General features: G+C 69.8%; 54 protein-coding genes, 1 rRNA gene and 2 pseudogenes (1 of these 57 running past the window's edge). 20 read left to right on the top strand and 37 right to left on the bottom strand.

The genetic code is table 11. The features are described from left to right. The 3 genes from zwf to pgl all read left to right on the top strand — a co-directional run. On the top strand, positions 1–1,553 hold the 3' portion of the coding sequence (gene zwf, locus AB0B64_RS49490) for a glucose-6-phosphate dehydrogenase (RefSeq protein ID WP_357958404.1). It extends 70 nt beyond the left edge of the window; only the last 1,553 of its 1,623 coding nucleotides appear in the window; its start codon lies beyond the left edge, outside the window; its stop codon occupies positions 1,551–1,553. Further along, positions 1,553–2,467 carry a glucose-6-phosphate dehydrogenase assembly protein OpcA gene (gene opcA, locus AB0B64_RS49485; protein ID WP_357958402.1) on the top strand — a complete coding sequence of 305 codons (915 nt, stop codon included), beginning with the start codon at positions 1,553–1,555 and terminating at the stop codon, positions 2,465–2,467. The genes zwf and opcA overlap by 1 nt, the downstream gene beginning before the upstream one ends. 87 nt (positions 2,468–2,554) lie before the next feature. Then, positions 2,555–3,328 (top strand): 6-phosphogluconolactonase, encoded by a 774-nt coding sequence (pgl, locus tag AB0B64_RS49480; RefSeq protein WP_357656666.1) that lies wholly within the window; start codon positions 2,555–2,557, stop codon positions 3,326–3,328. Between the two features lie 15 nt (positions 3,329–3,343). Here the strand turns inward: pgl and add are convergent, their stop codons facing one another. The 4 genes from add to AB0B64_RS49460 form a co-directional block, all read right to left on the bottom strand. Beyond that, positions 3,344–4,363 carry an adenosine deaminase gene (gene add / locus AB0B64_RS49475; RefSeq protein ID WP_358195274.1) on the bottom strand — a complete coding sequence of 340 codons (1,020 nt, stop codon included), beginning with the start codon at positions 4,361–4,363 and terminating at the stop codon, positions 3,344–3,346. 73 nt (positions 4,364–4,436) lie between these two features. After that, positions 4,437–5,015 (bottom strand): TetR/AcrR family transcriptional regulator, encoded by a 579-nt coding sequence (locus tag AB0B64_RS49470; RefSeq protein ID WP_358195265.1) that lies wholly within the window; start codon positions 5,013–5,015, stop codon positions 4,437–4,439. Positions 5,016–5,019: 4 nt separating this feature from the next. Beyond that, positions 5,020–5,889: an oxidoreductase gene (locus AB0B64_RS49465; RefSeq protein WP_358195259.1), complete on the bottom strand. Its 870-nt coding sequence runs from the start codon at positions 5,887–5,889 to the stop codon at positions 5,020–5,022. 35 nt (positions 5,890–5,924) lie between these two features. Next, positions 5,925–6,770 carry a hypothetical protein gene (locus AB0B64_RS49460; RefSeq protein ID WP_358195253.1) on the bottom strand — a complete coding sequence of 282 codons (846 nt, stop codon included), beginning with the start codon at positions 6,768–6,770 and terminating at the stop codon, positions 5,925–5,927. Between the two features lie 72 nt (positions 6,771–6,842). Here AB0B64_RS49460 and AB0B64_RS49455 point away from each other — a divergent pair. Further along, a pseudogene (locus tag AB0B64_RS49455) lies at positions 6,843–7,259 on the top strand (Clp protease N-terminal domain-containing protein); the annotation flags it as partial. A gap of 222 nt (positions 7,260–7,481) precedes the next feature. Here the strand turns inward: AB0B64_RS49455 and AB0B64_RS49450 are convergent. Further along, complete coding sequence (locus tag AB0B64_RS49450; RefSeq protein ID WP_357958392.1) at positions 7,482–8,504, bottom strand: GNAT family N-acetyltransferase; 1,023 nt, start codon at positions 8,502–8,504, stop codon at positions 7,482–7,484. A gap of 96 nt (positions 8,505–8,600) precedes the next feature. On the opposite strand from AB0B64_RS49450, the gene AB0B64_RS49445 reads away from it, so the two are divergent. The 5 genes from AB0B64_RS49445 (at position 8,601) to AB0B64_RS49425 (ending at position 14,593) form a co-directional block, all read left to right on the top strand. Then, positions 8,601–9,992, top strand: coding sequence for an FAD-dependent oxidoreductase (locus AB0B64_RS49445; protein ID WP_357958390.1), 1,392 nt, complete (start codon positions 8,601–8,603; stop codon positions 9,990–9,992). Positions 9,993–10,016: 24 nt separating this feature from the next. After that, positions 10,017–11,621, top strand: a complete 1,605-nt coding sequence (locus tag AB0B64_RS49440) for an amidohydrolase (protein WP_358195238.1) — start codon at positions 10,017–10,019, stop codon at positions 11,619–11,621. Between the two features lie 82 nt (positions 11,622–11,703). After that, entirely contained in the window at positions 11,704–12,159 is a 456-nt protein-coding gene (locus AB0B64_RS49435) for a hypothetical protein (RefSeq protein WP_358195231.1), read from the top strand. A 27-nt stretch (positions 12,160–12,186) separates the two neighbouring features. After that, positions 12,187–12,897: a hypothetical protein gene (locus tag AB0B64_RS49430; protein WP_358195227.1), complete on the top strand. Its 711-nt coding sequence runs from the start codon at positions 12,187–12,189 to the stop codon at positions 12,895–12,897. After that, positions 12,890–14,593, top strand: a complete 1,704-nt coding sequence (locus AB0B64_RS49425) for a hypothetical protein (RefSeq protein ID WP_358195223.1) — start codon at positions 12,890–12,892, stop codon at positions 14,591–14,593. The genes AB0B64_RS49430 and AB0B64_RS49425 overlap by 8 nt, the downstream gene beginning before the upstream one ends. Positions 14,594–14,823: 230 nt before the next feature. Here the strand turns inward: AB0B64_RS49425 and AB0B64_RS49420 are convergent, their stop codons facing one another. The 5 genes from AB0B64_RS49420 to gap all read right to left on the bottom strand — a co-directional run bounded on the left by AB0B64_RS49420 (position 14,824) and on the right by gap (position 18,537). Beyond that, on the bottom strand, positions 14,824–15,168 hold the full coding sequence (locus AB0B64_RS49420) for an RNA polymerase-binding protein RbpA (RefSeq protein ID WP_214636247.1): 345 nt from the start codon (positions 15,166–15,168) through the stop codon (positions 14,824–14,826). 68 nt (positions 15,169–15,236) lie between these two features. After that, positions 15,237–15,467 carry a preprotein translocase subunit SecG gene (secG, locus tag AB0B64_RS49415; RefSeq protein ID WP_214636246.1) on the bottom strand — a complete coding sequence of 77 codons (231 nt, stop codon included), beginning with the start codon at positions 15,465–15,467 and terminating at the stop codon, positions 15,237–15,239. A 99-nt stretch (positions 15,468–15,566) separates the two neighbouring features. Beyond that, positions 15,567–16,349, bottom strand: a complete 783-nt coding sequence (gene tpiA / locus AB0B64_RS49410) for a triose-phosphate isomerase (RefSeq protein WP_357958579.1) — start codon at positions 16,347–16,349, stop codon at positions 15,567–15,569. Further along, complete coding sequence (locus tag AB0B64_RS49405; RefSeq protein ID WP_358195207.1) at positions 16,346–17,533, bottom strand: phosphoglycerate kinase; 1,188 nt, start codon at positions 17,531–17,533, stop codon at positions 16,346–16,348. Before AB0B64_RS49405 ends, tpiA begins: the two co-directional genes overlap by 4 nt. Continuing rightward, positions 17,533–18,537, bottom strand: coding sequence for a type I glyceraldehyde-3-phosphate dehydrogenase (gap, locus tag AB0B64_RS49400; protein WP_225291408.1), 1,005 nt, complete (start codon positions 18,535–18,537; stop codon positions 17,533–17,535). The genes AB0B64_RS49405 and gap overlap by 1 nt, the downstream gene beginning before the upstream one ends. Positions 18,538–18,723: 186 nt before the next feature. Between gap and AB0B64_RS49395 the strand changes: the two genes are divergently transcribed. Continuing rightward, positions 18,724–19,335, top strand: coding sequence for a hypothetical protein (locus AB0B64_RS49395; protein WP_357958378.1), 612 nt, complete (start codon positions 18,724–18,726; stop codon positions 19,333–19,335). A 593-nt stretch (positions 19,336–19,928) separates the two neighbouring features. Here AB0B64_RS49395 and whiA read toward each other — a convergent pair. From whiA to uvrA, 8 genes are all read right to left on the bottom strand, one after another. Further along, complete coding sequence (whiA, locus tag AB0B64_RS49390) at positions 19,929–20,909, bottom strand: DNA-binding protein WhiA (protein WP_357656688.1); 981 nt, start codon at positions 20,907–20,909, stop codon at positions 19,929–19,931. Positions 20,910–20,980: 71 nt separating this feature from the next. Further along, positions 20,981–21,898: a uridine diphosphate-N-acetylglucosamine-binding protein YvcK gene (gene yvcK / locus AB0B64_RS49385; RefSeq protein ID WP_358195660.1), complete on the bottom strand. Its 918-nt coding sequence runs from the start codon at positions 21,896–21,898 to the stop codon at positions 20,981–20,983. Positions 21,899–22,023: 125 nt separating this feature from the next. Further along, positions 22,024–22,890 (bottom strand): RNase adapter RapZ, encoded by an 867-nt coding sequence (gene rapZ / locus AB0B64_RS49380; RefSeq protein WP_357958376.1) that lies wholly within the window; start codon positions 22,888–22,890, stop codon positions 22,024–22,026. 22 nt (positions 22,891–22,912) lie between these two features. After that, positions 22,913–24,847, bottom strand: a complete 1,935-nt coding sequence (gene uvrC, locus AB0B64_RS49375) for an excinuclease ABC subunit UvrC (protein ID WP_358195173.1) — start codon at positions 24,845–24,847, stop codon at positions 22,913–22,915. A gap of 72 nt (positions 24,848–24,919) precedes the next feature. Then, positions 24,920–25,360 (bottom strand): Rieske (2Fe-2S) protein, encoded by a 441-nt coding sequence (locus tag AB0B64_RS49370; RefSeq protein ID WP_357958372.1) that lies wholly within the window; start codon positions 25,358–25,360, stop codon positions 24,920–24,922. Positions 25,361–25,404: 44 nt separating this feature from the next. Beyond that, entirely contained in the window at positions 25,405–25,860 is a 456-nt protein-coding gene (locus AB0B64_RS49365; RefSeq protein WP_357958370.1) for a Rieske (2Fe-2S) protein, read from the bottom strand. Between the two features lie 104 nt (positions 25,861–25,964). Further along, entirely contained in the window at positions 25,965–26,390 is a 426-nt protein-coding gene (locus AB0B64_RS49360; RefSeq protein ID WP_357958368.1) for a Rieske (2Fe-2S) protein, read from the bottom strand. Between the two features lie 309 nt (positions 26,391–26,699). After that, positions 26,700–29,540: an excinuclease ABC subunit UvrA gene (gene uvrA / locus AB0B64_RS49355; protein ID WP_357958366.1), complete on the bottom strand. Its 2,841-nt coding sequence runs from the start codon at positions 29,538–29,540 to the stop codon at positions 26,700–26,702. A 218-nt stretch (positions 29,541–29,758) separates the two neighbouring features. On the opposite strand from uvrA, the gene AB0B64_RS49350 reads away from it, so the two are divergent. Together AB0B64_RS49350 and AB0B64_RS49345 are read left to right on the top strand one after the other, a co-directional pair. Continuing rightward, on the top strand, positions 29,759–30,526 hold the full coding sequence (locus tag AB0B64_RS49350; RefSeq protein WP_358195137.1) for a maleylpyruvate isomerase family mycothiol-dependent enzyme: 768 nt from the start codon (positions 29,759–29,761) through the stop codon (positions 30,524–30,526). Further along, the gene (locus AB0B64_RS49345) at positions 30,523–31,179 is read left to right on the top strand and encodes an MBL fold metallo-hydrolase (RefSeq protein WP_357958362.1); all 657 of its coding nucleotides are present in this window, start codon (positions 30,523–30,525) and stop codon (positions 31,177–31,179) included. The genes AB0B64_RS49350 and AB0B64_RS49345 overlap by 4 nt, the downstream gene beginning before the upstream one ends. A 12-nt stretch (positions 31,180–31,191) precedes the next feature. Here the strand turns inward: AB0B64_RS49345 and AB0B64_RS49340 are convergent, their stop codons facing one another. From AB0B64_RS49340 to AB0B64_RS49280, 13 genes are all read right to left on the bottom strand, one after another. Beyond that, the gene (locus tag AB0B64_RS49340) at positions 31,192–31,464 is read right to left on the bottom strand and encodes a hypothetical protein (RefSeq protein ID WP_357958360.1); all 273 of its coding nucleotides are present in this window, start codon (positions 31,462–31,464) and stop codon (positions 31,192–31,194) included. Between the two features lie 38 nt (positions 31,465–31,502). Continuing rightward, complete coding sequence (gene pssA / locus AB0B64_RS49335) at positions 31,503–32,324, bottom strand: CDP-diacylglycerol--serine O-phosphatidyltransferase (protein WP_357958358.1); 822 nt, start codon at positions 32,322–32,324, stop codon at positions 31,503–31,505. Further along, on the bottom strand, positions 32,311–32,952 hold the full coding sequence (locus AB0B64_RS49330; RefSeq protein ID WP_357958355.1) for a phosphatidylserine decarboxylase: 642 nt from the start codon (positions 32,950–32,952) through the stop codon (positions 32,311–32,313). The genes pssA and AB0B64_RS49330 overlap by 14 nt, the downstream gene beginning before the upstream one ends. A 104-nt stretch (positions 32,953–33,056) precedes the next feature. Beyond that, positions 33,057–34,037, bottom strand: a complete 981-nt coding sequence (locus AB0B64_RS49325; RefSeq protein WP_357958353.1) for a TerC family protein — start codon at positions 34,035–34,037, stop codon at positions 33,057–33,059. A 181-nt stretch (positions 34,038–34,218) separates the two neighbouring features. After that, a complete protein-coding gene (locus AB0B64_RS49320; RefSeq protein WP_357958351.1) occupies positions 34,219–35,316 on the bottom strand; it encodes a glycosyltransferase family 4 protein in 1,098 nt (365 codons plus the stop codon). A 9-nt stretch (positions 35,317–35,325) separates the two neighbouring features. After that, positions 35,326–36,954, bottom strand: coding sequence for a lipid II flippase MurJ (locus tag AB0B64_RS49315; RefSeq protein ID WP_358195117.1), 1,629 nt, complete (start codon positions 36,952–36,954; stop codon positions 35,326–35,328). Positions 36,955–37,080: 126 nt separating this feature from the next. After that, complete coding sequence (locus AB0B64_RS49310) at positions 37,081–37,941, bottom strand: hypothetical protein (RefSeq protein ID WP_358195107.1); 861 nt, start codon at positions 37,939–37,941, stop codon at positions 37,081–37,083. 1 nt (position 37,942) lies between these two features. Beyond that, on the bottom strand, positions 37,943–38,917 hold the full coding sequence (locus tag AB0B64_RS49305; RefSeq protein ID WP_358195101.1) for a copper transporter: 975 nt from the start codon (positions 38,915–38,917) through the stop codon (positions 37,943–37,945). Then, complete coding sequence (gene steA / locus AB0B64_RS49300; protein WP_357958343.1) at positions 38,914–40,110, bottom strand: putative cytokinetic ring protein SteA; 1,197 nt, start codon at positions 40,108–40,110, stop codon at positions 38,914–38,916. The genes AB0B64_RS49305 and steA overlap by 4 nt, the downstream gene beginning before the upstream one ends. A gap of 73 nt (positions 40,111–40,183) precedes the next feature. Further along, positions 40,184–41,893 carry a DNA repair protein RecN gene (gene recN, locus AB0B64_RS49295; protein WP_357958341.1) on the bottom strand — a complete coding sequence of 570 codons (1,710 nt, stop codon included), beginning with the start codon at positions 41,891–41,893 and terminating at the stop codon, positions 40,184–40,186. Positions 41,894–41,957: 64 nt separating this feature from the next. Beyond that, the gene (locus tag AB0B64_RS49290; RefSeq protein ID WP_357958339.1) at positions 41,958–42,857 is read right to left on the bottom strand and encodes an NAD kinase; all 900 of its coding nucleotides are present in this window, start codon (positions 42,855–42,857) and stop codon (positions 41,958–41,960) included. Further along, the gene (locus AB0B64_RS49285) at positions 42,854–43,666 is read right to left on the bottom strand and encodes a TlyA family RNA methyltransferase (RefSeq protein ID WP_357958337.1); all 813 of its coding nucleotides are present in this window, start codon (positions 43,664–43,666) and stop codon (positions 42,854–42,856) included. Before AB0B64_RS49285 ends, AB0B64_RS49290 begins: the two co-directional genes overlap by 4 nt. Then, the gene (locus AB0B64_RS49280) at positions 43,663–43,869 is read right to left on the bottom strand and encodes a hypothetical protein (RefSeq protein WP_357958335.1); all 207 of its coding nucleotides are present in this window, start codon (positions 43,867–43,869) and stop codon (positions 43,663–43,665) included. Before AB0B64_RS49280 ends, AB0B64_RS49285 begins: the two co-directional genes overlap by 4 nt. A gap of 127 nt (positions 43,870–43,996) precedes the next feature. On the opposite strand from AB0B64_RS49280, the gene AB0B64_RS49275 reads away from it, so the two are divergent. Next, positions 43,997–44,344, top strand: coding sequence for an SCP2 sterol-binding domain-containing protein (locus AB0B64_RS49275; RefSeq protein ID WP_357958333.1), 348 nt, complete (start codon positions 43,997–43,999; stop codon positions 44,342–44,344). A gap of 3 nt (positions 44,345–44,347) precedes the next feature. On the opposite strand, the gene AB0B64_RS49270 is transcribed toward AB0B64_RS49275, so the two are convergent. Next, a complete protein-coding gene (locus tag AB0B64_RS49270; protein ID WP_357958331.1) occupies positions 44,348–45,319 on the bottom strand; it encodes an HAD-IIA family hydrolase in 972 nt (323 codons plus the stop codon). A gap of 519 nt (positions 45,320–45,838) precedes the next feature. On the opposite strand from AB0B64_RS49270, the gene AB0B64_RS49265 reads away from it, so the two are divergent. Continuing rightward, positions 45,839–46,429, top strand: coding sequence for a plasmid pRiA4b ORF-3 family protein (locus AB0B64_RS49265; protein WP_357958329.1), 591 nt, complete (start codon positions 45,839–45,841; stop codon positions 46,427–46,429). 76 nt (positions 46,430–46,505) lie between these two features. Here the strand turns inward: AB0B64_RS49265 and AB0B64_RS49260 are convergent, their stop codons facing one another. Continuing rightward, complete coding sequence (locus AB0B64_RS49260) at positions 46,506–46,742, bottom strand: hypothetical protein (protein WP_357958328.1); 237 nt, start codon at positions 46,740–46,742, stop codon at positions 46,506–46,508. Positions 46,743–47,141: 399 nt separating this feature from the next. Further along, on the bottom strand, positions 47,142–47,564 hold the full coding sequence (locus AB0B64_RS49255) for a tetratricopeptide repeat protein (RefSeq protein WP_357958326.1): 423 nt from the start codon (positions 47,562–47,564) through the stop codon (positions 47,142–47,144). On the opposite strand from AB0B64_RS49255, the pseudogene AB0B64_RS49250 reads away from it, so the two are divergent. The 3 genes and pseudogenes from AB0B64_RS49250 to cpt form a co-directional block, all read left to right on the top strand. Beyond that, positions 47,563–47,871: pseudogene (locus AB0B64_RS49250) on the top strand (DUF1015 family protein); the annotation flags it as partial. The gene AB0B64_RS49255 and the pseudogene AB0B64_RS49250 overlap by 2 nt on opposite strands. 216 nt (positions 47,872–48,087) lie before the next feature. Continuing rightward, positions 48,088–49,944, top strand: coding sequence for a DUF1015 family protein (locus AB0B64_RS49245; RefSeq protein WP_358195647.1), 1,857 nt, complete (start codon positions 48,088–48,090; stop codon positions 49,942–49,944). Between the two features lie 543 nt (positions 49,945–50,487). Beyond that, positions 50,488–51,024, top strand: coding sequence for a chloramphenicol phosphotransferase CPT (gene cpt / locus AB0B64_RS49240; RefSeq protein WP_358195052.1), 537 nt, complete (start codon positions 50,488–50,490; stop codon positions 51,022–51,024). 558 nt (positions 51,025–51,582) lie between these two features. Here cpt and AB0B64_RS49235 read toward each other — a convergent pair. Continuing rightward, a complete protein-coding gene (locus AB0B64_RS49235) occupies positions 51,583–52,128 on the bottom strand; it encodes a single-stranded DNA-binding protein (RefSeq protein ID WP_358195049.1) in 546 nt (181 codons plus the stop codon). A gap of 108 nt (positions 52,129–52,236) precedes the next feature. Here AB0B64_RS49235 and AB0B64_RS49230 point away from each other — a divergent pair, with 108 nt between their 5' ends. After that, positions 52,237–53,163 carry an MBL fold metallo-hydrolase gene (locus AB0B64_RS49230; RefSeq protein WP_358195044.1) on the top strand — a complete coding sequence of 309 codons (927 nt, stop codon included), beginning with the start codon at positions 52,237–52,239 and terminating at the stop codon, positions 53,161–53,163. Between the two features lie 68 nt (positions 53,164–53,231). Here the strand turns inward: AB0B64_RS49230 and AB0B64_RS49225 are convergent, their stop codons facing one another. Next, the gene (locus AB0B64_RS49225; protein WP_358195040.1) at positions 53,232–54,527 is read right to left on the bottom strand and encodes a hypothetical protein; all 1,296 of its coding nucleotides are present in this window, start codon (positions 54,525–54,527) and stop codon (positions 53,232–53,234) included. Between AB0B64_RS49225 and AB0B64_RS49220 the strand changes: the two genes are divergently transcribed. Together AB0B64_RS49220 and AB0B64_RS49215 are read left to right on the top strand one after the other, a co-directional pair. After that, positions 54,477–56,444, top strand: a complete 1,968-nt coding sequence (locus AB0B64_RS49220; RefSeq protein WP_358195036.1) for a hypothetical protein — start codon at positions 54,477–54,479, stop codon at positions 56,442–56,444. The genes AB0B64_RS49225 and AB0B64_RS49220 overlap by 51 nt on opposite strands. A 238-nt stretch (positions 56,445–56,682) precedes the next feature. After that, on the top strand, positions 56,683–57,357 hold the full coding sequence (locus AB0B64_RS49215) for a methyltransferase domain-containing protein (RefSeq protein ID WP_358195032.1): 675 nt from the start codon (positions 56,683–56,685) through the stop codon (positions 57,355–57,357). 229 nt (positions 57,358–57,586) lie between these two features. On the opposite strand, the gene rrf is transcribed toward AB0B64_RS49215, so the two are convergent. After that, a 5S ribosomal RNA gene (gene rrf, locus AB0B64_RS49210) occupies positions 57,587–57,671 on the bottom strand; the annotation flags it as partial.

The following is a 57,671-nucleotide window of genomic DNA, read 5'->3' as shown; positions in this document are numbered from 1 at the left end:
CCTCGGCCGCGGCCACCTCCACCACCTTGGAAGTGGCGGCCGCCAACCCGCTGCGCGATCCGCGCGACAAGCGGCTGCCCCGGGTGGCCGGACCGTGTGTGCTGGTGTTGTTCGGCGTGACGGGTGACCTGGCCAAGCGCAAGTTGCTGCCGGCGATCTACGACCTGGGCAACCGAGGGCTGCTGCCGCCCGGTTTCTCGCTGGTCGGGTTCGCCAGGCGTGACTGGAAGGACCAGGACTTCGCCCAGGTGACGCATGACGCCGTCAAGGCGCACGCCAGGACGCCCTTCCGTGAGGAGGTCTGGAAGCAGCTGCGCGAGGGCATCCACTTCGTGCCGGGCGAGTTCTCCGACGACGGCGCGTTCGACGCGCTGGCGATGGCCTTGAAGGAGATCGACGAGACCCGGGGCACCGGCGGCAACTATGCGTTCTATCTCTCCGTGCCGCCGAAGTTCTTCCCCGTCGTGGTGGAGCAGCTCAAGCGGACCGGCGTGTCCCAGGCGCCTCCCGGGTCGTGGCGGCGCGTGGTGATCGAGAAGCCGTTCGGGCACGACCTGAAGTCGGCGCACGAGCTGAACGAGATCACCACCTCGGCCTTCCCGGAGAGCTCGATCTTCAGGATCGACCACTACCTGGGCAAGGAGACCGTCCAGAACATCCTGGCCCTGAGGTTCGCCAACAACCTCTACGAGCCCATCTGGAACCGTAGCTTCGTCGACCACGTGCAGATCACCATGGCCGAGGACATCGGCATCGGCGGCCGGGCCGGCTACTACGATGGCATCGGCGCGGCCCGCGACGTGATCCAGAACCACCTGCTCCAGCTGCTCGCCCTGGTGGCGATGGAGGACCCGACGTCCTTCACCGCCTCCGCGCTGCGGCGGGAGAAGGAGAAGGTGCTCAAGGCCGTACAGCTGCCGTCGGACCTGGCGCTCAACACCGCGCGCGGGCAGTACGACGCGGGCTGGCAGGGCGGCGAGAAGGTCGTCGGCTACCTGCAGGAGGACGGCATCTCCGCCGACTCCACGACCGAGACCTACGCGGCCATCAAGCTGGAGATCGCCAACCGGCGCTGGGCGGGCGTGCCGTTCTACCTGCGCACCGGCAAGCGCCTCGGCCGCCGGGTCACCGAGGTGGCCGTGGTGTTCCAGCGGGCGCCGCACCTGCCCTTCAGCAAGGACGACACCGAGATCCTCGGCCAGAACGCGCTGGTCATCAGGGTCCAGCCGGACGAGGGCATCACCGTGCGGTTCGGCTCCAAGGTGCCGGGCACGGCCATGGAGGTACGTGACGTCTCGATGGACTTCGCCTATGGGGAGTCGTTCCTGGAGTCGTCCCCCGAGGCGTACGAGCGGCTGTTGCTCGACGTGATGATCGGCGACCCGCCGCTCTTCCCGCACCAGCGGGAGGTCGAGCTGTCGTGGAAGATCCTCGACCCGATCGAGGAGTTCTGGGCCACCCAGGGCCAGCCCGAGGGCTACCCGTCCGGTTCGTGGGGGCCGCCGTCGGCCGACGCGATGATGGGCGACGGCCGCGTATGGAGGAGACTCTGATGACCACCTTCATGCTCACCGACACGACAGCGGGGAAGATCTCCTCGCAGCTGACGCAGCTGCGCCACCAGATGGGCGCGCCCGCGGTCGGGATGGTGCTGACGCTGATCGTGGTCTGCGAGGAGCGCGACCAGTACGACTCGCTCCGCGCTGCCAGCGAGGCGGCGCGCGAGCACCCCTCGCGCATCATCGTGGTGATCAACCGCGAGCCCGACGAGACCAACCGGCTCGACGCGGAGCTGCGCATCGGCGAGTCCACGCCGGGCGAGGTGGTCGTGCTGCGGCTCTACGGCGAGCTGACCGAGCACGCCGACTCGGTGGTCAGCCCGCTGCTGCTGCCCGACACGCCGGTCGTGGCCTGGTGGCCGGGACTGGCGCCCGAGGTGATGTCCAAGGATCCGGTCGGGATGCTCGCCCAGCGCCGCATCTCCGACGCCAGGGGCTCGCGCGACGGCGGGGTCGAGTCGCTGGTGACCAGGGCCAAGGGCTACGCGCCCGGTGACACGGACCTGTCCTGGGCCCGGCTGACGCCGTGGCGCAGCCTGCTGGCGGCGGCCTTCGACCAGCCCACGGGCAAGGTGCGCAAGGGCACCGTGGAGGCGTCCCCGGGCAACCCCAGCGCGCCGCTGCTGGCCGCGTGGCTGTCCGAACGTCTCGGCGCGCCGGTCAAGGTGGCCGACTCCAACGGGCCCGGCCTGACCGCCGTCCGGCTCACGACGGCCGACGGCGTGCTGGCGGTGTGCAGGAGCGACGCCCGGCTGGCGACGCTGTCGCGGCCCGGCCAGCCGGACCGGAACGTGGCCCTGACCCGTCGGCAGACCGCCGAGCTGCTGGCCGAGGAGCTGCGGCGGCTCGACTCCGACGAGATCTACCAGGCGGCGGTCAAGCGGCTGGCCCGCTCGTACAAGTCCTGACGCCTCCTCCCACCGGTCGTGGCGGGCCCTGTCTTTGCGAGGGGGCGCGTCCCGGCCGGTGGGCACCGATCGTGAAAGAGTGAGTACGTGAGCGTTCCCAATGTGGTCGTCCATCGTGACGGCGACGTCCTGGCCAAGGCCGTGGCGGCGCGGATCATCACCCGGCTGGTCGACGTGCAGTCGGCCAAGGGGTCGGCGTCGCTGGTCCTGACCGGCGGCACGGTCGGCCACGCGACGCTGGCCGCGATCGCCGCCACGCCGGCGCGCGACGCGGTCGACTGGCACCACCTCGACATCTGGTGGGGCGACGAGCGCTTCCTGCCGACCGGCGACCCCGAGCGCAACGAGACGGGCGCCCGCAAGGCCCTGCTCGACCACGTCGACCTCGATCCCGACCGGGTGCACGTCATGGCCGGGCCCGACTCGGGGATGTCGGCGGAGGAGTCGGCCGAGGCCTACGCGGCCGAGCTGCGCAAGGCGGCCCGGCCCGAGGACCACGGCCCGGTGCCCGGCTTCGACGTGATGCTGCTCGGCATCGGGCCCGACGCGCACGTGGCGTCGCTGTTCCCCGGGATGCCCGCCCTGTACGACACGCGGCCGGTCGTGGCCGTGCACGGCGCGCCCAAGCCGCCGCCCACGCGCATCTCCCTGACGCTGCCGACCATCCAGGCCTCGCGCGAGGTGTGGGTGGTGGCGGCGGGCGAGGAGAAGTCGGGTGCCGTACGCCTGGCGCTGTCCGACTCCGGGCCCGTGCAGGTGCCCGCGGCCGGGGCCAGGGGGCGGGTGCGGACGCTGTTCCTGCTCGACCGGACCGCCGCCGCCAAGCTCCCGCCAGGGTTGGGCCGCATCGCCTCTCCCTGAGTTTTCGTAGCGTCCTCAGTTGGTGAGCGCGTCGATCTCGGCCAGCAGGGCCTGCTTGCGCGCCGGCGGCAGGAAGGACGCGTTCACGCCGTTGCGGGCGAGCTGGGCCAGCTCCGGCTCGCCGAGGCCGAAGACGTGCGCGGCGACGCGATACTCACCGGCCAGGGTGGTGCCGAACATGGGCGGGTCGTCGCTGTTCAGCGTGACGAACAGCCCCTCCTCCAGCAGCCTGGGCAGCGGGTGCTCCTCGATGCGGGCCACCTGTCCCGTACGGAGGTTGGAGGTCGGGCAGACGTCCAGCGGCAGCTGCGTCTCGCGCAGGTGAGCCACCAGGCGCGGGTCCTCCAGGCAGGAGATGCCGTGCCCGATGCGCTCGGCGCCCAGCCCCTCGATGACCTCCCACATGGTCTCGGGACCGGTCATCTCGCCGCCGTGCGGCACGCTGTGCAGCCCCGCCGCCCGCGCCGCCGCGAACGCGTCGCGGTAGGCGTCGCGGTAAGGTGCCCGGCTCTGTTCGATCCCGCCCAAGCCGAAACCTACCAATGCGGCGGGAGGTTCTTCCAAGGCGTGTGCGAGCGTGATCCTGGCCGCCTCCTCGCCGAACTGGCCGGGGATGTCGAAGATGTAGGCCATCTCCACCCCGTGCTCGGCCTCTGCCTGGCGGGCGGCCAGGTCGAGCGCCTCGGTGACCTCGCGCATGGGCATCCCGACGATGCTGTGGGCGTACGGGGTGACCTGCAGCTCGGCGTAGCGGGCCCCCTGGGACGCCAGATCGCGGGCCAGGCCGAGCACGAGGGCGGCGATGTCCTCCGGCTCCCGGACCAGCGCGTTGACGGCCTGGTACACCTGCGCGAAGTGGGGGAAGTCGCGGAAGGCGTAGAACGCCCGCAGCTCCTCCTCCGTGGTGGGAACCGGGCCGCCGGGGTGGCGGCGGGCCAGCTCCAGCACGGTGGGTACGGAGGCGGAGCCGACCAGGTGCACATGCAGCTCCACCTTGGGGAGCGCGTCGATGAAGGCGTCAATGGGGGTCGTCATGGCGACGACCCTAAGCCCGACTTTTCGCCTCAAGCCATGGCTTGAGGCAAAATATCACACAAGAATGTTAGGTTTACTGCGCCCAGGCGCGCACCAGCGGCAGCAGGACCTCGTCCACCGATTCCGCGACGAAGGACTCGTCGAACAGCGGCCCGAGGAAGATCATGCGGTGCCAGACCAGCGCCTCCGCCACCCCGAACAGACGGCCGGGATCCACGGGCCCCGGCAGGTCGCCGCGCTTCCTGGCCCGCTCCAGCAACGCCTCCACCCCACCGAGGTCCTTGGCCGGCATGTGCTCGCGCAGCGTCCTGGCCAGCTCCTGGTGCGAGACCAGCGTCGAGGACAGCCCCATGATGAGCCCGTGCTTGCGCTCGACCGCGCCGCACAGGCCGCCGAGCACCGAGGCGAGGTCGCCGCGCAGCGAGCCGGTGTCCTCGGCGGCCGGCGTGTCCATGTCGAACCGGCGGCAGATGACGTCGACCACCAGCTCCGGCTTGCCCGCCCACCGGCGGTAGATGGTCGCCTTGCTGGCCTTGGCCCGCTTGGCGATCTGGTCGACCGACATACGGTCGTAGCCCATCTCGGACAGCAACTCCAGCGTCGCGTCGAGGATGGCCCGCTCCCGCTCGGGGTCGAGTGGTGGCACGTGCACGTCCTCAGCTGTAGGCGATCTCCTCGAATCGTACGCCGGTCAGCCGCGTGGAGACCTCCCACAGGTCGGCGGCGAGCTGCTCGGAACGGGCCGCCTCCGACGGCGTGAGCAGCTGGGTCTTGGGACCGACGAACTCCCCGCCGTGGATCTCCGGCGAGGTGGCCGCGTAGAGGGAGGACACCGCACCGGCCGCCGCGCTCTTCAGGAACAGCCCCACGAGGGGCTGTAGCGGCCCCACGCTGAAGAAATTGGTGGCCGTGGCACCAGGATGGGTGGCGACGCTGACGAGGTCCACCTGGGCCCGCTGAGCGCGTCGTTGGAGTTCCAGGGTGAAGAGCAGGTTGGCCAGCTTGGAGCGGCCGTACGAGCTCATCTTCTTGTAACCGTGCTCCAGGCCCAGGTCGTCGAGGTCCAGCCTGCCCATCTTGTGCGCGTCGCTCGAGACGTTGACCACCCGCGCGCCGGGACGGGCCAGCAGCAGGGGCAGCAGCAGTCCGGTGAGCGCGAAGTGGCCCAGGTGGTTGGTACCGAACTGCATCTCGAAGCCGTCACGGGTCAGCTGGCGCGGGATCATGCCGACGCCCGCGTTGTTGACCAGCAGGTCCACCCGATCGACGCCCGCCGCGAAGCTCCTGACCGAGGCGAGATCGGCCAGGTCCAGCGTGCCGTGCTCGACCTGGGCGCCGGGGACGGCCCGGCGGATCTCCTCGACGGCCGCGCCGCCTTTAGCCGCCGAGCGGGTGGCGACGACGACGCGGGCGCCGTGCCTGGCGAGTTCGAGCGCGGTCGGCAGGCCGATGCCGCTGTTGGCGCCGGTCACGATGGCCGTCTTGCCGCTCAGAGCGGGCATGTCGGCGGGGGTCCAGGTTCTCATCGCCACTCCAGGTGTACGAGACCGTTTCGTACACCTTAACCTATGCGGTGCCGAGCGTGCCGCTCCTCCCGTTTGGCGACCTCCAGCCGCTGCGCACTCTCGGCGAGCCGCTTGCGGGCCTTGGCCAGCTTCCGCTCCAGCCCCGCGACCCGCTCGGCGCGCTCGTCGTGCTCCTGTACGGCCTGTTCCAGGGCGGCGACCCACTCCCGGTGGGCGTCCAGCGCCTCCTGTCGTTCGGCGGCCTTCCTGGCTTCAGCCTCCGCCCGCCTCTTCGCCTCCGCCTCTTCTCGCTTCTCGGCCTCCGCGCGCTTCGCCTCCGCACTCTTGGCCGCCGCGCCCTTCGCCTCCGAGGCCGATTCGGCCGATGCTGTCGAGTCCGTCGGCTTCTTGGCGGGCTTGCCGCGCGGCGCCGCCGGGGCTGGGGCTGGGGCGAAGCCGCTGTAGCTGAGCGGCTTGGCCAGGCGGCCGCGCCGTACCTCCTCGGCGGCGCCCGCGTCCACGACGGCGGCGTCGAGCGTCTGCTCGGCCTCGGCCGCCGCGGCGGCCGACAGCCCGGCCTCCCGTCTGACCAGCCGGGACAGCCGTCCCGCCAGTTCGCTGCGCCGCCGGGTCAGCTCCGCCAGCGCCTCGGCGTCGTGCCTCTCCCACGCCTCGCGCAGCTCCTGCCCGAGCGCCAGCAACTCGCCGAGGTCGTCCGGATGCTCGCGGGCCAGCCGGTTCACGGCCGACGCGGAGACCGTGGGTTTGCGCAGTCCGGCGATGTCGCGGGCCAGCCGTACGTCGCCCGCGTCCTTGGCGGCACGAGCCTCGGCCTCGCGCGCGGCGGTGAACTCGGACGGCGGGAGCCCGTACAGGCGACCGGCCACCTCGTCAAGATCCACACCTGTCAATTACCCCACATCCGCTGGTTTGTAGCGCATAGTGGAGACACGCCACCCGAACGGAGGCCTTCGGTGTTCGAGCGCTTCACTGACCGTGCCCGCCGGGTCGTCGTCCTCGCCCAGGAGGAGGCGCGGACGCTGAACCACGCCCACATCGGCACGGAGCACATCCTGCTCGGCCTCATCCACGAGGGCGAGGGCGTGGCGGGCCTGACACTCGACAGCTTCGGCATCGAGCTGGGGAGCGTGCGCGCCTTCGTCACCCGCGAGGTGGGCCAGGGCGACGAGGCGCCGAGCGGGCACATCCCGTTCACCCCGCGCGCCAAGAAGGTCCTGGAGCTCTCGCTGCGCGAGGCGCTGCAGTTGCGCCACAACTACATCGGCACCGAGCACATCCTGCTCGGGGTGATCAGAGAGGGCGAGGGGCTGGCCGCCCAGGCGATCGTGGACGCCGGCGTGGAGCTGGGCGAGCTGCGGCACCGCGTGCTCACCCGGCTCGGGCAGGGGACGAAGGACCGGCCGACCGAGATGTTCTTCGCCGGCGGCATGGCGCTGGGCGAGCGGCTCACGCAGATCCAGGAGAGCCTCGAACGCATCGAGCGCCACCTGGGCATCCGGCAGCCGGACCAGGCGACGCCCGACGCGGAACCGGCAGAACAGGACTCCGGGCCGGACGAGGACGAGCGGGGCGAAGAGCGGGGCGAGAGCGCCTCAGGCTGACGCCATCGCGCAGACCGGCAGCCTGGCCTCGATCACGCCCGGGTCCTCGGTGTAGCCGAGCGTGGCGCCCAGCGACAGCAGCAGCCGCCGCATCCGTACGTTGTCGGACAGCATCGTGGCCCTGACCTCGGCGTAACCGAGATCGCGCGCCTCGCGCACCAGTGTCCTGGCCAGCTCCGTGCCCAGACCGCGCCCCTGCCAGCGGTCCTCGACCAGGAAGGCCATCTCGGCGATGCCCGGATCGGGGGTGAACATCAGGGAGGCCATGGCCACCACCTGGCCGTCGTGCCCGGCGACGATCGAGCGACCGCGGCTGCGGTCGCAGAGCCGGTCGAACATCCGCGGCGGCAGCTCGGGCATCGAGGTGAAGTAGCGGAACCGGCGCGCCTCGGGCGAGCACCTGTCGTGCAGGTCGCGGACGGCCTCGCGGTAGATCGAGGTGAGCGGCCGGACCGTGACCTCCTCGCCGTCGGCCAGCTTGACCGTGGGGTCGGCGGCGTCCTGCTCGACCGGCGGTTGCGCGAGCCGGACGAAGGAGGCGGCCCGAGCGGCCTCGGTCAGGGTGAAGGGCAGCTCGGCACGGCGCAGCCGGACGGCGCGCCTGGGTGCGACGGGCACCACGAGCAGGGTCGGGTCGGGAAGATCACTCACCGCTTCACCATAGATCCACCTGGCATCGTCGGCGCGCAGCAACTCGGCCAGGAACTCCGGCAGCCGCCACGGCATCGACCGCAGCCGGGAGGCCAGCAGCAGCGCGCGGGTGGGCTCGTCGGTCAGCTCGTGCGCCGTCGCCGGGACCACTTGGACGCGGCGGCCACCGGCCTCCTCCAGGGCCGCACGCACGGCCTCGGGCGCGGCGGGGATGTCGGCGACGAACTCGTCGACGGTGCCGTCCGCGTCCGACTGGACGCTCAGGCCGAGGATGTTGCCGCCCCTGTCCGCCAGGGCCGCGGCCAGGGAGGCCAGTCGTCCCGGACGCTCGTCCACCGTCGTGCGAATGCGCAAGAATCCCATAGGAAGAGGATGCCGGGGAGGTGTTACCTGGCCGCTAACGCCGTGTTTCGAATGCGAGTTTCGTAGCTAGATGCGGCGTATAGGAGGATACCGGCCATGAACGCGCATGTCTCCCTGTCGTCCGGATTCGTGAACGGCGACGTCTCCTTCTGGTACCGCTCCTCCGGCGTACCTGCCCCTGGTCCGCGACTCGACGGCGACCTCCAGGCGGACGTGGCGATCGTCGGCGCGGGCTACACGGGGCTGTGGACCGCGTACTACCTCAAGCAGGCCCAGCCGTCGCTGAACGTCGTGGTGCTGGAGAAGGACTTCGCCGGGTTCGGTGCCTCGGGGCGCAACGGCGGCTGGCTGACCGGCGACCTGGCCGGCTCGCATCAGCGCTACGCCAGGACGCACGGGGTGGAGGGGGCGCGGCGGCTGCAGCGCGAGATGTACGCCTCGATCGACGAGGTGATCCAGGTCTGCGAGAAGGAGGGCATCGACGCCGACGTCGTCAAGGGCGGCGTGGTCAACGTGGCCCGCACTCCCTCTCAGGCGGCCCGCCTGCGGGCCTCGGTGTCGGCCGCCCGCGCCTGGGGCATCGAGGAGGCGGACCTGCGGCTGGTCGATCCCGCCGAACGGCTGCGGGTGGCGGGGGCCGTGGCCGCCTCCTGGAGTCCGCACTGCGCGCGGGTGCAGCCCGCCAAGCTGGTACGAGGGCTGGCACGCGCCGTACGGGAGCTCGGGGTGACCGTCTACGAGCGGACGCCCGTCACGGAGATCGCCCCGGGGCTGGCCGTGACGCCGTTCGGGACGGTCCGGGCGCGCCACGTGCTCCGCGCGACCGAGGGGTTCACCTCGCGGCTGAAGGGCCTGCGGCGGCAGTGGCTGCCGATGAACAGCTCGCTGATCGTCACCGAGCCGCTGCCCGCCTCGTTCTGGGAGACGGTCGGCTGGGCGGGGTCCGAGCTGCTCGGGGACATGGCCCATTACTACATGTACGCGCAGCGGACCGCCGACGACCGCATCGCCTTCGGAGGGCGCGGCCGGCCGTACCTGTACGGCTCGCGGGTCGACGCCAGGGGGCACACGCACGAGCAGACGGTCGAGGCGCTCTGGCGGCTGCTGATCGACTTCTTCCCCGCCGCGGCGTCCTCCTCGGTGGCGCACGCGTGGTCGGGAGTCCTGGGGGTGCCGCGCGACTGGTGCTCGACCGTGCACGTGGACCCGGCCACCGGCCTGGGCTGGGCGGGCGGCTACACCGGGCACGGGGTGACGACGGCCAACCTGGCCGGCCGGACGATGCGGGACCTCGTCCTGGGCGAGCGGACCGCGCTGACGGAGCTGCCGTGGGTGGGCCGCCGGGTGCGGGCCTGGGAGCCGGAGCCGCTGCGCTGGCTGGGGGTGCACGCGATGTACCGGTTGTACCGGGTGGCGGACCACCGGGAGCGGTCGATGCCGGGCACGTCCGTACTGGCCCGCATGGCCGATCTGATCACCGGCCACTGAATCACGTTGAGATTGGGGAGCACTATGAACACGCTCTTTCGAGGGGGACGGGTCTTCACCGCGAAGACCGGCTTCGCCGAGGCCGTGCTGGTCCGCGACGGCGTGATCGCCGCCGTTGGCGACGAGCGGGACCTGGTACGGCTGGCGCCGGGGCACGAGACCGTGGACCTGGACGGGGGTCTGCTGGTGCCCGGGTTCACCGATGCGCATGTGCATCCGGTACAGGCGGGCCTGGAGCGCGCCAAGTGCGATCTATCCGAAATTTACGGACTCGATGCCTATTTGGCGAAGATCGCTGACTATGCGGCGAAAAATCCTGAAAAAGAGTGGATTGATGGCGGCGGGTGGGACATGTCGGCCTTCCCGGGTGGGCTGCCGCACCGCGACCAGCTCGCCTTCGCCGACCGGCCCATCTACCTCATCCAGCGCGACCATCATGCCGCCTGGGTCAACGCCCGTGCCCTGGAGCTGGCCGGCGTCACCGCAGACACCCCCGACCCCGCCGACGGCCGCATCGAACGCGACGCCGACGGCACGCCCAGCGGCGTCCTGCACGAGGGCGCGATGGACCTCGTCGGCCTCCTCACCCCGCGCCCCTCCCCTCGCGACCTGGACCGGGCGCTGGCGGATGCCGAGCGCTACCTGTTCTCGCTCGGCATCACCGGCTGGCAGGACGCCATCGTGGGCTCCTACGCGGGCTCGGTGGACCAGCTTCCCACCTACCTGTCGGCGGCCGGCTCCGGCAGGCTACGGGCCCGCGTGGTGGGCGCGCTGTGGTGGGACCGTACCCGTGGCCTCGACCAGATCGACGACCTGACCGCGCGCCGCGCCTCGGCGGAGGGGCTGGACCGGTTCCGCGCGACCTCGGTGAAGATCATGCAGGACGGCATCACCGAGAACTTCACCGCCGCGACGCTGGAGCCCTACTGCCTCTGCGGCGGCACGGGCCTGTCCTACGTCGACCCGGACAAGCTCAGGACGTACGTGGCCGAGCTGGACCGCCTCGGCTTCCAGGCGCACGTCCACGCGATCGGCGAACGGGCCGTACGCGAGGCGCTGGACAGTTTCGAGGGCACCTCGCCCGCCAACCGGCACCACATCGCGCACCTGCAGATCATCGAGCCGTCGGACGTGCCCCGCTTCGCCGCGCTCGGCGTGACGGCCAACCTGCAGCCGCTCTGGGCGACCCACCACGCGCAGATGGACGAGCTGACGCTGCCGTTCCTGGGCGAGCCCCGCTCCTCGTGGCAGTACCCCTTCGCCGACCTGCTCTCCCACGGGACGCGGTTCTGCGCGGGCAGCGACTGGCCGGTGTCGAGCGCCGACCCGCTGCAGGGCATGCACGTGGCCGTCAACCGTACGGAGCCCGGCAGCTCGGTGCACGCCGGCTACCCCACGGCACAGACGCCGTTCCTGCCCGGCCAGCGCCTCGACCTGGCGACCGCGCTGACCGCGTACACGGCCGGTTCGGCCTGGATCAACCGTTCCCCCGCCGGGGTGATCGCACCGGGCCGCCCGGCGGACCTCGTCGTCCTGAACCGCGACCCGTTCACGCTGCCGGAGCGCGACATCTGGACCACCGGGGTACGCATGACGTTCGTGGACGGCGTCGCCGTACACGAAAGGTAGGCCAGGGTGGGTGCGCGATCCGGCGCTACGGAACGCGCACCCTTCCCGCGTACGGTCGCCTCCGACACAAGTGGAGGCTGACATGGTGATGCGGCGAACGTGGGCCGTCGCGGCGCTCGCCTGCGCGATGACGGTGACCATTCCCGGCGTCGCACAGGCGACGACCCAGAGCGGCAGGGACGTGGTGATCACGTCCAGGCGCGGCTGGCAGGACACCGGGATCTACGTGTACGCGGGCGACCGCGTCCGGGTCGCGCAGGTGGGCGGCAGCTGGACGGTCGACAACAACTCCTTCCCGTGGGTGGGCGCCGACGGCTACGACTGGGACACCGACTCGCACATCTACCAGGGCTGCAAGATCCACGACAGCTCCCCCTACGGCAGGCTCCTGTCCCGGATCAACGGCGGCTCGCGTGCCCTGGGCGCGCACCGGAGCTGGCAGGCCGGTTCCGGTGGCCGGCTGTTCATGAGGATCAACGATCAGAACCGCTGCCTCGGTGACAACGCGGGCGCGCTGATCATCAGGATCTGGCACTAGCCATCAGGTCGGGAGTGTAATGACCGTGTGACGGGGACACACGGCAAGCGCGTGGTCGTCGTGGACGACGACGACATCAGCCGCACCGGCATCGTCGCCATCCTGTCCGCGACGCCGGGTGTGGAGGTGATCGCGGGACTCGATCATCGGGCGGCGGCCGGCTGGTCGTACGAGGGCGTCGACGTCGTGCTGGTGGACGCCGCCGACGAGCGCAGCCCCGACGACCACTTCCCCGGTGTGGCGGTCGTGGAGGCCGTCCGCCGCGTCCGGAGCCGTCAGCAGACCACGGTCATCGTGCTCACCGGCCACTTCCTCGACGGCGCGGTCCGGCGGCGCATGCGGGAGGCCAGGGCCGACTACTTCTACCACCGCAGCCAGCTCGGGGACGCGGCCCGCCTGCGCGCCGCCGTACTCCAACCGTCTGGGGGCGTGCCCGGCCCCGCCGATCCCGAAGAGGAGATCAGGCTCGGCGTCTCCCCCGTCAGCCGGGTCAACGCGGCCGTGGCGCACGCGCTGGCGGAGCACCTGCCGGAACGGCTGGGCGAGCGGGTCAGTCCCCGGTCGCGGGCCTGGATCCGGTTACGGGAGCGGTTCAACCGGCAGGCCCGGCTCGCGCCGACGACCTCCGACGGCCGGGCTCCGGACCGCACCCAGTCATTGCCGTCGCTGCCACAGATCGCCCGCTTCCTGACCTGGGCGACAAGAGTGAAAACACCGCCACCGCCACCGGATGAATGAATCGCTCAGGGGCGCCACGCGGTCCACCTCGTTCACCGCCGTCCGTCTCTTCCTCAACCTGCGGCTGGCCTCGCGGGTGACGATCTGCGTGACCCTCTGGGAGACCCTCACGCCACCCGTGGCGCTGCTCACCCTGCTCGCCTCGTGCCTGTACGACGTGCTGGTCTTCCGCGCCCTCAGACGCCACGGCATCCCCGTCCCGGTACGGCTGGCGCTCGACGTCGCCGACGTGGCCGTCTGGTCCGCGCTGGCCGGCGACCCGATCGACGCCCCCGCCCTGCTGGCCGCACCCCTGGCCTACGAGCTGGCCTTGGCGCACGGCTGGACGGCGCTGGCCGTACCGCTCACGTCGGGCGCGGTGGCCAACGTGGCACTGGCCGTGGCGGGCTGGTCGTACAGTCCCGCGCCCCTTCTCTGGCCCGCCGGCGGCGTGGCGGGCGGTGTGTTCATCGGCCGGTACCTGCGCGGGCGGCTGCGGCAACGGCTGCGCGTGGCCGCGGCGGAACGTCAGGCGGCCAGGAGCCGCGCCGAGCTGGCCGGTCGGCACAGCGTGGCCATGGGCGCCGACACCGTGGTGGACCTGCTGACCCGTACCTGGCCACTGCTGGCGGGACCGGGCCGCCCAGTGGCGTCGCCTCTGTCGGCCTGGCGGCAGCGGCTGGCGGAGGAGACGGCCGATCATGCCGAGTACCTGGCGGTCGCGTTGCTGCGCTGGGAGCAGCGCCACAACCTGGCCAGCCCGGACCTCTCCCGCGACGTGGAGTTCCGTCCCACGGACGAGAGCGGCTCGCTGCTGCTCTCCCCCGCCCAGACGGCCGCCCTGCACGACGCCCTGGTACGCCTGGCACCCACGGGCTCGCTCACCGTCACCGCGGACGAGCCACGGCCGCTCGGGCGACGGCAGGAACTGCGGATCGGCTCCAGGAAAGTGGTCCTGCCGGAGGACGCCCGCCCGAACACTCCGCCGTTCGACGCGGGACCGATCGCCATCGCCCTCGGCGCCGTCGGCTCGCTCAGCCACTCGTGGCGCGACATGGACGGCGTGCCGCTCCCGGCCTGCGCGGCCCTCACGGTGACCGGACTGCTGGTCGCCTTATGGGCGCACCGGCACGTACTCGCCCGTGGCACGGCGGCACACGCGCGGGTGCTGGCCGCGGGACTCTGCTTCGGCGCCGTGGACGCGCTGGTCTCGACGTCCCTCATGCGGACGATGGCCGCCGGCGGGCTCACCCGGATGCCGTTCCTGCACGCGATGCTCTTCGCCGTCCCGCTGACGGTCATGTACTGGCGCGACCTGGGGCTGGGACGCCGGATCGCGGCCGTGGCGTCGGTGGCGTCGATCCTGTGCGGCTGCGTGTGGCTGCTGCCCGTACCGCTGCACTGGGCCGACCTGGCGGGACTGGTATGGCCGCTGGCGTTCACGATCGGCGCCTCGGCGGTGCGCGACCTGCTGGACCTGGACACCAGCGGGGTGGACCACGAACTGGCCGCCGAACACGCGGCGGCGGTGCGCGAGGGCTACCTCAGCGGCCGGGCCGACGTGCTGCGGCTGGTGGAACAGGTCACGGACGAGGCCGCCCACCGCCTGAGCGCGGACCGGGACTCGCTCGACCCGCGTTTCCTCCCGGAGATCGAACGCCGCCTGTCCCAGGTCCGCGACCGCGTCTCAGCCCTACGGCACCAGCCAGATCCCTGACCACTCCACAGAGCCCGGCACCCCGAACCCGCCAAACCCCCCCAGCATCCCGCGCACCCCACGGATCCGGCACCCCGCCCAACCCACGACGCAGGTGGCCGCCCATGGCACCGCCGAACCCCATCCGGTGAAACCCGGGGGTCGCCCGTGACGGCCCACGCCACGAACAGCGAAGGACCCCGGCGCAGTGTGCCGGGGTCCTTCGGAGATAACTCTGAGCTAACAAGGTCCTACCAGGGGGACTTGTTGTTGCGCAGACGCTCCAGCGCTTCCTCGAGGATCGCCTTGCCGTCCTTGTCGCTCCTGCGCTCCTTCACATAAGCCAGGTGCGTCTTGTACGGCTCGTTCCGGGGCGGGGCAGGCGGGGCCTGCTCGTCCTGGCCGGCCGGGAGGCCGCAGCGCGGGCAGTCCCACATTTCGGGCACCGCCGCATCGCTGGCGAAGCTGGGCCGCGTCTCATGCATGTTGGCGCACCAGAACGAGACCCGCACTCTCGGAGCTGCCTCGCCGCGCTCGGCCTCCCCCATCGGGCCGGCGCCGACACGGCTGCCACGGATCGCGTTGCCACTACCCACGGATGAACTCCTCGCTCGATCGCCCCGTGACACACGGGGGGAGAATCACTGTCACGCGTCAATCTGACTCAGGGCCGCAGAAGCAGACCCAGAGCGATGATGCAGACGAACCAGACGGTGCCCGTGATCACGGTCAACCGGTCGAGGTTACGCTCCACCACCGAGGAACCACCGAAGTTCGACGAGAAACCGCCGCCGAACATGTCAGACAGGCCACCACCCTTGCCCTTGTGGAGCAGGACGAGCAGGATCATGAGACAGCTCGCCAGGATGAGGGCGATGGAGATTCCGATTTCCACGGTATGCCTAGTCCTTCAATGCTCTGTCACGCGTGACGATTCAAACTTGCTTCTAGAGGGTACGGCTTGTTGTCAAGTCGCACCCCCGGAACGACTCAGTTAGCCAGACATATCGGAGAAACGGCAGATCTTAACGAACTCCCCGGCATCGATGCTGGCACCGCCCACGAGCGCGCCGTCGATATCGGGTTGAGCCATGATCCCAGCGATGTTGCCTGACTTGACCGACCCTCCGTAAAGGATACGTACTGCGGAGGCCACTTCGGGGTCGTACAGCTCAGCGAGTCTTCCTCGCAGCGCCGCGCAGACCTCCTGGGCGTCCTCGGGAGTGGCCACCTCGCCGGTGCCGATCGCCCACACCGGCTCGTAGGCCACTACCATCGATTGTGCCTGCTCAGCGGAGACTTTGCGCAGTCCGCCGTCAAGCTGAGCCAGGCAATGTGAAACCTGCTCGCCCGCCTGGCGCACGGGCAGGCCCTCGCCGACGCACAGGATCGGCGTGAGCGAGTGGCGGAACGCGGCGTGCACCTTGGCGTTGACCAGGTCGTCGTCCTCGCTGTGATACTGCCGCCGCTCCGAGTGGCCGGCCAGGACGAACGTGCAGTTCAGCTTGGCCAGCATCGCGCCCGAGATCTCGCCGGTGTAGGCGCCCGCCTCGTGCTGGGACAGGTCCTGGGCGCCGTAGACGATGCGCAGCTTGTCGCCGTCGACGAGCGTCTGGACGCTGCGCAGGTCGGTGAACGGCGGCAGGACGGCTATCTCCGCCTTGTCGAAGTCCTTGTCGGTGAACGCGAAGGCGAGCTTCTGGACCAGCGAGATGGCCTCAAGGTGGTTGAGGTTCATCTTCCAGTTGCCGGCGAAAAGCGGCTTTCTCACGGTCAGTCCTCCAGGGCGGCGAGTCCGGGCAGGGTCTTGCCCTCGAGATATTCCAGGCTCGCGCCACCACCGGTGGAAATGTGCGAGAAGCCGTCTTCGGGCAGGTCGAACTTGCGTACGGCAGCCGCCGAGTCGCCGCCGCCGACCACCGTCAGGGCGTCGGCCCCGATCAGCGCCTCGGCCACGGCCCGGGTGCCGCCGGAGAACGCGTCGAACTCGAAGACGCCCATGGGGCCGTTCCAGAAGATGGTCTTGGCGTCGGCCAGCTTGGCCGCGAACAGCTCACGGGTCCTGGGACCGATGTCGAGCCCCTCACGGTCGGCCGGGATCGCCGTGGCCTCGACCACGTCGTGCGGCGCGTCCTCGGCGAAGCCGGTCGCGGCCAGCACATCGACGGGCAGCACGAGATCGACACCGCGCTCGGCGGCCTCGTTGAGGAAGCCGCGCACCTGGTCGAGCTGGTCCTCCTGGAGCAGCGACTTGCCGACCTCATAGCCCTGGGCCTTGAGGAAGGTGTAGGCCATGCCGCCGCCGATCAGCAGCCGGTCGACCTTGGCCAGCAGGTTGGCGATGACGCCGAGCTTGTCGGAGACCTTGGCGCCGCCCAGCACCACCACGTAGGGGCGCTCGGTGTCCTCGGTGAGCCTCCTGAGCACCTCCAGCTCGGCCACGATGAGCTTGCCCGCCGCGTGCGGCAGCAGCCGGGGCACGTCGTAGACGCTGGCGTGCTTGCGGTGGACCGCGCCGAAGCCGTCGCCGACGTAGAGCTCGGCGAGCCCCGCCAGCTTCTCGGCGAACGCCCCGCGCTCCGCCTCGTCCTTGGACTCCTCGCCCGCCTCGAACCGGAGGTTCTCCAGCAGGGCGACCTGGCCCTCCTCCAGCGCGTCGGCGACGCCCTGGGCGCTGTCACCGACCACGTCGGTGGCGAAGGCCACGTCCTCACCGAGCAGCTCGGCGAGGCGCTCGGCGACCGGCTTCAGCGAGAGGCCGGGGTTGGGCCGCCCCTTGGGGCGGCCCAGGTGAGCGCAGACGACGACCTTCGCGCCCGCGCCGGTCAGCGCCTTGATCGTCGGCACCGACGCGCGGATGCGGCCGTCGTCGGTGATCGTCTCACCGTCGAGTGGGACGTTGAGGTCGGCGCGCACGAGCACGCGCCGACCCTTCACATCGAGATCGTCGAGCGTACGCATCAGAGGTCCGCGCCCACCAACTGGATGAGGTCGACGAGGCGGTTGGAGAAGCCCCACTCATTGTCGTACCAGCCGACGACCTTGACCTGGTTGCCGATGACCTTGGTCAGGCCGGCGTCGAAGATGCAGGAGGCGGGGTCGGTGACGATGTCGCTGGAGACGATCTCGTCCTCGGTGTAGCTGAGCACGCCCTTGAGCGCCCCCTCGGCGGCGGCCTTGTACGCGGCGTTGACCTCTTCGACGGTCACGTCACGGGAGACCTCGACGGTCAGGTCGGTGGCCGAGCCCGTGGGGATCGGCACGCGCATCGCGAACCCGTCGAGCTTGCCCTTGAGCTCGGGCAGCACCAGGCCGATGGCCTTGGCGGCGCCGGTCGAGGTGGGCACCACGTTGACGGCGGCGGCGCGGGCGCGGCGCAGGTCCTTGTGCGGGCCGTCCTGCAGGTTCTGGTCCTGTGTGTAGGCGTGGATGGTGGTCATCAGGCCCTTCTCGATGGTGAAGGCGTCGTTCAGGACCTTCGCCAGCGGAGCCAGGCAGTTGGTGGTGCAGGAGGCGTTGGAGATGATCGTGTGCTTGGCGGCGTCATAGGTGTTGTCGTTGACACCCATCACGATCGTGACGTCTTCGTTCTTCGCCGGGGCGGAGATGATGACCTTCTTGGCGCCGTTGTCGGCGTGCACCTTGGCCTTGGCCGCGTCGGTGAACAGGCCGGTCGACTCCAGCACCACGTCGACGCCGAGGTCGCCCCAGGGCAGCTTGGCCGGGTCGCGCTCCTCGAAGACCTTGATCGTCTTGCCGTCGACGGTGATCTCGTCGCCGGAGACCTTCACCTCGTACGGCAGGCGGCCGAGGATGCTGTCGTACTTCAGCAGATGGGCGAGCGTCGCGTTGTCGGTCAGGTCGTTGACCGCAACGATCTCGATGTCCTTGCCACTGGCGGCCACCGCACGCCAGAAGTTGCGACCGATGCGGCCGAAGCCGTTGACGCCTACGCGGATGCTCACGGGAACCGATCTCCTCGTACGTGATGGCGAGCTAAAAACCTCAATGCCAAACCCTATCGGAACCAAATTGGTTTAGACCACTCGACTCCCCCTACCGTGAATCCGCGATCAGGCGGCGTAATTTGTGAGCTTCGAGTAAAGTGCCCGACTCATCGGAGTAAGTTCCGGCATTCTCTGGGGGCTGAGATGTCACAACCTAGGTCCGGCCTGCTGTCTGGCCTGATCGTGGGTTTCGTTGCCACGCTCGTCTGCGCCATCGCGCAAGCGGCGGTACTCCTGTACGGAGACCGCTTCATCCCGGCTGCCTTCCTGACCGCCGGCGACGGCCTCTGGGCGATGACCACGATCGCCTTCGCCTCGGCCCTGCTCCTGTCTCTCCTGGTATGCCTGTTCAGGCCGGGCAGCCGGCTCCTGCCGTGGTGGTCGGGCCTCTGCTCGGCGGCGGCGGTGGCCCTGGGATGGACCACCGCCCGCGCGATGACCACCGGCGGCCGGCCCGACCTGAGCCTCGACCGCCTCATCACCAACTTCCCGGCCGAGCTGGCAGGTCTCTGGCCCTCGCTGAAGGACTCGTGGGAGCCCTGGCTCCCGCTGGTGGTGGCGGCCTTGACGGCCTATTTCCTCGTACGCATACGAGTACGCCGCGTCCGAGCCCGCCGAGCCTCCCTCACCCCACCGGAGGACCCGACCCCGGCCGAACCGGAATACCGGGCCCCCTTCGAGCCTCTCCAAAGCCCCACCAACCCCTCACGCCCCACAGGCGACCTCTTCACCCCGAGGGACTCGGGCCGGTCCTGAACCGGCTCACCGGCCCGATCCACGGAGACGGCCAAGCATGCGCACGTCACGGCGGGAAGTCCCGCCAACGGAGGAGCGTTCCCCTGGACGGGGCCCAGCCCACGACGGCGATCGGCGCCCACCGTGCCTGCCGTAATGCATGAACCGCCTTGACGGAAAGACACACAAGGCAGAGCACCACGGGGAGAACCCGAAAGCGATCCCCGCGCAGAGAAGCCCGCCCAGAACCCAGCGACCTCCGCACGCGCAAACCCGCCCAGAACCCAGCGCCCCCCGCACGCGCAAACCCGCCCAGAACCCTCAGAACCGCCCTGCCACGCTCCCGGAGACCCCTCCCCGGCACGCACGCAGTCCCGCGCCAGCAGACATATGCCTGCAGTCACCGGGCCCCAGTCACATGCCCGCAGTCACCGGACCGCCGCGCCGCACACATAACGCCTGCACTGAGTCACCGCACCGCACAGAGAACGCCCTCCTCACTGGCCGCCGCACCGAACAGAACCCTTCACCTTGCCCGCCGCACCGCACAGAGACCGCGCCGGACAGAGACCGCACGGAGGCAGAGGCAAAGGCAAAGGCCGCTCAGAGAACGCTCACTGGGCGAGCATGTCCACGGTGAGGTTCGCCTCGGTGTTGGGGATGCCCAGGTCGGTGGCACGTTTGTCGGCCATCGCCAGCAGCCGCCGGATGCGTCCGGCGATCGCGTCCTTGGTCAGCGGCGGATCCGCGATCTGCCCCAGCTCCTCCAGAGACGCCTGCTTGTGCTCCACCCGCAGCCGCCCCGCGATCACCAGGTGGTCGGGCGCCTCCTCGCCCAGGATCTCCAGCGCCCGCTGCACCCGCGCCCCCGCCGCCACCGCGGCCCGCGCCGAGCGGCGCAGGTTGGCGTCGTCGAAGTTGGCGAGCCGGTTGGCCGTGGCCCGCACCTCGCGGCGCATCCGGCGCTCTTCCCAGGCCAGCACGCTGTCGTGCGCGCCGAGCCGCGTCAGCAGCGCGCTGATGGCGTCGCCGTCGCGTACCACGACCCGGTCGACGCCCCGCACCTCCCGCGCCTTGGCGTGGATCTTGAGCCGCCGCGCCGAGCCCACCAGCGCCAGCGCCGCCTCGGGCCCCGGGCAGGTGACCTCCAGCGACATGGAGCGCCCCGGCTCGGTCAGCGAGCCGTGCGCCAGGAACGCCCCGCGCCACGCGGCCTCGGCGTCGCAGGCGGCCCCCGCCACCACCTGACGAGGCAGGCCGCGGACCGGGCGCCCGTGGTTGTCGATGAGACCCGTCTGCCGGGCCAGCGCCTCACCGTCGCGGTAGACGCGCACGACATAGCGTGAGCCCTTGCGCAGCCCGGCGGGTGCCAGCACGAGCACTTCGGCCTTGTGACCGAACACCTCCCCGATGTCCTTGATCAGCCGCCGCGCGGTGGCGTTGGTGTCGAGCTCCGCCTCGATCACGATGCGCCCGCCCACCAGGTGCAGCCCGCTGGCGAACCGCAACAGCGTCGACACCTCCGCCTTCCGGCAGCAAGGCTTCAGCACCGGCAGGCGGCTCAGCTCGTCCTTCACCACACCCGTCATCGCCATAAGCGTTAGTCCTCCCCCATTCAGACCGGCTCTCAGCAGTGTCTCGCACCTTTGCGCCGCGCCGACCAGGATCAACGCTTCTGGAGGAAAATCTCGTCCAGGACGGAGGCAAGACGTCGTGAGTCATGCCGGGGGGAGCCGTCGGCGGCCGCGACGTCGGCCATGACGAGCCGCCCGCCGAGCGCGGTGGCGGCCTTCTCCACTGCGTCGCGGTCATCGACCACGCCGGTGTCGGCGAGCACGACGTCGACGCGCAGGCCGGGCGCGTGCTGCCGGAGCACCTCCAGGTGCTGCTGGGGTGAGAAGTCGTCGGTCTCGCCGGGCTGCGGCGCCAGGTTGAGCGTCACCAGCCGCTGAGCCTTCGACTCATGCAGCGCCCGAGCCAGCTCGGGCACCTTGAGATGCGGTAACACGCTGGTGAACCACGACCCCGGCCCGAACACCAGCCAGTCGGCCTCCAGCACCGCGCGTACGGCCTCGGGCCGCGCCGGCGGATCCTCCGGCACCAGCGAGATCGCCTGCACCCGGCCCGGGGTCAGCGCGCAGGCCACCTGCCCGCGTACGGTCGAGGTGACGCCGTCGAGCTCCACCTCGGCCACGATGTCGAGCGGCACCGACGCCATCGGCAGCACCCTGCCATGGGCGCCGAGCAGCCGGCCCACCCAGTCGAGGCCCGCCACGGGGTCGCCGAGCAGCTCCCACAGCGCCACGATGAGCAGATTGCCGACGGCGTGGCCGTGCAGGTCACCCTCGCTGCGGAAGCGGTGCTGGACGACCTCGCTCCAGGTGCTCCCCCACTCGTCGTCGCCGCAGAGCGCGGCCAGCGCCATCCGCAGGTCGCCGGGAGGAAGCACGCCCAGCTCACGCCTGAGCCGCCCGCTGGAGCCACCGTCGTCGGCGACCGTCACCACCGCGGTCAGGTCGCCCACCACGCCGCGCAGCGCCGACAGCGAGGCATAGAGCCCATGCCCCCCACCCAGCGCCACCACCCGCGGCCGATCATCCGGCGGCGCCCCGGCCACGACGGTGTCACCCAGCGCCGCGCCAGCCACAATCGCCTCACCCGGCGTCGCTTCGGCTACGGCCGCCTCGCCCTGGTCTTGGCCTTCATCGGTCACTCCCGCCCCACATCCCGGTGGCTGACCTGGACTTCCATGCCGCGGTCACGCAGCCGGCCGGCGACCTGCTCGGCCATCGCCACGCTGCGGTGCTTGCCACCCGTACAGCCCACCGCCAGCGTGGCGTAGCTCTTGCCCTCGCGCGCGTAACCGGCGGCGATCACCTGCAGAACCTCCTCGTACGCGTCGAGGAACTCCTTGGCGCCCGGCTGGCCGAGCACGTAGTCGCGCACCGGGGCGTCGAGCCCGCTCATCGGCCGCAGATCCGGCACCCAGTGCGGGTTGGGCAGGAAGCGGCAGTCGACCACGAGGTCGGCGTCGACCGGCAGGCCGTACTTGAAGCCGAACGAGACCACGTTGAGCCGCAGCCCCGGCCGGTCCTCGCCGCCGAAGAAGTTGACGATCTTGTTGCGTAGCTCGTGCACGTTGAGCGAGGAGGTGTCGATCACCAGGTCGGCGTTGGCGCGCACCTCGCGCAGGATGCCGCGTTCGCGGGCGATGCCGTCGACGAGCCGGCCCTCGCCCTGGAGCGGGTGAGGCCTGCGTACGTTCTCGAACCTGCGCACCAGCCCTTCGTCGCTGGCCTCCAGGAAGACCACGCGCACCCGCACGCCGCGGCCCTCGAGCTCTTCGATGGCGGCGTTGAGATCGCTGGTGAAGGCCAGGCTGCGCACGTCGACGACGGCGGCCACCTTGTCGGCGGCCAGCTTGACCTTGCCCGCCTCCTCCGCCATGGCGAACAGCAGTCCTGGCGGCAGGTTGTCGATGACGAACCAGCCCAGGTCTTCCAACGCCTTGGCCGCGGTGCTGCGACCCGCGCCTGACATGCCGGTGACGATGACGAACGCCGGCTCGGTGTTCATTGCCTCACTCCGTTCGGCGGGCTCACTGTCCCTCCCCCTTCAGCGTCGACGCGATCACCTCGGCGATGGCCGGGCCGATGCCGGGGACCTCGCACATTTCGGCGGCGGTGGCCTCGCGCAGCTTCTTCACGGAGCCGAAGTGTTTGAGCAGCGCCTGCCGACGCGCCGGTCCGAGGCCGGGCACGGTGTCGAGCGCGCTCTCCTTCACGGTCTTGGACCTCTTAGCACGATGGTAGGTGATGGCGAACCTATGTGCCTCGTCCCGCACGCGTTGCAGCAGGTAGAGTCCCTCACTGGAGCGCGGCATGATCACCGGCTGGTCGTCGCCGGGCAGCCACACCTCTTCGAGCCGCTTGGCCAGGCCGCACACGGCGACGTCATCGATGCCGAGCTCGTCGAGCGCCCGCTGGGCGGCGGCCGCCTGGGGACCCGCGCCGTCGACCACGACCAGGTTGGGCGGGTAGGCGAACTTGCGCGGCTTTCCGGTCTCCGGATCGATCGGCCCGTTGGGTCCGTCGGCGTCGTCGTCGGCCGCCAGTTCCCCGGTGTTCGAGCGCTCCTCCAGGTAGCGCCGGAACCGCCGCTGGATGACCTCGTAGATGGAGGCGATGTCGCCTTCCTTGGTCTTGACGGCGAAGCGGCGGTATTCGCTCTTGCGGGCCAGGCCGTCCTCGAACACCACCATCGACGCCACGACGTTCTCGCCCTGCAGGTGGGAGACGTCGTAGCACTCGACACGCAGCGGCACCTGGTCGAGGTCGAGCGCGTCGGCGATCTCCTGCAGCGCCTTGCTGCGGGTGGTCAGGTCGCCGGCCCGGCGGATCTTGTGCTGGGCGAGCGACTCCTTGGCGTTGCGCTCGACGGTCTCCATCAGCGACTTCTTGTCGCCGCGTTGCGGCACCCGGACCTCGACCCGGGCGCGGCGCTGCTCCGACAGCAGCTCGGTGATCGCCTCGTTGTCGGGCGGCAGCACGGGCACGAGGACCTCGCGGGGCATCGACTCGGCACCCGCCTCGCCGTACATCTGCAGCAGGAACTGCTCCACCAGCTCACCCGGCGAGCTCTCCTCGACCTTGTCGACCACCCAGCCGCGCTGACCGCGGATGCGGCCGCCGCGCACGTAGAAGACCTGGACGGCGGCTTCGAGCGGGTCCTCGGCCAGCGCGATCACGTCGGCGTCGGTGCCCTCGCCGAGGACGACGGCCTGCTTCTCGAGCGCGCGCTGCAGGGCCTGGATGTCGTCGCGGAGCCTGGCGGCCCGCTCGTATTCCTGCGCCGCGGCGGCCTCGCGCATGTCGCGCTCCAGCCGCTTGATGAAGCGGCCGGTGTTGCCCGCCATGAAGTCGCAGAAGTCTTCGGCCAGGGCCAGGTGCTCGTCCGGGGTGACCCGGCCCACGCACGGCGCCGAGCATTTGTCGATGTAGCCCAGCAGGCACGGCCGGCCGATCTGCCCGGCGCGCTTGAACACTCCCGCACTGCACGTGCGTACGGGAAAGACGCGCAGCAGCAGATCGACGGTCTCGCGGATGGCCCAGGCGTGGGAGTAGGGGCCGAAGTAGCGGGTGCCCTTGCGCTTGGCGCCCCGCATCACCTGCACGCGCGGGAAGTCCTCGCCCATGGTGACGGCGAGGTAGGGGTAGGACTTGTCGTCGCGGTATTTGACGTTGAAGCGGGGGTCGAACTCCTTGATCCAGGAGTATTCGAGCTGCAGCGCCTCGACCTCGGTGCCGACCACCGTCCAGTCGACGTCGGCGGCGGTGGTGAGCATGGTCTGCGTGCGCGGATGCAGGGCGGAGAAGTCGGCGAAGTAGGAGTTGAGCCGCTGCCGCAGGCTCTTGGCCTTGCCAACGTAGATCACCCGGCCATGCGCGTCCCTGAACCGGTAGACCCCCGGAGAGTCGGGAATGGACCCCGATTGGGGGCGGAAACTCAGGGGACTGCGCACTGATCTCGCCACGTTCAAAGACTAACGGGCCCCACCGACAAGGCGGCCCGCCGTACCAGTCGTCCTGGTACGGCGGGCGTGCGCCTAGGCGAGCGTGATCTGGTCTCCCTCGACCTTGATCTGCTGCTCAGGAAGCGGCTTCTTGGCCGGTCCGGCGGAGACGGATCCGTCGTCGATCTTGAACTTGCTGCCGTGGCACGGGCAGTCGATCATCCCGTTCGCGACGCCGCCGACCGTACAGCCCTGGTGGGTGCAGATCGCGCTGAACGCCTTGAACTCGCCCGACTTGGGCTGCACCACCACCACTTTCTGCTCCTTGAAGACCGTCCCCCCGCCCACGGGGATGTCGGAGGTCTTCGCCAATGCGCCACCCGCGGCCGCCGGAGCACTCGACTGCGTGTCGGCGGTCGAGGTCTGCGCGCCGCTCGCGGCGTCGTTACTGCCACACGCGGTCAGCGCCAGTGTCAGGCCACCCACGCCCACACCGGCGATCATCGCCCTGCGACTCTGAAAGTCATCTCCCATGAGCTCACCCAACCGCACACAGGTGAGAAATTCATGAGGACCCGCTAGGCAAGCGTGATCTTACCGTCGCTGACCTTGATTTTCTTCTCCTCGAGCGGCTTGGAAGCCGGGCCACCTGCGACGGAACCGTCCGAAATCTTGAACTTGCTCCCGTGGCACGGGCAGTTGATGGTGCCGTCCGCGACCTCGTCGACCGTGCACCCCTGATGGGTGCAGATCGCCGTGAACGCCTTGAACTCCCCCTCCGTCGGCTGGGTGACGACCACCTTCTGGCTCTCGAAGACCTTGCCGCCCCCGCTGGGGATGTCGCCGGTTTCGGCGAGCGCCTTGCCGCCGGCGGCCTTCTTCTTCTTCGGGGCCGCGGACGACGGCTCGTCGGCCGCGGGTGCCTCACTCGCTTGGGTCGTCGGCGAGCCGTAGCTCGCGCAAGCGGTCATCACCACTGCGAGCCCGGCGCCTCCGGCCCCGAGCACCACCGCCCGGCGCGTCGTTTCGGTCATATTGCGTCCTCTCAGGTCTAGTTCTCACTTCAGGTACGGCCAGCGCCCTCGCGCCGGTTCAGCGTGCCGTACGCCAATCCCGGGAACCACGCAGAATTACCTGTTCAGGCCACCACGACGCCGTCACCCACGACTTTGATCTTGTAGGCCACGAGCGGCGCGGTCGCCGGCCCCTTGAGCGCCTTGCCGCTGTCGGCGGCGAACTCGCTGCCGTGGCACCCGCACGTGATCACGTTCTCCTCGGGCGAGCCGACCGTGCAGCCCTTGTGCGTGCAGACCGCGCTGAACGCCTTGAAGACGCCCTTCGCCGGCTGGGTGACCACGATCTTGTACTGCTCCACCAGGACGCCGCCGCCCACGGGAACGTCCGCGGTCTTGGCGAGCACCTGCCCCTTGATCCCGGCCGGCTCCGCGCTGGCGCCGCCGCCACACCCCGCGACCGCGAGACCGCACACCGCCAGTCCGGCCGCGCCCAGCGCCTCGCGACGCCCGATTTCGGGCATGGCGCTGCCCAGCTCCGTAATCCCCATGGTGTCAGCCCTTCCCCGTGGCCACTGACCCCCTGCAGGCCAGGCCGCTATCGTCTGGTCAACTTTATTGCCGACACCCCTCGGTCCCCCGTCCGGGTCATCGCCGCAAGGCCGAGAATCCCGAGCCGGCGCCCCTCACCCGACGTAGACCCCGCAGGCCCGCCCGGCCGCCATCCCATGACGCCCCCTCAGGCCCCGGCCATCACCAGGCCGAGCTCCGACCGTCCCGTACCGACGGACACGGCCGATCCCCGGGTTTCTGTACGGCAGCCACCCGCCGTACAGAAAGACCCTGGAGGAAAGGGAACCTCAGAGCGAGAGGATCTTGCGCAGGAAGCGCCCCGTGTGGCTCTCGTCCACCAGCGCGATCTCCTCAGGCGTCCCCGTGGCGACCAGCGTGCCGCCTCGCGAGCCACCCTCGGGCCCCATGTCGATCACCCAGTCGGCCGTCTTGATGACGTCGAGGTTGTGCTCGATGACGATCACCGTGTTGCCGCCGTCGACCAGCCGCCCGAGCACTCCGAGCAGCCGCCGGATGTCCTCGAAGTGCAGCCCGGTGGTCGGCTCGTCGAGCACGTAGATCGTCCGCCCTGTCTGCCGCCGCTGCAGCTCGGAGGCCAGCTTGACGCGCTGCGCCTCGCCGCCGGACAGGGTCGTGGCGGGCTGCCCGAGCCGTACGTAGCCGAGGCCGACGTCGTTGAGCGTCTGCAGGTGGCGCTTGATCGCCGGAATCGCGTCGAAGAAGCCGAGCGCCTCCTCGATCGGCATGTCGAGCACTTCGGAGATCGTCTTGCCCTTGTAGTGGACCTCCAGCGTCTCCCGGTTGTAGCGGGCGCCGTGGCAGACCTCGCACGGGACGTACACGTCGGGCAGGAAGTTCATCTCGATCTTGATGGTGCCGTCGCCGGCGCACGCCTCGCAGCGGCCGCCCTTGACGTTGAAGCTGAAGCGGCCCGGCTGGTAGCCGCGCACCTTGGCCTCGGTGGTGGCCGCGAACAGCTTGCGTACGTGGTCGAACACGCCGGTGTAGGTGGCCGGGTTGGAGCGCGGGGTGCGCCCGATCGGCGACTGGTCGACGTGGACGACCTTGTCGACCTGGTCGATGCCGTTGATCCGGGAGTGCCGCCCGGGCACGGTGCGCGCCCCGTTGAGCTCCTTGGCCAGCGCGTTGTAGAGGATGTCGTTGACCAGGGTCGACTTGCCGGACCCCGACACGCCGGTGACCGCGGTGAACAGGCCGAGCGGGAACTCGATGTCGACGCCCTTGAGGTTGTGCTCGCGCGCGCCCTTGACCGTGATCTGCCGCTTCCTGTCGCGCTTGCGGCGCTTGGCGGGGATCGGGATGCTCCTGCGCCCGGACAGGTATTGGCCGGTCATCGACTCTTCGCTGGCCAGCAGCTCCTGGACGGTGCCGGACACGACGACCTGGCCGCCGTGCTCGCCCGCGCCCGGACCGATGTCGACCACCCAGTCGGCGGCCGCGATCGTGTCCTCGTCGTGCTCGACGACGATCAGCGTGTTGCCCATGTCGCGCAGCCTGATCAGCGTGTCGAGCAGCCGCATGTTGTCACGCTGGTGCAGGCCGATCGACGGCTCGTCCAGGACGTACAGGACGCCGACCAGACCGGAACCGATCTGAGTGGCCAGCCGGATGCGCTGAGCCTCGCCGCCGGCCAGGGTGGCGGCGGCGCGGTCCATGGTCAGGTAGTCGAGGCCGACGTCGAGCAGGAAGCCCATGCGGGCGTTGATCTCCTTGACCACCCGCTCGGCGATCTGCATGTCGCGGTCGGACAGCTTGAGCTCGGACAGGAACTCCGCGCACTCGCCGATCGACATGGACGACACGTCGGCGATCGACTTGTCCGCGACGGTGACGGCCAGCGTGACCGGCTTGAGCCTGGCGCCCTTGCAGGCCGGGCACGGGATCTCGCGCATGTAGCCCTCGAACCGCTCGCGGGTCGAGTCGCTCTCCGCTTCGACGTGCCGTCGCTGGACCCACGGGATGACGCCCTCGTAGGTCGTGTAGTAGGAGCGCTGCCTGCCGTAGCGGTTGCTGTAGCGGACGTGCACCTGCTCGTCGTGGCCGAACAGCAGGGACTTCTGCGCGGCCTTGGGCAGCTTCTCCCACGGCGTGTCGAGGGTGAAGCCCATGGTGTGGCCGAGCGCCTCGACGAGCCTGACGAAGTATTCGCTGGTGTGGCCGCCCGACCAGGGGTGGAGCGCGCCGTCTCGGAGCGTGGACTCCGGATCGGGTACGACCAGGTCGGGGTCGACCTCCATCTTGGTGCCGAGCCCCGTGCACTCCGGGCAGGCGCCGAAGGGCGAGTTGAAGGAGAACGAGCGGGGCTCCAGCTCCTCGAACGACAGGTCGTCGTAGGGGCAGTAGAGATGCTCGGAGTAGAAGCGCTCCCGGTTGGGATCGCCTTCGGGCAGGTCGACGAACTCCAGCGTGATCGTGCCGCCGGACAGCTGCAGCGCGGTCTCGACCGAGTCGGTGAGCCGCCGGCGCGACGACTCCTTCACCGACAGCCGGTCGACGATGACCTCGATGTCGTGCTTCTCCTGCTTCTTCAGCGTGGGCGGCTCTTCCAGCCGGATGATCACGCCGTCGACCCGCGCCCGGGCGAAGCCCTTGGTCTGCAGCTCTCGGAACAGCTCGGCGTATTCGCCCTTGCGGCCCCTGACGACCGGGGCCAGCACCTGGAAGCGGGTGCCCTCCTCCAGGTCCATCACGCGGTCGACGATCTGCTGCGGCATCTGCCTGGCGATCGGCCGCGCGCACACCGGGCAGTGGGGCTTGCCGATGCGCGCCCACAGCAGCCTCAGGTAGTCGTAGACCTCGGTGATCGTGCCGACGGTCGAGCGGGGGTTCTTGCTGGTGGCCTTCTGGTCGATCGACACCGCGGGCGACAGGCCCTCGATGAAGTCCACGTCGGGCTTGTCCATCTGGCCGAGGAACTGGCGGGCGTAGGCCGACAACGACTCGACGTAGCGCCGCTGGCCCTCAGCGAAGATCGTGTCGAAGGCCAGGCTCGACTTGCCCGATCCGGACAGGCCGGTGAAGACGATCAGAGAGTCTCGCGGCAGGTCCAGCGAGACGTCTTTGAGGTTGTGTTCTCGTGCACCACGCACGATCAGGCGGTCTGCCACGGCGATCCCGGATGTCGAAAGGCGGATAGGTCCACGGGGGATGGTAGACGGGGGCTCCGACAATTTCGGCGGCCCGCTCGTCGAACCCCGAAAATCCGTCGCTACCAGGTTACGGCCTACTCCCACCCCTGCAGGTGGCCTTTAGCTGTCAACCGCGTGACCAGCCATTTTATGCCCCCAGCGGCCCCCAGAACCCCCCGGATGATGAAATATCCGGCATGACCGTTCTGCTGACGCTCCAGGCCGAGCTGGCCGCGTCGACCGCCCGTTTCCAGGCCACGGCGGCCTCCCTCACCGAGGACGACGTCGCCGCCCCCTCGCTCCTTCCGGGCTGGTCCAGGGGCCATGTGCTCGCCCACGTGGCGGGGAACGCCGACAGCCACATCAACCTGCTGACCTGGGCCAGGACCGGCGTCGAGACGCCGCAGTACGCGACCGGCGCGGCGCGGGAGGAGGGCATCGAGGCGGGCGCGGGCCGTACCCCCGCCGAGCACGTCGCCGAGCTGGCGGCCGCCAACGCCCGGCTGGCCGCCGAGATCCACGACCTCCCGGAGGCGGCGTGGCGGGCGACCGTCTCGGGCATGCGCCCGCCGCCGCACCCCGCCTGGTACATCCTCGTACGGCGGCTGCGCGAGGTCGAAGTGCACCATGTGGACCTCGGCGCGGGCTACGGCCCGGCGGACTGGCCGGAGACATTCGTCGACCGGGAGCTCCACGACTGCCTGCGGTGCTGGCCGTACGCGCGAAGCACCGTCAGCGAGATCACCCTGCGCGGTGGGCGGACGTGGCGCGACCTGGGCCCCGGGCCGGCGGTCGAGGGCGACGCGGCCGACGTTCTGGCATGGCTCATCGGGAGATCCGACGGCACGGGCGTTAGGGTGGTGACGGAGGGGCGGCTGTCAACGCCGGTTCCCGTGGCGCCGCCCTGGATGACGATGCCCGCCCCCGCTGATCTGCCCGCGACGCCCCCGAAGGACTATCCATGACCTACACAGGTGACGTCCAGGTCGGCGGTCCCGCCGACGTACGCGAGCTCCCGAAGCTGTCGATCTGCAAGCTGGCAGTGGGGCCGTTCGACAACAACGCCTATCTGCTGCGCTGCACCCAGACCGGTGACGGCCTGCTGATCGACGCCGCCGCGGAGGCCGACCGGCTGCTGGCGCTCATCACCGACCAGCCGATCAGCGCGATCGTCACGACCCACCAGCACGGCGACCACTGGCAGGCGCTGGAGCAGGTGACCAAGGTGACGGGCGCCCAGGTGATCGCGCACCCGCTCGACGCGCCCGGCCTGCCGATCCCGGTGGACCGCACGGTCGAGCACGGCGACCGGATCACGGTCGGCGTGGCGGACCTCGAGGTGATCCACTTGCGCGGTCACACGCCGGGTTCGATCGCCCTGCTGTACGACGGCGGCGACGAGGGGCGGCACCTGTTCACCGGCGACTCGCTCTTCCCGGGCGGGGTGGGCAACACGCAGAAGGACCCGGAGCGCTTCGCCCAGCTCTTCGGCGATGTCGCCGAGCGGATCTTCGACCGGCTGCCCGACGACACATGGGTGTACCCGGGCCATGGCAAGGACACCACGCTCGGCGCCGAGCGCCCGTCCCTGCCGGAATGGAAGGCCCGAGGCTGGTAAGACCCGCCAACCTCAGCGGTTCGCCAGGACTCGGGCGATCCGCTGAGCCGCCAGGGCAGGATCGTCGGCGAGACCGACGACCTCGCCCCACGACCAGCGGTAGAACCACCCCTCCGGCAGCGGCACGCAGTCGACGGTCTCGACGAGCATCGCGGTGTCGGGATCGCTGACCCGCAGCGCGGGCGGGTATGGCAGCAGGGTGGTGGTCAGCCCGTGCAGCTCCAGCTCCCTGGCCAGCTTCGCGAGAAAGTACGTACGCGTGTGCTCGCGCGGCGTGGCCGACATGGCTCCATCACCACCCGGATGACGGCGGACGTATCCGCTCAGCTGCCGATGCGCTCGGCTTCCCTGCGCTGCTCACGCTTGTAGAACAGCACCCGCAGCGGGATCGCCGCCACGAGCGCGATCTGCATGGTGGCGCCGATCTTGATGGGCAGGTCGCCACCCTCGGGCCAGGCCACCCAGAAGGTCAGGAAGGCCACATTGATCATGATCCACCCGAGCACCACCGCGGCGAGCTGCCCCTTGGGCTTGGGGTATTCGATCCGGCTCACCATCAGCCAGGCCACGCCGAGCACCGCGAGCAACGAGTAAAGGCTCGGCTGGAAGAGCATCACGATCGAGATGACGGTCATGGCGCCCATGGGAATGGGCAGGCCCATGAAGTCGCCGCTCTTGGTCTTGACGCAGGCGAACCGCGCCAGCCGGACGACACCGGCGACCAGCACCGCCGCGGCGGCGGCCACCACAGCGGCGAACGGCACCTTGTCCGTGAAACCACCCCAGATCACGACCATGAACGCGGGCGCGAACCCGAAGCTGATCACGTCGGCGAGGTTGTCGAGCTCGGCGCCCATGGCGGAGGCGCGGAAGCGCCGCGCGACCAGGCCGTCGAACAGGTCACAGGTGGCGCCGATGAGCAGCAGCACCACGGCGGTCGCGAAGTAGCTCGGCGCGGGCGTGAAGTCGCCCCCGGCCTTGAGCGACTGGATCGCCGATGAGGCCAGGACGCACACCGCGAGAAACCCGCAGATGGCGTTGCCCAGCGAGAGCGAGTCCGCCGCGGACAGGCGGAACGCCTTGCCGACGGGTCCTCGAGGTTCTTCGTCGTCGGCCTGCCAGCTGCCGGCGTCAGCCGCGGTCAATTCTGGTCACCCCCGCAACCGTCTTCTCGCCCACGGAAACCGCGGACGAGATCCCTTCGGGAAGGTAGATGTCGACCCGCGAACCGAACCTGATGAGCCCGATCCGCTCGGTCTGCGAGACCTTGGCGCCGACGGTCACGTATGGCACGATCCTGCGCGCCACCGCGCCTGCGATCTGCACCATCTCGACGTCGCCGAGCGCCGTCGCGAAATGCCACACCACGCGTTCGTTCTGGTCGCTGTCCTTGTTGAAAGCCGGCAGGAACCCACCCGCCACATGCTGCACGGAGGTGACATTTCCCGCAAGGGGGGCCCTGTTCACATGGACGTTCAGCGGACTCATGAAGATCGCGACGCGGGTACGCCCGTCGGCCTGCGGGTCGATGCTCTGCACGACGCCGTCGGCCGGTGACAGGATCCGCCCCTCGCCCGGCGTGCGGTCCGGGTCACGGAAGAACCAGAGCATGGCACCGGTGAGGGCGCCCAGCGGCACGGCCGCCAGCGCCCATCGACGGTCCCGGCGCGTCAGCAGCGCGGTGGTGGCCGCGGCGGCGACGGTGGGGAAGAGCCACGGGGACACCCCGCGCGCGAGCCGCACGCGGCCCGTCTTGGCAGAATCGTCTGACACGTACAACCTTCGATGGTGACTGGACTGGGCGCTTTGCCGTGATGTTACAGAGTCAGCAACTATTACACGGCGCAACTTCTCAAGCAAAGCGCCTCGAAAGCCATTTAGCTAGCCCTGCTGGCTTCCTCGCCCTTGCGCACATCGACACGGGCCTTGATCAGGCTGGCCGCGGTGGTGATGACCATGGTGGCGCCGATGACCGTGAGCGAGACCCAGATGGGGATTTCGGGCGCCCAGGAGACCTCGCTGGCATGCAGTGCCTCCAATATGAGCTTAACCCCGATGAAGCCCAATATGAACGCAAGTCCATAGCTGATGTAGACCAGCCTCTGAAGCAGGCCCCCCAGCAGGAAGTAGAGCTGACGTAGTCCCATCAGCGCGAACGCGTTGGCCGCGAAGACGATGAACGGGTCCTTGGTGAGTCCGAAAATGGCGGGAATCGAGTCGAGCGCGAACAGCAGGTCGGTGCTGCCGATGGCGACCATCACGATGAGCATCGGGGTGACCATCCGACGCCCGTCGATCTTGACAGTGACCTTCGACCCGACGTAGCCCTCGGTGGTGGGGAAGGCCTTGCGCACCCACCTGAGCAGGATGTTCTCGTTGAACTCCTCTTCGTCGCCCTTGAGGTGCTGCCGGATCAGGTTGATCGCGGTGTAGACCAGGAAGGCGCCGAAGACGTAGAACAACCAGCTGAACCGCTCCAGTGCCGCCGCGCCGAGCGCGATGAAGATGCCGCGCATGACCAGCGCCAGCAGGATCCCGACGAGCAGCACCTTGTGCTGGTACGCCTTGGGCACCGCGAACCTGCTCATGATGATGAAGAAGATGAACAGGTTGTCGACGCTCAGGCTGTATTCGGTGATGTAGCCGGCGAAGAACTCCCCCGCCTTGGCGCCGCCGAGCGTGGCCCACAGCAGACCGCCGAACACCACGGCGAGCAGCACGTAGAACGTGACCCAGTACCCGGCCTGCCGCATCGAGAACTCACGGGCTTCACCGCGGTCGACGATCCAGAGGTCGATGGCGAGAACGACCAGCAGGCCGCCTATGACGGCGATCCAGGCCCAAACAGGTACGATCACGTGGTCTACCTCCGGCATGCAAAAACAGAGCGCCGGAGGTCTCTCCCGCCCGCCAAGCACGCGGACCGGCAGCCCCGGGGGCCCCGTGGAGCGGGACTACACCGTGATGACGAGGCTGCCGCGAAGGGATACTCCCCTCCCTAACGCACGCAGTATATGAGAACGCGTAAGTCTCGCCTAATCATTCGTGCTGTCTTGACCGTCCGTAGACGTTCAGCACACTTTCCACCGCTTCGTCGGCATCGGGAAGCTCCGCCCCCCGCCGCGCCGCCGCCGCCGCCAGCCGCGCCGCCTCGACGCCGTCTCCGACCACATCCTGTACGGCACCCCGCAGCGCCGCCACGTCCCCGTACGGCACCAGGATCCCCGCCCCGGCCAGCAGATCGGGCACCCCGCCCACCGCCGTAGCGATGACCGGCCGCCCCACCATGAGGGCCTCGCTCACGCTCAACGGCTGGCCCTCCCACCTGCTCGCCCACACCACGACGGTCGCGACGGCGAGCAGGTCGGGCACGTCATCCCGGTTGCCCAGAAGCACCATGGGCAGCGCCTCGGCCTCGATCCTGCGCCGCAACTCGCCGAGCAACGGCCCATCCCCCGCCACCGCGAACAGCGGCGTCTCATCCTCGCCCGCCCAGGGCCCGCGAGCGGCGTCGAGGAGGGTCTCCAAGCCCTTCTGCTGGGCCAGCCTGGCGACGGTCAGGACGATCGGCCGCCGCCCGGCTCCCAACTCGGCCCTGACTTCCTGCGGCGACCGCCGGGCGGCCCGCGGCACGGGCGCGGGCACCACGGCCGGCCCCACCTCCCGCGCCCCCAGCACCCTCATCCGCTCCCCCAGGTCGGGCGAGACGACCAGCACCTGATCGGCCCGGCTGGCCACGATCCGTTCGAGCCCGCCATAGACGACCCCGATCAGCCCTCCGGCGGTGAGCGCGTTGTGCAGCGTCACCACCAGCGGCACCCGGCTCGCCGACCGGCCCCACAGCCCCAGCCCGGCCAGCGCCCCGGCCCGCAGGCCGTGGGCGTGCACCACGTCGGCGTCCTTGGTCACCCGCCGGATCGCGAGCAGGGCACGCGGGTCATTGACCGGATGCGGCCGATCCGACATCGGCGCCTCCACGAACCGGGCCCCGGCCTCCCCGAACGAGAACTGCTCCTCGACGCTCCCCGGCCCCATGACCACCACGCGATGGCCACGCCGGATGAGCCCCTCGACCAGCATCCGGACATGCCGTCCCGTCCCCCCGGACGTGGTACCCAGCACGAACGCCACCCGCACAGCCGCTCCTCACTTCCCAGATCCACGCCTGAACGAACCGGCCACCGCCCGAGCCGTCGGCCGGTCCACCAGCGCCACCACCACGCCACCGGCGACGGCCGCCGCGAGCGCCGCCAGCACGGTCGCCCCGACATTGGGCCAGATGCCCCGCGCCCCCAGCACCCCCACGACCGCCGCTCCAGCGAGGTAACCCGCGCCACCACCGGCGACCGAGGCCAGCGCGGCCCGGCCCAGCTCGGCCACCGCGACGCGCCCCCGCGCCCGCACCACCGAGGCGAGCAGCAGCGCGCCCCCCACGGTCACCCCGGTGGTCATGCCGAGCGCCAGTCCCCCGAGCTTCCAGTCACCGGGAAACGTCAGCGCGAACACGGTCTGCGCCACCATGACGACGCCCCACCCCAGCACGGTGCCCGTCGCCACGGCCCGCCCGCGCCCGGCCGCGTACAGGACACGGCTCAGCTGCGCGATGAGCCCGTAGCCGACGAGCCCGGGCGCGAACAGCGCGATCGCACGGGCGAAATCCGGGGCGGGCACGTCGCTCTTGAAGCCGAGGAACACCACCGCCCCGGGCTCGGCCACCGCGGCGAGCACCCCGGCGGCCAGCCCCGACACCAGTACCACCGCCCGCGTGGTCCGCGCCGCGAGCGCCGCGAACCCCGCCGTGTCACCGCTTCCTGCCTGCGCGGACAGCCGCGGAAAAGCGCTGGTGGCGATGGGCACGGCCAGCACCGCGTACGGCACCAGGTAGATCGCCCAGGCGTAGTTGTAGACCACGATGGCCCCGTTGCCGACCTCCCGGTTGGACAGCACGACCACCATGGCCATGGCAGCCTGCTGCGCGATCAGCGCGGCCACCCCGGCCAGCGCGAGCCTGCGCACCTGGACGGCCACGCCGTCGGGGAAGCGCAGCGTGGGCCGCCACCGCAACCCGAGCCCGGCGACCGGTCCGATCACGGTCAGCACCAGGGCCAGCACCCCGAGGCTGGTGCCCACGGACAGCGCGAGCTCGGCGGGCACCGGCACTCGGCCAGGATCGGTGACGCCCCCGCTGAGCGGCACGAACAGCAGGTAGGCGACGATGACCACGAGACTGGACACCAGCGGGGCGACGGCGGGCCCGGCGAAGCGGTGGTGGGACTGGAGCACGCCGTAGAGGACGACCGCGACGCCGTACAGCGGGATCTGGGGGGCGAAGACGACCAGCATGCGGGTGGCGACCGCGGTCACCTCGCTCAAGTCACAGCCGGGCACCGCGTTACCGAAGAACAGCCCCAGGATCGGCCCGGCGAGCACCGCGGTCAGCACGCCGAGCGGCACCAGCACCACGAGCACCCAGCTCAGCAGCGCCGAACTGATCCGCCCGATCCGCTCCCGGTCCGGGCCGCCGCTCGAATCGTGCCCCGGCCCGGCTCCCGCGAGCACCGGGACCACCATCCCGGCGAGCGCGCCGCCGACGACGACCTCGAAGACGATGTTGGGGATCCCATTGGCCGTGGCGTAGGCCGTCGCCAGGCAGTTGGTGCCCACCGTCTGGGCGAACGCGTATTGCTTGGCGAACCCGGCGACCCGGGCCAGCACGGTGATGGCCCCGATGAGCAGCGCCCCACCGGCGACGCCGCGGACGAGCCGCTCCCTCACCACACCCGCCCCGCCCCGAACCCGATCACGCGAACATCCTGGCAGGCCGCACCGACAATCGCGCAGAGCGCCCCATCACCTAACAGGACACCGACTCACACCACGCCACAGCGACGGGACGGCTACTCACGCCGGGTCGACGGGACGGCGACCGAGCATGTCCAGCCGGTTGAGCACCGGATTGCCGGCGATGACCTTGGTGAAGCTGACCTTCTCCGAGGCCGCCGTCAGCGCCGCCACCGTACCGAGCAGCACGAACCGCCCCCGACGCCCCAGTTTGGTCACCGCGGCCAGCCCGAGCAGCGCGCCCAGCGCGTTGGCCCCGGCGTCGCCGAGCATCGCCCGCTCGCCGAGGTCGTCGGGAAGCAGCGCGGCGGCCGCGCCCAGAGGCACGGCGGTCAGCGCGGCGGTCAGCGGCGCGTCGCGGAAGAGCGACGCCGCCAGCAGCGGCCCGCCCGTGAGCAGGCCCACCTTGATCGCCCGACCGGGTCGCAGGTCGAAGAGGTTGGCCAGGTTGGCGGTGCCCGCGATGGCCGCGCCGTTGACCAGCGTGTCGACCGGCCCCCGCGAGACGAGCGCCGCCGCGACCAGCCCGGTGGCCCCGATGCCGAGGATCTTGACCGCACCGCTGGTCACCTCGCCGCGGCCCAGCGCGGTCAGGTGCCCCTTGAAGCCCTTGGACTTGGTCGTGCCGTAAAGGTCGTCGTAGGCGCCGAGCGCTCCGCTGCCGACCCCGGCCAGCAGCGCCGCCAGGCGTACGCGGGGCGGAAGACCCGGCGCGAGCGCGGCCGCCGCGCCGGAACCGGCCACGAACGCGGGGCCCTCCAGCAGCGTGATCGGCTCGCCGCGGTGGTTGGTGCGGGTCCAGCGGCCCGGCTCCTTCTCGTCGGCGCGCGGCGCCAGGCGGGTGAAGGCGGTGTAGGCGGCGCGGGCCGCGACGGCGCCGATCGCGGCGCCGGCGAGGGCGTAGAGGAGGCCACGAGCCATGTCAGCTCCCTGACTGGGTGGGGGACGGGGTCGCGGTCGGTGCCGCGGGCTGGAATGTAGGAGCTCCCGTGCCGATGCCATAGTGGCCGGCGCGGCCGCTCAGCTGCTCGCGGAGCGCGTCGACGATCACGATCCGACCCGCGGGCATGTCGGGCGTGTCGACGGTCGAGACGCGCTTGGCGACCTCGCTGTCGTCACGCAGCGCGCTGATCACGCCTCCGGAGGCGGCGGCGGTGGCGGCCGAGGCCGTCACCACGGTGCCCTTGCCACCGGCGTCGAGGCCGCCCGCGAGTTTGACGAGGGCGTCGGCCTGGGCTTCGGCGTTCTCGCCTTCGTACGGCTTCTCCGGCGCGAACATCACGGCGAGCGTGGCCCGCTTGTTGGGGTCACCCTCGATGCTGAGGAACCCGCCCTCCTCGAAACCGCCGAGGACGGCCCCGGTGGCCGGGTTGGCGGTGCTGGCCTGAGCCGGGTCGGTGGTCAGGACGGTGGCGGCGAGCACGGCACCGGCCTTCGCGTACGGAGTGGCCGCCGCGGGAAAGGTCATGCCCTCGGGTTTGAGGCTGTTGGCCAGGCCGTCGATCACGCCGCTCTGCTTGGGATCGGCGAACTTCTCGTCCAGCAGGACCCGCCCCGTGACCAGGGCACCCGCCTGGGCGAGCACCTGCTGCTCAGCCTCGCGGTAGGTGGTGCTGGAACCCGGCGCCTCAATGAGCACGACGTGCTGGCCGGTCAGCTCGCCCGCGACGCGTTGCGGGGTGAGCGCGGTAACGAAGGAGTCGTTGCCCGCCTCCCGGCCGCGCAGCGCGTCGAGCTGGGCCCTGAGCTGGGTGTTGTCCTGGGTCATCTGGTTGCTCGTCCGCAGCGCCGACTCGATGGCGGGCGACTGGAGCAACGTGGTGCCCATGACGATGCCGACCGCCAGCGCGAGGAAGATCGCGACGATGGACACGAGGTGATAGCGGAAATCGATCACGAGAAGAGTCCGACCAACCAGAAGATGAAGGCGTTCCAGAAATCTTGCATGCCGTTCAGCCAGGTCTGGCCGATCGGCGACAGGAAGAGCGCGACGCCCATCGTGATCAGCGCGGTGATCACGAGCAGCAGCAGCTGGGACGTCGAGATGCGGCTTCGGTAGAGCCTACTCACTCCCTTGGCGTCGATGAGCTTGCTGCCGACCCGCAGCCGGGTGAGGAAGGTGCTGGCCATCCCCGAACGACCCTTGTCGAGGAACTCCTCCAGCGTGCCGTGGGTGCCGACCGCCACGATCAGCTCGGCGCCCTTGTCGTCGGCCAGCAGCATCGCGATGTCCTCGCTGGTGCCGGTGGAGGGGAAGATCACCGCTTCGCGGCCGAGCTGGTGGACGCGCTCCAGGCCGGGCGCCCTTCCGTCGCGGTAGGCGTGCACGACGAGCTCGGCGCCGCAGCTCAGCGCCTTGTTGGAGACCGAGTCGAAGTCGCCGACGATCACGTCGGGAAGGTAGCCGGCCTCCAGCAGCGCGTCGGCGCCGCCGTCGACTCCGACGAGCACCGGGCGATATTCCCTGATGTAGGGGCGCAGGGTGGCGATGTCTTCCTTGTAGTGATAGCCGCGCACCACGATGAGGACATGCCGGCCCTCCATGGGGGTGCGGATGTCCGGCACGCCGACTCCGTCGATGAGCAGCTTGCCCTCGCCCCGGACGTACTCCATCGTGTTGACGGCGAACGCCTCGATCTGCACCGCGAGACCGGCGCGGGCCTCGGCCATGGCGGCCTCGACCGCGTCGGGGGTCTGCTCCTCGCCCTTGCCGACCACATCACCGTCGAGGTAGACGACCCCGTCGTGGATCCGGACGACGTCGCCGTCCTTGACCCGCTCGAACAGATCCTGGGTGGCGTTGTCGACGAACGGCACCCCGGACTCGATGATGATCTGCGGGCCGAGATTGGGATAGCGCCCACTGATGCCGGCGGCGACGTTGACCACCGCCGAAACTCCGCACGCGACAAGCGCCTCCCCGCTGACCCGGTCCACGTCGACGTGGTCGATAATCGCTATTTCACCGGGCTGGAGGCGCTTGGTCAGCCTCTTAGTCCGCCGATCGACTCTCGCCACTGCCGTGACACCGGGAAGGTCTGTGACCTTCCTAGCGCGGAGGCCCGGCATCCTGCTCCCCGGAACCTTCATCAAGACCATCCTGCCAGAGTGAAGCAGCGCAGAGGCCACGCATTGCGCGGCGTGTCCGCTATGTCACTCAGGATCACCGATCGGCGGCCGCCAGCCCGAGGAGTTCTTCGGCGTGTGCTCTGCCCAGCTCGGAGTCTTCCAGCCCCGCCAGCATGCGGGAGAGCTCGCGTACCCGGCCTTCGTGATTGAGGGTGAGGACGCCGCTGCGGACGACACTGCCGTCACTGGCCTTCTCGACCACCAGATGCTGGTCGGCGAACGCGGCCACCTGTGGCAGGTGGGTGACGACGATGACCTGAGCGGTCCGTGCCAGCCTGGCGAGGCGGCGCCCGATCTCGACCGCGGCCTTGCCGCCCACTCCCGCGTCGACCTCGTCGAACACGAACGTCGGCACCGGATCGGCGCCCGCGAACACCACCTCGATCGCCAGCATGACCCGACTCAGCTCGCCGCCGGACGCGCCCTTGTTGAGCGGGAGCGGCGGCGCGGCGGGGTGGGCGGCCATGCGCAGCTCGACCTCGTCGACGCCTTCGGGGCCGAAGTCCGCGACCTGGGTGAGCTGGACGATGACCCTGGCGTGCGGCATGGCCAGCGCGGTCAGCTCGTCGGTGACGGCTTGGCCGAACCGCTCGGCGGCGCCCTCGCGCACCCGGGTCAGCTCGGCGGCCAGCTCGGTGAGCCGGGCGGTCAGCTCGTCGTGCTCGCGGGTCAGCTCGTCGATGCGCTCGTCGTCGCCCTCCAGCTCGACCAGCCGGGCGGACGCCTCCTGAGCCCACTGCAGGACACCAGCGCTGTCTTCAGCATATTTCCGGACCAGTCCGGACAGCAGAGCCCGGCGGTCCTGCACGGCGGCGAGCCGCGCGGGGTCGGCCTCGATCGACTCGGCGTACGCGGCCAGGTCGGTGGCGACGTCGGAGATGAGGTAGCCGGCCTCGGCCAGCCGGTCGGCCACCCCGGCGAGCTGCGTGTCGTAGTCGCGCACCGCCTCCACGGCCGAGCGGGCCTCGCCCAGCAGGGAGATCACGTCGCGCGCGCCGCTCGCGGCCTCCATCGGGTCGCCGAGCAGCGCCGTGTGCGCGGTCGTCGCGGCACCGCGCAGCGCGTCGGCGTGCGAGAGCCGCTCCTCCTCGCCGCGCAGCTCGACGTCCTCGCCGGCCTTCGGCTCGACCTTCTCGATCTCCTCCAGGCCGAACCGCAGCCGGTCGGCCTCCTGAGCGCGCTCACGCGCCCTGGTGGTGAGCTCGTCGAGCAGCGCTCCCACCTGCTTGTGCCGTTTGTACGCCTGGGAGTAGGCGCGCAGCGGCTTGACCAGATCGTCACCGGCATAGCGGTCGAGGGCGGCCCGCTGCTTGGCCGGCTGCAGGAGGCGCTGCTGGTCCATCTGCCCGTGGACGGCGACCAGGTCGTCGGCCAGGTAGGTCAGCGTGCCGACCGGCACCGTCCGGCCGCCGAGCCAGGCCCGCGACCGGCCCTCGGCCGAGACGGTGCGGGAGATGATGAGCTCGCCGTCCTCGATCTCACCGCCGATGTCCTCGACCTGCTGGGAGACGCGGCCGCCGGCTTCGATGACCAGCGTGCCCTCGATCGTGGCCTTGTCGGTGCCCGGCCGGATGCGGGAAGGGTCGGCCCGGCCGCCGAACAGCAACCCGAGCCCGGTGACGACCATCGTCTTGCCGGCACCGGTTTCGCCGGTGACCACGTTGAAGCCTGGCGAAAGCTCCAGAACGGCCTCGTCGATGACGCCGAGCCCCTGGATGCGGACCTCCTCGACCCTTGGTCGCACTGCCCACTCCCGTCGCTCCGAACGCTTGTGCGATCTAACTGTACGCGCTGCACCTGTAATTGAGTCAGGGACGCACCCTTCCGCGCCAGCCCTGGACGGGTAGTTCGAACTTGGCGACCAACCTGTCGGTGAAGGGGGCGCCGGTGCTCTCCACCCCGTGCAGCCGGGCCAGACGTACCGGCTGGGAGCCGCGGCGTACCTCCACCCGGCTGCCGGACGGCAGGTCGAAACGGCGCCGCCCGTCGCACCAGAGGACGCCGCCGGGTGTGTCGGGCAGGATCTCGACGGCGAGCGTGGACCGCGGCGAGATCACCATCGGCCTGGCGAACAGCGCGTGCGCGCTGATCGGCACCATCAGCAGCGCCTCGACCTCCGGCCACACGACGGGACCCCCGGCGGAGAAGGCGTAGGCGGTCGAGCCGGTCGGGGTCGCGCAGATCACGCCGTCGCAGCCCCAGCGGGACAGCGGCCGCCCGTCGATCTCGGCGACCACCTCCAGCATGCGCTCGCCCTTCTCCACACTGGCCTCGTTGAGCGCCCACGTGTCGGCGAGCACCTGGCCGTTCTGCCTGGCCAGAATGTCGATCGTCATGCGTTCCTCGACGTCGTAGCGGCCCGCGACCACACTGTCGACCGCCGACTTCAGGTCGGCGACCTCGGCCTCGGCCAGGAAGCCGACGTGCCCGAGGTTGACGCCGAGCAGCGGGGTGCCGGTGGGCCTGGCCAGGTCGGCCGAGCGCAGCAGCGAGCCGTCGCCGCCGAGCACGATCAGCATCTCCGCGTCCTTGGCGGCACCGGAATCGCAGGGCACCACTTCGGCGCCGCGACAGCCGATGTCGTCGGCCTCCACATCGAGCACCCTGACCCGGATCCCGGCCGTGACCAGGCGGTCGATGACCAGGCGGGCGCTGTCGACCGCGGCCTCCCGCCCTGTGTGCACGGTGACCAGCACAGTACGGTTCATTGTGGCCCTTCCGCGACGGCCCGCTCGATCTCGGCCTCGAGGTCGGCGACCGGCGGCTCGCCCTCCCCCTTGCCCAGCCAGAGCAGATACTCCACATTTCCCGACGGACCTGGCAGCGGGCTCGCGGTCACGCCGCGCACCACCAGGCCGAGCTCGCGCGCCTTGGCCGCGGCCTGTCGCACCGCGCCCGCCCGCAACACCGGGTCTCGCACCACGCCACCGGCACCCACCAGGTCCTTGCCCACCTCGAACTGCGGCTTGACCAGCAGCACGAAGTCTGCCCGAGCGGCGGCCACCGAGGCCAGCGCGGGCAGCACCAGCCGCAGCGAGATGAACGACAGATCGCCTACGATCAGCGAAGGGGGCTCACCGACCAGATCCGGGGTGAGATCACGTACGTTGACGCGCTCCATCACGGTCACCCGCTCGTCGGTCCGCAACGACCAGGCGAGCTGCCCGTAACCGACGTCGACGGCCAGCACGCGTTCGGCGCCGTGCCGCAGCAGCACGTCGGTGAACCCGCCCGTGGACGCGCCCGCGTCGAGGCAGCGGCGGCCCCGGATCTCCAGCGCGCCGAACGCCTCGATCGCGCCGAGCAGCTTGTGCGCGCCGCGCGAGACGTAGTCGGGACCGTCGGCGGACTCGGCCACGACGATGGCCGAGGCGGTGTCGACCTGGGTCGCCGCCTTGCCCGCCCGCCGTCCGCCGACCGTGACCCGGCCGGCTTCGATGAGCTGGCCGGCCTGCTCACGCGACCTGGCCAGGCCGCGCCGCACCAGCTCGCTGTCCAGCCGGATGCGTCGGCTCACCGGTCGCCCGTCCGGCCGTCCACCTGGCCGTTCACTTGCCCATCCACCTGGCCGTCCACGGCCCCCAGCGCGGCCTCGAGCCCGGAGAACGCCTCGTCGAACACCGCGACGTGCTCACCCACCGGCCGCCCGGCCAGGTCACCGAGACCGGCGAGGACCGCGTCGACTCGCTCGTCGCCGGTCTCCTCCGGTACCTCACTCATGACAACGACCGTAACGCCTCATGCGAGCACCCGGCACCTTGGCAGGTGTGTCACACGTTGAAGGGTCACACGGGGGTGCCACTGATGTGGAACGCTACCGTCCTGAAATGGAAGAAAGGATCCCAACATGGCAAGCGTCGAGGAGTGCCGGGCGGCACTGGCCAAGCTCGTCGACCAGTTCGACGAGATCGGCGAGGAGGACCGGGCCAAGCACGTGGTCGAGCGTACGGTGAGCTGCCGGGTCTCCGACCTCGACTTGATCTTCTACGGCCGGCTGCATCCTGACGGGCTGGACCCGTTCAGTGAAGAGCCGCCCTCGAACGGCAGGTCGGCCGACGTGAAGCTGACGATCGTCAGCGACGACCTGATCGCCCTTGTGGACGGGGAGCTCGATCTGGCACGCGCGTTGCTCGGCGGCCGGGTACGGATCGACGCCAGCTTCGGCGACCTGCTCCGCCTACGCCGCCTCCTCTGACCCTCAGCCGATCCGATCCAGCACCGGTTTGACCGCGTCCTCCTCGGCCGGACTTTCGCCCGCATACGTCCAGGCCGCGTCACAGGCGGCCCTCAACCCGTCGATGCGGCTGCCGTCACCCTCCAGCGTGAGGACTCCGTCGGCCCACTGGGCCCGCCATCCCCCGCAGACGCCCTGCCGTACCTCCGGATAGGGCCGCAGCAGCGCGGACAGATCCTCGGCCACGTACGTCGGCCGCTGCTGAGGAGAAGCCGTGAGCACGTCGAGCGGCGTGGCGACCCCGGTGAGCACCAGCAGTCCGTCCACGCCCGCGTTGACGGCGCCCTCGATGTCGGTGTCGAGCCGGTCGCCCACCACGAGCGGCCGCTTCGCCTCCGTACGGATCATCGACTCCCGATGCAGCGGCGGATCCGGCTTGCCCGCGAACACCGGCTCCACCCCGGTCGCGGTGGCGATCACCCGCGCCATCGCCCCGTTGCCGGGCAGCTCACCCCGCCGCGTGGGCAGCGTGCTGTCCCTGTTGGCGGCCACGAACAACGCGCCCTGCCGGACGGCCAGCGCGCCTTCCGCCAGCAGCCCGTACGCGAGACCGAGCGCCATGCCCTGCACGACCGCGACCGGCGCGTCCGCCGCCGTGGTGACGGGCCTCAGCCCTTGATCCCGTACGGCCAACCGCAGTCCGGAACCGCCCACCACGAGCACCGGGGAGCCGGCCGGCACCCGCTCGGCCACCAGCCGCGCGGCGGCCTGGGCCGAGGTCACGACGTCTTCGGCCCTGGCGGAAAGGCCGAGCTCGCGCAGGTGCGCGGCGATGGCGGCGGGGGTGCGTGAGGCGTTGTTGGTGACGTACGCCAGCCGCGTATCCCTGCCCCGCGCCTCCTCCAGCGACTCGACCGCATGGGGAACCGCGTGGGCGCCCAGATAGACGACCCCGTCGAGGTCGAGCAGCAGGGTGTCATAACCGTCGATCAGCACTGCGCCTCTTCCCGTTGACTTGTCACGCCGCGTGAGACTTTAGCGTCGCGTCCGTACTCATCTGGAGAAGGGCTGACCCTGTCCACAGATCCCCCTTCGACTTCCCCCTTCGACCTCCCAGAACCCGCCGATCTGCCCGGCGACCTCAACCCCGCGACGCACGCGGCCAAGACCGAGGAGCGCTGCACGGCACGGATGGCCACGCAGGCGAACGGTGCCCACGAGGCACATGAGGCAGAGGTGCCATATGGGGCGAAGGCCGCGCATGGAGCGCTGCACGGATTCGGGCGGATAGCTGGATGCCACGAATCGGCCACCTGAAAGCAGCCCGCCCGTAATGTCAGATCCACTTTCCGCACACCGCACATGGATTTGATCTCGCACACCGACACCAATGACGGCACCCCATGCGACCGAACGAGCTAAATACCCCAAATATGCCATTTCAGAGCCGTCCACAAGCAGCCTAGTTAAGCCCACTACCCACGCCGAACCCAGCCGCGCGGCAGAATAATCGCTGTGACGAACACCCCCAGCGCGAAGCAGACGGTTCACACGATCAAGGTCACCTTGCGCGGTTCCCGACCACCGGTCTGGCGCCGGTTGGAGGTCGCCTCGGACAGTACGCTGCGGCACCTGCACGACGTCATCCAGGCGTCCTTCGGCTGGCAGAACTACCACATGTGGGTCTTCGACACCGCAACCGGCCGCTTCGGCGACACCGACCGCGAACTGGAGATCCGCAGCGCGGCCTCCACCCGGCTCGACCAGGTCGCTCCCCGGGCCAATGACCGACTCCGCTACACCTACGACTTCGGCGACGACTGGGAACACGACATCCTGGTCGAAGCCATCACCGACGCCGAGCCCGGCACGGCCTATCCACGCTGCCTGACCGGACGCCGCGCGGGACCACCTGAGGACTCCGGTGGCGTCTGGGGCTACGAATATCTCCTCGAGATCCTCGCCGATCCCACCCACGACGAACACCAGGAGCGCCTGGAATGGCTCGGCCTCGATTCAGCCGACCAATTCAACCCCGCCAGCTTCGACGCCAACAAGATCAACGACGTACTCTCCGGCCTGGCGATCGTCCTCACCAAGGACTGACCACCCGCCATCTCCAACGAAATCGAACCACTCGCACGATCAACACGCAGCACCGATCACGGGGGCACAAGGCGGATCAGACGCTCCGGCGCGACCCGTCGTGGGTGTTCAGCAAGGCCCGGTATTCGCCGAACTCACCCTGGACAGAGAGCAGATCCGCCGGCCGTCCACGCTGGACGAGCGCATCCGGACGGTCGGGCCCGAAGGAGGGCCCGTACCCATCGAACGCCTCACGGTGCTCAGCCTCCTCGGCTTCGGCCAGCCGACCGAGCATATGGAGACTCTCGCCAAGCCCGGCACGGATCTCCAGCATGACCACGCCCCCGCGCACGACACGAGCGGGCGGGCGTTGGCTCCGCAGGTAGCTCGCCGCGACGCCCAGCGCCTCCCGACAGCACCGGATGGCGTCCCGCGTGCCGGACGGCTTCCTCCAACTCGCCGTTGATGCGAAGCACGTACGCGAAGTGCTGCCAATCCCTCAGCGATGGACGGTCGTAGGGCGAGGCTCCCGTGAGCTGCTGCCGGTGGTAGGAGACGGCGGCTCCGAATCGGCGGCCCGCAGCAGGACAACACCGTAGTCGAGCACCGAGGCGACCTGAACCGCGAGCCCATCATGCGGCTTGCCGCCCGCTCCAGGGCGCAGCCGATACGAACGCCGATCGCCACCGCTGCGGCCAACCGCCTATCTGGATAGTCCTATCTGGATAGGCGTCTACATCTCACGCCGAGCCCGCAGAGTGGCACGGACGCTCTTCAGCGCGGACACGTAGTGACGCTCATCCGGCCGCATGGCCACAGCGATCGCAAGGGGTTCCTGGGCCCCTTCAATGTCGCCCGTTCGCCACAGCGATAACCCAAGCCCGAAATAGGCGTAATCCTCAGTCGGATTGGCATCGACGATCTGGCGGAAGCTCGCCGCAGCCTCCGCGTACTGCCGCGAATTGAACTGCGCTCGCGCAAGAGCCTCCCTGATGCTGCGCGAATCGGGCTCCGCAGCAGCGGCACGCTCGAGCAGAGCGGCAGCAGCTGCCGGACTGCCCTCTTTCAAAAGCTTCACCCCGCGCTGATACCAGTCGTAAACGCCACCCCCTGGAGCCCCAGGGGATTCATCGTGCACGTTTCTACCTTGGACCATGCGTGAGGCCTCCTTCATCGGCCGACAGGGTTCCGTTGAATTCGCCGCGGAATCAGGAGCGTGGGGAGCTTGGGGGCGACTTTCGGAAGACCCGGACACTTATGGGAGCATGCCCGGTATGGGGAATCCTGAACTGCCAGCGCCTGATGGACTGCTCCTACGCCCCTTCCGCGGCGTCCGCTTCACGGTCGACGATCCCGCCAAGGTGACCTCCCCGCCGTACGACCTGATCGCTGAGGGTGATGAACGCGCCCTCCTGGATTCCCATCCCAACAATGTCGTCCGCCTCATCCTTCCCTGCTCATCGCCACCCCAGTCCCCCGAAGGACACCCACCCGCTCCCGACTCCCCCCAACACAGCGCGACACCTGGCGCCGCCACCCACCACAACAAGACCCCCACCAGTGCCGCCCCTCACCACAGCACGACGCCTGGCGCCACCTCCCACCACGCTGCCACCGCTGCGACGACAGCCGACGAACAACCCGCTGCCACAGCGGTGAGCCCCGCGCTGGACCCAGCGGTGAACACCCGTCCGAGCGCACCTGACGATCAGAGCGCACCCGACGCTGCCGTCACCATCCCCCAACCCCATGACTCCATCAGCACCCACGAGCACGGCGCCGGAATCGCAGCCGGCGATCACGACAGCGACACATCTCCGGCCCCGATAGGTCACCACCCCGCCGGAACACGCGCCGACCCAGCCGTCAGCCAATACGACACCCCGCCGGGAGAAACCGCCGAACAGCTCCACGACGACCACCCCGGCGGCAGGCGGCCTGATGACGAGCAGCCCGCTGACAGTGACAAGCAACTCGACGACATTCGACCCAGCGATGAGCCTCAGGGTGAGGCGCATGGGGATGCAGCGGTCCAGCCGTCTGCCGACACTCCCGAACACTCAGCGAACGAGCGCTATTGCGAAGCTCGCGACACCCTCCTCGCCTGGCTGGACGCGAAGGTGCTGGTCGCTGACGAGCAACCAGCTCTATATGTGTACGAACAGCACGGACCGGGCGTCCTACAGCGCGGCCTCATCGGGGATGTGGCCCTGGCGGACCCGGCTCGACGCATCATCCTCCCCCACGAGAACATCTTCCCCGGACCCGTCGCCGACCGGCTCGCCCTCATGAGCACTACCCAGGCCAACCTCGAACCCATTTTCCTCCTCTACGACGGCGGCCAAGGCACGGCAACCCTCCTGGTGGATCACGTGGCGTCGACACGCCCGCCTCTGGTGACTGCTGATACGCAGGACGGTCTCCGCCACCGCCTCTGGGCAATCACGGATCCGGCCGAGATCGACGCCGTCAACGCCGACCTCCGAAACCGCCAAGCCCTCATCGCCGACGGCCACCACAGGTACGCGACATACCGGGTCCTCCAACGCCAGGAGCACGCGGCCCGTGCCAGCCAGGTCCCCGCCTCCACCTCATGGCCTGCTCCCACAACACCGGCATCCACCACCCCACAGCCTCCGCTCACCTCGCCACTGAACACACCGCACCTCAACGCGCCAGCAGAGCCAACACCCGCGCCGCTCCACGGCGCTCAGCCTTCCGTCGCATCGGCCCAGCCGTCAGCGCCCCCTGCCACACCCGTTCGGCATTCAACGCCCGATGCCGCACCTCCTCAGGTTCCGGCAACCAACCCGACACCAGCTCAGGGCCCAGCAAGCCATACCAAACCAAGCCCAGCAACCAGCACCGAACCAGGCCAGGTGCCAGGACCCGCCACCGCATCAGTGTCTGGCGTCCAGCAGCCCACGGGGCAGCACGCGCGTGGCGGCGAGCAGGGACAGTCCACCTTTGGTCCATGGGACTTCGGGCTGGCGTTGCTCGTCGATTCGACCGCGTACCCGCCCGATCTCAAGGCCATTCACCGCGTCATCCCCGGCCTGCCCCTGACCGAGGCGGCGGCCAAGGCCAAGGGGTCATGGCGTGTCCACGATCATGCCACCCTCGACCAGGGCCTGGCCGCGCTCCAGGCGGCAGGGGAGCCCGCATTTCTGCTCGCCGGCGAAGGAGGCTGCCACCTGCTCACCAACCCTGATCCGGTCCAGCTCGCCCGTGCCATGCCTGCGGACCGCTCCGATCTGTGGAACTCGCTGAACATCTCCATCCTCAGTGAGTTCGTCCTGCCCAAGGTGTGGGGCATGCAGGACGATCAGCAGGCCGTACGGATCGTGCATCATGACCCGGAGGCCGCCCTGCAGCTGGCTCTCGATACGGGCGGCACCGCCGTGATTCTGAAGCCGCTAGCCGTCGACGACGTGCTGGCCATCGCGGCGGGGGGCGAGCGCGTGCCTCGCAAATCAACCTCCTTCGGCCCTAAGCCCATTACGGGCCTCGTCCTCCGTACCTTCGCCACCGGCTGAGGCGAGTCGGGCCACCGCCGATCGCGAGCTGGCCGCGCTCGCGTCCCTCCTGCCCGCTCCGGAGGGCACGAGCGAGGACGGGCTGAAGCGGGCCTTCGGCAGCCTGCTGACCGACAATCCCGCGCTGTTCCGCAAGGACGAATGCCGCCGGCTGGAGCAGCGCTGGCAGCTCGACGACGGCGGCCTGGACGGCTCCATCACCGCATACCACGACGAAGTCCCGCAGAGCGGTGTGGTTTCTCCCCCGCTCAGCCCTGTTCGCCCACGTAGGAAACGCACAGCGAGATCGTTGATCCACCACTGGATGGGACACCACTCAGCACTGTAAAGAGCCCTTCTGAGCGCAGGCTGTAAGTACGAGAATGGCGTAGCGACCAGAGCAGTCACCGCTCAACTGCTCCGTCCTCGTGTACCGCTGCTGATCGGCGACGCAACGGCCCGGCCGGCGCAGTGACCGGAAACGTTCACCGGGTCGCAGCGGCAGGGCAGCGTCGGCCGAAAATCGTTTCACTTCCTTGAGGCGGCTCCCCTACTGTGTACGCCGTGACAACGCAGGTGATCGTGCTCAATGGCGGATCCAGCGCGGGCAAGTCCTCGATCGTCCGGAGCCTGCAGGCTGTACTGCCGCAGCCCTGGCTTGCCATCGGAGGTGTCGACTCGATGATCGAGGCGATGCCCGAATCCATGATGACATCGGACACGGGACTCAAGATCGCCTCCGACGGAGCTGTGACCGTCGGGCCGGAGTTCCTGCAACTGCAGACGGCGTGGCGGGAGGGGATCGCCACGATGGCCCGTGCCGGAGCCCGGGTCATCATCGATGATGTCCTTCTCGGGGGAGGGGACTCCCAGCAGCAGTGGCAGAGAGTTCTAGGCGGGCTCGACGTCCTGTGGGTCGGCGTCAGGTGTGACAGCGCGGTCGCCGCCGACCGCGAGCGGGCTCGGGGAGACCGCATCCCGGGCATGGCCGTGGCCCAGGCGGAGGCGGTACACGACGGTATGGTCTATGACCTGGAGGTGGACACCACGCGTACCGAGTCGCTGGTGTGCGCGAAGACCATCGCCGGTTACATATCGTAAGCCGATGAACGTTTCCGGCCACCGCGGTAGACGATCAATAGCGATACCGACCTCCTGAGTTGCGCCGCACCACGACCTAACTGCACCGATCTGGACGCTTGTGTCCCCGCCGAGCGGTGGATCAACGATCTAATGGGCCTGAGCGCATAAGCCCAGGAGATACGCCTTCGATGGGCCGTCATCTTCTGGACCAGCGACGGCGGTTACCCGCAAGATGACGGCCCATCAAGTGGTGGACTTTCGTCCCCAGCCGAAGATCCATGGCGTCCTCACGAGCGTAGGCGGTTGCCGCGATGACGTCCCGCTGAGTGGTGGATCCACGATCTGGCTGTATGGCTTCTACCAGGGCGAATAGGGCCGAGTGGCTGAGGCAACTACACCAGTCTGCGGGATGTCAACAGCGCACGGGTGGCGAGCAGTGCGACTACCTGTAGGAACGGTGTGGCTCGGCGCGCTCCCCTGTCACTGACCCCCGGCCCCGGGCCCCGCTGTCGATCGTCCGGCGATCGGCAGGCGACCGCCGGACAATTCCACGAGGTGCCACGCCCGAATAGCGAGCTAGCCGGTCGGGGCCAGGTCCGGGGCTGGGCGTGGCGAGGGGATAGACGGGAGGATGTCGTGCTTGTCCTGGATCATCGCGTTTCCGGATGGCTTTGGGGTTGGCGGAGGGGCCGGGCCTCGTCGGCACTCCTGAGCGTCCGGCGGTTCCGGGTCGTTGCCGAGCCGTCGGCTCTGTGCGAGTGGGAAAGGCTTTCGGCGCGGTCGTGAGGGCCTCGGCTGGTCAGCTGGGTCAGGTGGGGCTGCCTTCGCCATCGTGACCTCGACTTCGTAGCGCCAGATCTTGGCGGCGGTCGGGCCGTAGACGTGGCAGCGGAAAGCGCCCTTGATCTCCATGGTGTCGCGGGGTCTGAGGTTGCGGACGAAGGCGGCCGCCTCGGGATCGAAGGTCGCGCATGGCACGCTGTCCGTCATCGTCTGGCCGCGTCTGTTTTCCGGGCGGCGCACGATCAGGCGCCATTTCGTGAGGATGTCGCCGCTCGGCAGGGGCTTTTCCTCTGGCGTCGCGGACAGCCTTCCCACCAGTACGACCTCGTTGCGGTCCACTGTCGTCCTCCCATCGGGGTTCTGGTGAGATCACTCTTTACGATGAGGGGTACGCCGGATCGGCTCGAACGCCATTCTGGGGATAACGGCAGCGGATCAGGAGTGACTGTGGACAACATCACCGCCCTGGGCGGCGACGTCTATGAGATCGATACGAAGATGGCCGGCTATTCGGGCATCACGGCTGGATACCTGATCCTGGGTGACCGCCCATGCCTGGTCGAGACCGGCACCTCGACCTCGGCGCCCGTGGTCCGTGACGCACTCGCCTCGCTCGGCGTGGGCCCTGAGGACCTTGCCACGGTCGTGGTCACGCACATCCATCTCGATCATGCCGGCGGCGCTGGGGACATGGCGAGGTACTTCCCGTCCGCCCAGATCGTGGTGCATGAGAAGGGGGCCAGGCACCTGGCCGATCCGTCCAGATTGATGGCCAGCGCGAGGATGGTGTGGGGTGACCGCCTTGACACGCTATTTGGTGAACTATCGCCCACCGAGGCCGACCGCATCGTCGCGCTCGGCGACACCGGATCCATCGACCTGGGCAACGGAAGGACGCTGAACAGCCACTACTCCCCCGGTCATGCCAAGCACCATGTGGGTCTCATCGATTCCGCCACTGGCGATCTGTACGTAGGTGACGCCGCCGGCGTGTACCTGCCTCAGACCGGGGACCTGCGCCCGGCCACCCCGCCTCCGGACTTCGACCTGGAGACGGCGCTCAACTCGATCTCGCTGTTCAAGGCACTCGGCCCGCAGCGGCTGCTGTTCAGCCACTACGGACCGGTCGGCGCCGTACAGGAGACGCTCGAACGCTCCGCGGAGGAACTTCGCGTCTGGGTCGATCTCACCCGCCAGGTACACACGGAGGGCCTCGACCTCGACCACGCCATCGCCATGGTCAGGGACCGGACCATGGAGCGGTACCAAGCGCTCAAGGCGGACGATGACACGGCGGAGCAGTTCGAGCTCCTGAGTGGCGCTCCGTCTAACGTCGCGGGCATCTACCACTGGCTCGACCGCGTCTCACCCTGACTTCTGGTACGAAGTGCCGTACCAGAACTCCGCCGTACACCGTGGAAGGTGTACGGCGGAGCAGGACGTCAGTCTTCGCGCTGGGAGTCGCGCTTGGCGGCGTCCTCGGCTGGTTCGTCGGGCTGGTCCAGGATGTCGCCGAAGTTGGGCTCGATGAACGCCGGAGTGATGCCTAGCGCCATCGGGGTCTCAATCGCAGAGGCCTTGGGCTCCGGGACGCTCGACTCTGCCGTGCCGGACTCGTCGTCCAGCAGCTCATCGGGCTCGGCATCCTTCGAGGCGTCCTTCCAAGCGTCCTTTGAGGCGCCCTTCGGGACGTCCTTCGAGGCGTTCGCCGAACCGTCCCGGAGCTCGCCGGACTCGGCGGCCTCCTGCTCGGAAGCGGATTTCGCCTGCTCAGGAGCGGATTCCGCCTCGGCGGCAGGCCCGTCCTGCGCGTCGTCGGCGTCCTCCCGGTCAGCAGAGCCGTTCTGCTCGTCGTCGGCGTCCTCCCGGGCGGCAGAGCCGTCCTGCTCACGGATGGCGCCCTGCCGGTCCTCCGCGCCGTCCTGCTCATCATCGGCATCCTGCCGACCGAGCGGCTCATCCTCCTGGTCCTCCGGCTCGGCTTCCGCAGACTGATCGTCGGTGGGCTCGGAGTCGTCGAGAAGGTCGTCTGCCTCAGCCAGGGCCGCGTCCTCGTCGACGTCCTCGTCCAGCTCGATCATGGCGTCGGCCTGGCCGGCCGTACCCGCGTCGTCGGAGTCGTCCTCGTAGTCATCGACGTCCTCGTCGTCGAAGTCCTCTTCGACGTCCTCGATGACGGCACCCGTCAGCTCGGCGTACCGTTCGGCGGCGTCCGTCTCACCGTCCTCGTCGAAGGCCATCGCCTTGGCGAACCAATCGGTCGCGGCCTCCTGATGACCCGCGTCGGCCAGCGCGTCGGCGTACGCGAACGCGAGACGAGCCGACCAGGGCTTCGCCTGCGGATCGCGCAGCTCGGGCAGACGTTGCAGGGTGATGACGGCGGCGTCGTTCTGGCCCAGGTCGCGGCGGGCGCCCGACTCCACGATGGACAGCTCGATGCGTCCCGCCCTGTCGAGGCGTTCGGCTTCGGGCGAGCGGACCAGGTCGAGGGCGCGTTCCGGACGGCCGAGGCCGCGTTCGCAGTCGGCCATGACCGCGAGATACGCGTCAGAACCGGTCATCCGCCTCGCCGCGCGCAGGTCGCTGAGGGCCTCGGAGAAGTGCCCAGCCCGGTAGGCGACGATTCCCGCCGCCTCACGTACGACACCGATGCGGGCCGCGAACCGGCGGGCCACCTTGGTGTGCTCGTGAGCCTGATCGGGGTCGTCCTCCTCCAGCGCACGCTCGGCGGCGACCATGTGCCTGCCCACCAGCTCGGCGAGGTCGCCGGGGAGGGAGCGCAGCTCGTCGCGTACTTCCTTGTCGAGCTCTTCGGCGGTGATGTCGGGCGCGACCTCGGGCAGCGGCTCGCGCTTCGGAGCGTCGTCCTCGGTACGGCCGAACCTGGCACGAGTGCCGCTGGACGCCCGGTCATCACGGGAGTCGCGCGAGAACGGGCGGGAACGGTCATCGCCACGCGGGCCCCGGTCGTCGCGGTAACCACCCTCGCGGGGACCCCGATCGTCACGGGAGCCACCCTCGCGGCGCGGGCCGCCGTAACCGCCCTCGCGGCGAGGGCCACGGTCGTCACGATCCTGGAAGGAACGACGATCGTCGCCACCCTCAGAACGCTCACGGAACCCCCCCGGCCGATGATCGTCACGGTCGCGGAAGCCACCCTCGCGCCGGGGACCCCGATCGTCACGGAAGCCACCCTCGCGGCGCGGACCACCGTAACCGCCCTCACGGCGCGGACCGCCACCGTAACCGCCCTCACGACGAGGGCCGCGGTCGTCACGATCCCGGTACGAACGACGATCGTCGCCACCCCCAGGGCGCGAACCGCGGTCGTCGCGGAACCCACCTTCACGGGGCGGACCGCCGTAACCACCCTCGCGACGGGGGCCACGGTCGTCGCGGTCCCGGAACGGACGGCGGTCGTCGCCGCCACGCGGACCCCGGTCAAAGCCGCCCTCACGGCGGGGACCTCGGTCACCGCCGCCCTCGGGGCGCGGACCCCGGTCGCTGCGGAACCCACCCGGGCGCTGGTCATCACGGTCACGGAAACCACGACGATCCCCACCGCCGTCACGGTCGCGGAAGCCGCCCTCGCGACGGGGGCCGCTGTAACCGCCCTCACGACGCGGACCGGCGTAACCACCCTCGCGACGAGGGCCGCGGTCATCACGGTCCCGGAAGGAACGACGATCGTCGCCACCCTCAGAACGCTCACGGAACCCACCCGGCCGGTGATCATCACGGTCCCGGAAGCCACTCTCACGGCGCGGGCCGCCGTATCCACCTTCGCGACGCGGACCGCGGTCGCCGCCGCGGTAACCGCCCTCGCCACGCGGGCCACGGTCACCACCGAACCCGCCCTCACGGCGCGGCCCGCCGCCGTAACCGCCTTCACGGCGAGGACCAGCGTAACCACCCTCACGACGGGGGCCACGGTCATCGCCGGAGCCGGCGTCACGACGCGGGCCACGGTCGTCACGGTCACGGAAGGGACGTCGGTCATCGCCACCGCGCCCGCCCCGGTCATCACGGAAGCCACCCTCTCGGCGCGGGCCACCGTATCCACCTTCGCGACGCGGACCGCGGTCGCCGCCGCGGTAACCGCCCTCGCCACGCGGGCCACGGTCACCACCGAATCCGCCTTCACGGCGCGGACCGGCGTAGCCGCCCTCGCGGCGGGGGCCACGGTCCCCGCTGAATCCGCCCTCGCGGGCCGGACCGCCGTAACCACCTTCGCGGCGAGGGCCGCGGTCACTACCGAACCCGCCTTCGCGACGAGGTCCCCGGTCATCGCCGGAGGCACCCTCACGACGCGGGCCGCGATATCCTCCGCCGTCGCGCCCGGTGCCCCGGTCGCCGCGCCCCTGGTATCCGGAACGCTCGCCGTATCCGCGATCCTGCGACGCCCCTCGGTCGCCACCGTCGCGTCGTGGCCCTCGGTCGCCGGAGCGCGGCCTGTCGTCAGAACGGAACGGACGGTCGCCCCTGGAGTCGCGCTGGTCGCGCCCGCGGGAGCCATACCCGCCGCTCCTGTCGCCGCCCTGGGGACGCTTGTCTCCGCCGTCGCCCCGTTCGCGCTGTCCGCCGTCCGATCCGTTATCACTGTTCACTTCTGGTCCATTTCGTTGGCTCACTCAGCAGACCCGTGCGTCACATGACGGTCCGCCGTGGCAGGTCGCCGCCCGATTTTCGGGCCTTACGCGACGAAGGCCACCCGCGGTGGGATGGCCCGGTACCACCAGCCTAGCAAGCCGCAGCATGTCACCGAGCCTGGCCCGGCCCGCATATTCGGCCGCGGTGATTGACCGCTTCGGGAAAACTGCTCGACATGTCACTCCGCTTCCATGAGATCGCCGAGGCCCAGCACCGCATTCTGAACCCATCACTGACGAAAAATTGCAACTCCTCGGCGAAATCTGCCGCATCACACCAGGCGCGCGCCACCTGGATCTCGCCTGTGGGAAGGGGGAAATGCTCACCCAATGGGCCGCCCGTTACGGCTCGTACGGGGTAGGCGTGGACATCAGCAAGGTCTTTCTCACCGCCGCCAGAGATCGCGCGGACGAGCTCGATGTGACCGGCCAGGTACGCTTCATCGAGGCGGACGCCGGGACCTATGAGGACGAGCCGCACTCGTACGACATCGTCTCGTGCATAGGCGCCGCGTGGATCGGCAACGGCCTCGCCGGCACCCTCACCCTCATACGCCGCCTGCTCCGCCCCGGCGGACTCGCCCTGGTCGGTGACTGCTACTGGATCAGCCCGCCACCGCCCGAAGCCTGTGCATCGCTCCAAGTGCCGAAAGATTCTTTCGCTTCGCTGTCCGGTACAGCCAAGCTCATCGAAGACGCCGGCTATGAGTTGGTGGAAATGGTCCTGGCGAACCACGACACCTGGGACAGGTACGTCGCCGCTCAACGGTGGACTGAGCGAATGGCTACGCGAAAATCCGGACGACCCCGATGCGTCGGCCTTGCGGCAATTCTTGGACCATGCACGCGACTCTTATCTCGAGTACGGCAGGGACTACATCGGCTGGGGTGTCTTCGTTCTCCGCGGGTAAGCCGTTGATTGTACGATCCGGCGCCTGCGGCTGCTCGGCGGTGCGGTCGGCTACGTCCTGAATCGGCCACACCGCGGTTCAGGGCTGCAATCCGAAGCTTGTACATTTCCTGGCCGCAAACAGGCCACTCCCGTAGAGCAGAGCCCACCGCTGCTTGTGCCCGACCTATTGCGCCTGGCCCACAACGCAGAAAGGGCCCCACGCGCGTGCGTGGAGCCCTTTCTGCAATCAAAGATTGTCCGGCGGTGACCTACTCTCCCACACCCTCCCGAGTGCAGTACCATCGGCGCTGGGAAGCTTAACTTCCGGGTTCGGAATGTAA

The sequence above is a fragment of the Nonomuraea sp. NPDC049129 genome (genome assembly GCF_040648495.1).
Taxonomy (GTDB): Bacteria; Actinomycetota; Actinomycetes; order Streptosporangiales; family Streptosporangiaceae; genus Nonomuraea.
This window is presented reverse-complemented; position numbering and strand designations above follow the sequence as displayed.

Coding starts and splice junctions, on each gene's coding strand:
- AB0B64_RS49440 (WP_358195238.1), top strand. CDS start 10,017: ATGAACACGCTCTTTCGAGGGGGACGGGTCTTCACCGCGAAGACCGGC.
- AB0B64_RS49450 (WP_357958392.1), bottom strand. CDS start 8,504: ATGGGATTCTTGCGCATTCGCACGACGGTGGACGAGCGTCCGGGACGA.
- steA (WP_357958343.1), bottom strand. CDS start 40,110: ATGAAGGTTCCGGGGAGCAGGATGCCGGGCCTCCGCGCTAGGAAGGTC.
- AB0B64_RS49425 (WP_358195223.1), top strand. CDS start 12,890: ATGAATGAATCGCTCAGGGGCGCCACGCGGTCCACCTCGTTCACCGCC.
- AB0B64_RS49405 (WP_358195207.1), bottom strand. CDS start 17,533: ATGCGTACGCTCGACGATCTCGATGTGAAGGGTCGGCGCGTGCTCGTG.
- AB0B64_RS49290 (WP_357958339.1), bottom strand. CDS start 42,857: ATGAACCGTACTGTGCTGGTCACCGTGCACACAGGGCGGGAGGCCGCG.
- AB0B64_RS49310 (WP_358195107.1), bottom strand. CDS start 37,941: ATGGCTCGTGGCCTCCTCTACGCCCTCGCCGGCGCCGCGATCGGCGCC.
- AB0B64_RS49340 (WP_357958360.1), bottom strand. CDS start 31,464: ATGTCGGCCACGCCGCGCGAGCACACGCGTACGTACTTTCTCGCGAAG.
- AB0B64_RS49280 (WP_357958335.1), bottom strand. CDS start 43,869: ATGAGTGAGGTACCGGAGGAGACCGGCGACGAGCGAGTCGACGCGGTC.
- AB0B64_RS49275 (WP_357958333.1), top strand. CDS start 43,997: ATGGCAAGCGTCGAGGAGTGCCGGGCGGCACTGGCCAAGCTCGTCGAC.
- AB0B64_RS49465 (WP_358195259.1), bottom strand. CDS start 5,889: ATGAGAACCTGGACCCCCGCCGACATGCCCGCTCTGAGCGGCAAGACG.
- AB0B64_RS49255 (WP_357958326.1), bottom strand. CDS start 47,564: ATGGTCCAAGGTAGAAACGTGCACGATGAATCCCCTGGGGCTCCAGGG.
- AB0B64_RS49345 (WP_357958362.1), top strand. CDS start 30,523: ATGACCTACACAGGTGACGTCCAGGTCGGCGGTCCCGCCGACGTACGC.
- AB0B64_RS49360 (WP_357958368.1), bottom strand. CDS start 26,390: ATGGGGATTACGGAGCTGGGCAGCGCCATGCCCGAAATCGGGCGTCGC.
- AB0B64_RS49395 (WP_357958378.1), top strand. CDS start 18,724: ATGTCACAACCTAGGTCCGGCCTGCTGTCTGGCCTGATCGTGGGTTTC.
- whiA (WP_357656688.1), bottom strand. CDS start 20,909: ATGGCGATGACGGGTGTGGTGAAGGACGAGCTGAGCCGCCTGCCGGTG.
- AB0B64_RS49350 (WP_358195137.1), top strand. CDS start 29,759: ATGACCGTTCTGCTGACGCTCCAGGCCGAGCTGGCCGCGTCGACCGCC.
- AB0B64_RS49370 (WP_357958372.1), bottom strand. CDS start 25,360: ATGGGAGATGACTTTCAGAGTCGCAGGGCGATGATCGCCGGTGTGGGC.
- add (WP_358195274.1), bottom strand. CDS start 4,363: ATGACGACCCCCATTGACGCCTTCATCGACGCGCTCCCCAAGGTGGAG.
- AB0B64_RS49445 (WP_357958390.1), top strand. CDS start 8,601: ATGAACGCGCATGTCTCCCTGTCGTCCGGATTCGTGAACGGCGACGTC.
- AB0B64_RS49435 (WP_358195231.1), top strand. CDS start 11,704: ATGGTGATGCGGCGAACGTGGGCCGTCGCGGCGCTCGCCTGCGCGATG.
- rapZ (WP_357958376.1), bottom strand. CDS start 22,890: ATGAACACCGAGCCGGCGTTCGTCATCGTCACCGGCATGTCAGGCGCG.
- AB0B64_RS49260 (WP_357958328.1), bottom strand. CDS start 46,742: ATGCTGGAGATCCGTGCCGGGCTTGGCGAGAGTCTCCATATGCTCGGT.
- opcA (WP_357958402.1), top strand. CDS start 1,553: ATGACCACCTTCATGCTCACCGACACGACAGCGGGGAAGATCTCCTCG.
- AB0B64_RS49225 (WP_358195040.1), bottom strand. CDS start 54,527: ATGGTCGCCGCCGAGCGTGCGCTGGAGGAGGACGACCCCGATCAGGCT.
- AB0B64_RS49365 (WP_357958370.1), bottom strand. CDS start 25,860: ATGACCGAAACGACGCGCCGGGCGGTGGTGCTCGGGGCCGGAGGCGCC.